The organism is Nostoc sp. FACHB-152, from assembly GCF_014697475.1.
Taxonomy (GTDB): domain Bacteria; phylum Cyanobacteriota; class Cyanobacteriia; order Cyanobacteriales; family Nostocaceae; genus Nostoc_B.
On the sequence record NZ_JACJRV010000001.1, the window covers coordinates 288,358 to 346,028 of the forward strand.

The following is a 57,671-nucleotide window of genomic DNA, read 5'->3' on the forward strand; positions in this document are numbered from 1 at the left end:
TGGATATATTTCAACTATCTGTGGTGTTTCTTGCAATTGTGTTAAAGCTTGGATGAGTGGGTAATAATCGTCCTCGCCCTCATGCTTTGTAGTTTTAATCTGAAATAAAACCTGACGGATAGTGTCTACTGTTTGCAGTAAGGTACTAATGATTTGCGGTGTAAGTTTGAAGTTGCCATCAATTGCACCGCCTATTTTATCCCGCAGATAGGAAAGCAAACTCTCCCCAGCATGAGCTAACGATTCTAACTTGGGAAAGGGTAAAAAACCGCAGTTTCCTTTCAATGTATGAAGTGAGCGATAAATTTGATCTAGTGCTGCTTGATTATTAGATGTTTTTTCTAGCTCAATAATACTTTTTTCAATTTGATCTAGACTCTCATAGCTTTCAACTAGGAATGCTTCTATATCTTCGTCGTCAATTGCTGCTAACTCCATTGTATTGATAAATAATTAAGTAATATCTTTTATTTTCATCCTAATATCTTTTATTCTCAACAAATATATTTCTTTAGAAAGATGTTATTTGTCAATACTGCTGAAATGATAATGTTTATCCTTAATGACAAAGTGAGAGACATGAAATGTCCTCGTTGCCATTCCCATGAGACTTTTAAAAACGGTCTTCGTAAACACAGACAATGCTACAAGTGCAAACACTGCGGTCGTCAGTTCCTCGAATCTTACCAGCCTTGGCGCTACTCAGATGATGTCAAGCAACTGTGCCTGAAAATGCATCTTAATGGCATGAGTCTGCGAGAAATTGAGCGAGTCACAGAGATACACCACACAACTATTTTGCATTGGTTACGTAAACCCAAGCCAAAATTAGATGATCTTTCCCAAGGTTAACAAAGTTTAACAAAAGCAGGATTGCAATAACATTATAATTTCAGCACTGCTGAATTGCTATAGCTGACAAAGTTTGTTGCCAACTTATGAGTTTTGTTTTACTTAAGTAGGAGGAAAATTACCAATATAAAATGAATAAATATACCCTAGTCAATGAAAATGGTAAAGCTGATGAGCTTGGTTTTAATTATTGATGATGCAGCTTTCTCCCGGAGAATGATCCGTAAGTTTTTGCAAGTAGATGGTTATGAAATCATCGAAGCCACTAATGGGCGTGAGGGATTAGAAATGGTTCAAAAACATCAGCCTAACTGTGTGTTAGCAGATTTATTAATGCCAGATATGAATGGGTTTGAATTTCTCAAAGCTTTACAAGATAATGGGTTAAAAATACCTACAATTATTATATCAGCAGATATTCAAGAAGGCGCACGTAATCAAAGTTATAATTTAGGAGCAGTTAACTTTATTAATAAACCGCCAAAAGAGCAAGAATTGCGGCAAGTAGTTCAGCAAGTTATAAATACAAAGGAATAAAGCTTCAATGAATGTGACAGCAGATCAACTAGATGCCTTACAAGAATTAATTAATATTGGGGTTGGTCGTGCAGCCAGTCTACTCAATGAAATGGTAGATTCTCATATTCATTTACAAATTCCTGTGGTTAAGGTATTGACTGCTGCTGAAGCTTATGAAGAATTAAACGCTCGATTTCATAATGATAGTTTAGCATCTGTAAAATTAAGTTTTTCTGGTGATTTTTATGGGACTGCTGGCTTAGTTTTCCCTACAGAAAGTGCATCAACATTGGTATCGATTCTAACTGGCGAAGAAGCCGGTTCAGATGATCTGGATGCAGTTAAAATTGGTACACTCAGCGAAATTGGTAACATTGTAATCAATGGTGTAATGGGTTCAATTAGTAATGTGTTAAAGCAGCATATGCAGTACACATTACCAGTATATTTAGAAGACACTATTGATAATTTATTGTTGCCGACTCAGGTGAGCAACTCTAAAATTTTACTAGCACAAGCACGTTTTAATATTGAACAATTAGAACTGATGGGTGACATTGTTTTAATATTTGAAGTAGGAACATTCGATGCGTTAATCAATGCTATTAACGAAGAAATGGCAGTATTATGGGAAAGTTCTAGTTAATTTATAGGCAAAATAGTGTGAAAAGATGAACAGAGTTGAGCAAGCCCAGGAAAAATATAGCCTGTTAGACCAAATTCCTTTGGGAGCTTTTGTTTTACATCATGATCGCACTGTTTTATTTTGGAATTGCTGTTTAGAAGAATGGACAAAAATTCTAAAAAACAAAATTTTAGGAACCTCGATTTACGAATATTTTCCGCATCTAAATCAACCACGCTACGCTAGTCGTTTAGAACAAATATTTGAGGGTGGGCCGCCAACAATCTTTTCTTCTCAATTGCACAAATATGTGATTCCTGTACCGCTACCGCAAGATAAATACCGTATTCAGCATACCACAGTAACGGCTGTACCAGCGTTAGATGGAAATGGATTTTACGCGCTGTTTTCAATTCAAGATGTGACTGATTTAACATTCCGAGTTCAAGAATACAAGAATTTACGCGATCGCGCCTTGGCAGTAGCAGAAGAACGCCAAAAAGCCAAAGACGCAGCAGAAACAGCCAACCGGATTAAAGATGAATTTCTCGCTATAGTTTCTCATGAACTGCGATCGCCACTGAATCCTATTTTAGGTTGGACAAAATTATTGCGAAAACGCACCTTAAGTGAAGCCGTTAGTATTCAAGCCTTAGAAACTATTGAACGCAATGCAGAACTCCAAGTGCAATTAATTGATGACTTGTTAGATATATCACGCATCCTGCGGGGTAAATTATCACTTAATTTAGAAAGCGTGAATTTGGCTGATACTATTGAAGCTGCCTTAGAAACAGTAAGATTAGCAGCCCAAGCCAAGTCAATTCAAATTAACCTGAATCTAGATCACAAAATTGGAGAGGTAAAAGGTGATAGTGGTCGTTTGCAACAAGTTATTTGGAATCTATTAACTAACGCAGTCAAATTTACCCCATCTGGTGGTCAAGTTGCAGTCTACTTAAAACAGATTGATTCTCAAGTACAAATTCAAGTCCAAGATACAGGTAAGGGTATTAGTCCTGAGTTTTTACCTCATGTATTTGAGTCTTTCCGTCAAGCAGATAGTAGCATCACTCGGAGATCTGGTGGACTGGGACTGGGTTTAGCAATTGTCCGTCAGCTAGTCGAATTACATGGTGGTAGAGTTTGGGCAGAAAGCTTAGGAGAAGGACAAGGCGCGACATTTACAGTCTGTTTACCAGCACAACCACATCAAGATTTAACTAACAAAGACACAAAGCCTTATGACAATTCCTATCTATCCTCAATAGTTGTGGCTCCCCTGGAAGGCCTACAATTATTAGTTGTAGATGATGATGTTGATACACGCGACTTTTTAGCCTTTTTTTTAGAACAGCAGGGCGCAATTGTCACAACAGCATCCTCAGCCCATGAAGCCCTCGCAGCTATAGCCCAGTCCCAGCCAGATTTGCTATTGAGTGATTTAGGAATGCCAGATGTTGATGGCTACGCATTGATCCGCAAAGTGCGATCGCTTTCAGCTGATCAAGGTGGACTAATTCCGGCGATCGCCCTCACTGCATACGCCGCAGAAACAACACAACAACAAGTCTTCGCTGCTGGTTTTCAACTGCATATTGCCAAACCAGTTGATCCTACAAAATTAGTAGCTGCAATTGCCGGACTTGTTCAAAGCTAATTTTTTACGATTCCTCATAACTAAGACTTTCTATCATGTCCGGCTCATCAGTTGTAGTTCAATACATTTGTGCAGAAACGACAAAACTATCTCCCCTGCTCCCAAAGCACCCCTGTCCCCCCTGCGGCCTCAATGATAAGTCTTTAACCGGACACGATATTACCTCCTTCTTGCCAAAGCTGCATAGTATCGTTGCGTAAGCCCTGCTGATGTAAATATAGAGACTTTTGGGTTTACTCAGGCTATAACGGTGATAAGTTTGCACTGGCTGTTTGGTTGATAAGTCAATCTCATGTTGAAATTATGCGCTTTATGGATGAAGAGTTTGAAATTTTATCCAATTGTTGGTTCAAAGAAAGAACACTGGCTTGGTTTAACCACTACCATCATCTGACTCAAGATTACGAACGTCTTCCTGAAACGAAATATGAGTTAATTCGTCTATTCATCCAAAGATTTACTTTATAAATGAAATTTAATACTATGGTTTATATTTATAGAAACTCCAGATTTGTCAATTTTGTCAGGGTTTGCGCTCCATTAAGTTAGTTGATAGCTTTGATTATTTCTTTACAGATCATGTGATCCAACTTTATGGACAGCATCGTGAAATACACGTAGATAGCCGAAATCTAGTGAAAATGGTTAAATAACCATTGGGTTTCGCGGCACTCCTTTATGGTCTAACCATCCTTGTATCCTAAAAACAGGGTGAATGTTCCTTCTGCTGCATCTATGTTATATCAAATTTAAAGTGTTCCACCATACAATATGTTTTATTTGTAGTCATACTTCAAAAACCTGTAATTCTTTTGCCATATAAATTTTGGTAGTTTTTGAAGCATTTTTTCTTAAGCTTTGGGCAAACAAAATTTAGGACAAGCTTCTACAAACATATTGCAACTTGTTATAGATTTTAGTGTGCTTGCCCTTGAGGTTTGCATAATTCTTGACTCATTTTGATTTTTCAAACAACCTCTGAAATATTTTTTGAAAGCAAACATATGGAAATAAATAAATATCGCCAACTAGAGCAAATAAATCAAAATTATCAATATTACGAAACTGGAGAAGGCGGATTAAATTTAATTGATGTTAAAGATAAGATTATCCGACAGATTCATATAGTCGCCGGAACAACTATTGTTATGTCTTCTTTAGCTTTTTTTAGTGCGGTAAACCGCGCCCCTACCTATAAAACTAGTTTTGAAATATTTTCCGAACCAGTCACTATTGAAACAAAAGTTACTTCTCCTGATTCACAATCAGGATCAACCACACAAGAAATTACAGCAGTTGGGTTAGATGAAGTACAACTAAAAAACTTAAAAAGTCCTGAGATAATTATGCCTGTTGTTCTAGATTTGAAATCTAAACATCCAAATATTAATTATGATTCAATTGTTAACACACTCGGCTTAAAAACCAACACAGAAAAAAACGTTTTAGAAGTTTCTTATCAACATGGGGAAAGCAACCAAGTTAAAGATGTTTCACAAGCATTAGCAAAAGCTTATTTGAAATATAGTTTGAAAAGAAGGCAATCTGGACTGAATCGAGGATTAGAATTTTTAGAAGAGCAAATTCCAAGAATACAGACTCAAGTTAATATACTTAATCAGCAATTACAACAATTAAGAAAAAAATACAATTTTATTGATCCTCAAGTTCAAGGCTCTCAAATATCTGAAAGGATAGATAGTTTACTTGTTAAGCAAGTAGAATACAAATCACAATTAGAGAAAACTCAAAGATTAGCTACTCTTGCTAAAAAAGAACTCAGTGATAAGTCTACTGCATCAACTACAACCACGCTATTTGGTACTTCCAGATACAATGCACTCTTGGAAGATTTACAAAAAATAGATAGTGAAATTGCTAGAAAATCAGCTGTTTATACAGAGCAAAGTATTGAGTTGCAAACTTTACAAGAACAAAGACGAGCTATAGTTGCTTTAATAGATTTAGAAATCCCTACTATTCAACAAAAAATTGATAATCAGATTAAATTAGAGCAAAAACAGATACAAGATAATAGTAAAGAAATAGCGGAAATGCAACGCACTCTCCAAGAATGGTTAGAGGTCACAAGGGAATATGAAAGTATTGATCGACGAATGAAAATCACAGCACAACCACTGAATGAACTTTTAGTGAAAAGAGAAGTTCTCCGATTGGAATCTGCCCAAAGAGAAGCTCCTTGGAAATTACTTACGCTGCCTGGAGACCCTACAACTGATGCTGCTAGTGTCGCCAACTATGTGGTGTTGGGTGCGTTTTTAGGTTTATTAATTGGGATAGGTACAGCATTGCTATTTGAGCAATATAAAAATCTAGTTTACAATCCTAATCAAATTCAAAAAATTATTACTCAACCAATTTTAGGTATTATTCCCTTTATTCGCTCTTACAGGAAAAAGTTTTATTTATATAAGCCGAATAATTTAATTAAGCAATCAACTTCAGAAGCAGAACAGTCCAAAAATATAAATCATAACAGAAACCATGCTTTCAAGAATCTGCTATCTCCGTCTATCGAAGCTTATGTTTCTTTAGGCTCTAACTTAGGTTTATTTAAAGAAAATAAAAATATTCGTTCTTTGATTATCACATCTGCGGTATCTGGCGAAGGAAAATCTACTGTGGCAATTAATTTAGCTAAAGCAATAGCTACACTAGGATCGAGGGTTTTAATCGTTGATGCGGATCTGCGTAATCCAAAGAATTTAACTAGTTATATGTCATTAAATCCAACCAAAGGTTTAAGCGATATTTTATTATCAGATACTTTAAATGTCAAAAGCGTTATTCAACAATCATTTGTAGAGGAAAATTTATTTATTCTATCATCTATCAACTCAGGTAGTGATCTTGATACTAGTAAACTATTAGCTTCCTCAAAAATGCGAGAGTTGATGGAAGAATTAGAATATAGCTTTGATGTTGTTATCTATGATGTTGCTTCGATTATTGATTATGTTGATGTAAGTTTATTAGCTAATAATACTGATGGAGTAGTTTTGGTAACTGGTTTAGGAAAATTAAAAGCTTCAAAACTGGAAGAAGCAGCTTCTCAGGTTATGATGTCTAAAATACCTATTTTGGGTGTAGTGATTAATAAGTTAACTTCCTCTTCACCGTGAACCATCATTAAAGTTCAATGTTAAGAAATACCTCTCAATTCACGCATTTCATAACACTTATGTAACTAGAATTTTATCCAAACAACAAATGTTTTGGTTTAATACTTTGCTAGCAGCGTTTTTTCGCTGCTAGTTGGGTGTTAATATCTGACACTTATACTCTAAAAGGCTAAACATCCTTCTTTGTTATTTAATTTATTAAAAAATTATAAATATTTGTAAAACATTTATAATTCAGTATTAAGAATTTGGTGCAAAATTTATTGTATACAAAGTAAGTAGAAGAATTTACAAGTATGTCATTGCCACAGAAACAGAGTGAAATAAAGCGATCGCAACCATCTTCTAAACGAAAGCAAAGATTATTAGGAATCGATTTATGTCGTGGCATTGCAGCCTACGCAGTTGTTCAAGTGCATTCAGGAGATGAAACATGGGGTTCTGTTGAGCCATCTGCTTTTTTATTCAGATCACTCTTCTATTTCGCAGTTCCTTTTTTTCTGGCAGGTTCTTTTTTATTTTCCACTCGTAAAGCGAGTGATAGTACATCTTGGAGTTTCTGGAAGTCCAAGATTGAGCGCATACTAATTCCTTATTTAATCTGGAGCATTCTCTACTTAATAATTCGCTCTGCCTTTTTTACACTCACTCACGAGTCTGCTAGAATCCAGTCGCTATTTCAAGATCCTTTATCTCTTGTATTCTTTGGAGGTGCCTCCTATCAACTTTATTTCTTACCCTTATTATTTACTGGTACCTTCCTAATTTTGCTGGCCCACTATCTGGAAAAACGCAAAATCGGCATCAAAGGATTAATAATACTAGCTGTTTCAAGTATATTTATTGGTCAAATATTAGCTATTTATGGTAATAATTTCAAACTAGGCCCAAATGTGGCATTTGTAAGCCTTGTTGAACTAATTGCACCTGATGCTAATCAAAACAATCTAATTCGTTTGATTCTTGTACAAATTTCCTGGCTGATCTGGTGTTTACCTTATGTAATTCTATCGATGATACTAAATCGATGGTTGAATAAAGCAGATAGGCTAAATCTATTTAATGCATTTACATCGATTATATTTTTAGGGTTATTTTTAATTATCGATGTGTTTAGAAATTACATTCCCTCATTTAGTAGTATTCTCCTTGCTTATTTATTTTTGCTAACAGGAATATCAATTTCTAAGTATCTAAAAGATAACAAGTTTATTGAGAATGTGGGAGCCTGTTCTTTTGGAATTTACCTCATTCATCCTATTGTGATGAATCTAGTCAAGCCATTTGTACATAAGTTGCTTCCCACATCCTTGGTACAAGTGTCAATCCCTTCCATGCTAGCATTCTGTATTCCTACCTTCTTTATCAGCTGGGCATTAGTTTCGCTTATTAAGCGAGAAAAGAGAATTTCTCTATATTTATTTGGAGAATAAAGCTCAACATTTTTTATTCTTAAAGCTCGGTAAATCTAAATGTAGGACTTTGCAAAAGAAAGTCCTACATTTAATTACATCCACTTACTAAAGATGTTTGTGTCTGCGTCCTATTTACTAATCAAATCTTAACCTTCGCCTCTGAATTGGATCTGGCATACTTCCCAGATTTAAATTTTGAGCCTTTACGCACTAAGTTTTGTACAGGTGGATAAAATTTATCTGATATTTCTCTCTTTTAGATGTCGTTCTTGCCAGGGTATCCCTAAAATAAGAGCAGTTGAAATCATGTAACCAGGCTCTTCCATCTGTGTAAAAATCCAACCTATAACAAATACACTCAGCAAAGTAGTTTTTAGACCGTCGTCCAAACAGAAATTTTGCCAAACTAAATAACCAAGATATATATATGCCGCTAATCCCAGTAATCCTAAATCTCCCCAGATTCCTACCCATCCAAAGATGGGACTGAATAAGCTAGAACCACTTGTTAACCAGAATCCAGCTACAAAATCCATAGATTGCTGCCCAATAGAAGTAGAAGTAGATCCCAGAGGGCCTAGAAGAGATGCATAATCTCTAAGAAACCATGCTCCTAGACGGCTGACGGTATGCCCAGGCCCAAGCCCAAATAACCAATTTAAAGGCGACTGATAATTATCTAAAATTAAATGAAATGAGTACAATTTGGCGTACCAAGCTAAACCATCTGAGCCATATAGCTCAGGTCTTGCCCAAGCAGTATACGATTTAAATGCAGGTAGGTTTTCTACACACCACATACCTGTAAACACAATAGTTGTTAAACCAATTACCAGTTTTAAGGTTTTACCAATATCTTTTGAATTTACTAGGATTAGAAGCACCCAGGCAACTCCGTAGGTAAGAACAAGTTGCTTAGAATCAGAGAATAAAATATGCCAAAGTGCTGCAACTGCTGCAAAAATACGCATCGGCAAAGGTGCCTTCTTCTCTGTAGTAAACAGAAAGATTGTAATCATCAGCGATATTGTGGCTGAAACATAATTACCTGCTCCCGATACAAAAAATACTCCACCGCATCCATCCGTTCCATTCAGTCCTCCTGCAAAAAGACGACCTGAATCAATCAGAGGCTTCTGCACAACAGCTAGTAAGAAGTTAATCAGCGCAGACCAATAAAGAAAATTTTTAATTCTCTTGAATGATTCAGTAGATATGGAAATACAACTCATTGCCAGCAGAAACATGAAAGGTTCGCCAAGCATCATGAAACTTACGATCGCATTGATCAAACCAGCATGATTCCAAAACGCGCTAGCAATAGTTACTCCAAACAGTACCAATAAACCCGTTAACAAGGATAGACAGAGAGAAATTTGTTTTGGGTTCCTGGTACGGGTTGTGCTTAAGGCAATGGCACATACCAAAGGAATAATGGCAAAGTGCAGCAAATTGAGCAAAGAAAAACGAATTGTTGTGGCGGCAATGCGCGAGTAGAAAACGCTAGAGAAGGCCAAGATAATTAAGGTTGTATTGCTAATCCGCCTTGTTTTTGTATTTTCGCCAATAGATATTGCTTGCAAGTTCATAAAGTAGAGACTAGATCGGTTGGGAAATTGCAGATCAAGAAGATATGACTTAGGCAAATTCCAAAAAATTTGGGCGGAGCATCGCTCCGCCCAGCAGTAATTGAAATCATAGTAAAGACATATGACAGTCTGGATGTTCTATTTGCTGAATTTGATACTGAGACAGTAACTTACTCTTAATTTTACAAATATCTAAACTATTTAATAGGCTAAATTTTTCAATCTTAGCCAAACCCACATAGCAAATCTGGTTTTGTAAACTTCATATTAAAAATCAATAATACTTTGGATAAACGACTAGACTTTAGTGCTTTCGCCCTGAAGGGCGCGCCTCGACGGCATTTTATTCTTGGCAAGTGCCTGACAACCTTCATCATATCCACTCTCTTAATTAATGAGCAGTTTTGTTAGTAATGCTTTGGTAGATATAAGATAATTCTTCTCCTTTTGCTGCCCAGCTATAGTATTGCTGAACCCGTTGCTGTCCAGCCTTGCCCATCTGTACTCGCAGGTCTTGATTCTGTGCGAGTTGCACCATCGCTTGTGCCATTGTAGCGATCGCTTGCTCTGGAGAGTGTGCTGGAATCTTAAAACCTGTTTCCTCTGTTACCTGCTGGGCAGGGCCACCCAAGTCTAGACAAATAATTGGTCTGCCTGCTGCCATTGCCTCCAAACAAACCCCTGCGCCGGAGTCGTGGAGACTAGGATGTACCAGAACCGACGATTGTCCTAATTTAGATAACACCTGATCCCGTTCCAATAATCCCCAAAACTTGACTTGGTGAGCAATATTTAGCTCTTTTGCCAGTGATGCCAACCTTTGAGCCTCAGACCCATCGCCTACGACCCAGTATTCAGCATCTTGTAAATTGGCTTGTGCAAACGCCCGCAACCCCAGATGAAAACCTTTCCAATGCAATAGACGGGCAATACTAATAAATCTAACAGGAGATGTGCTTGGTGTTGGACAATGCGCCAGTTGATCAATCTCTTGTTGGGATAAAGCGATCGCTGACGAAATTTTGACATGGGGTGCGCCCATAGCCTGAACTCGTAGGGCAGTATCTTCAGTTGCGGCAAAAGCGATCGTGCTACGTCTCGCCGTCATACGGGTAAACGGATCAACCTCACCGATTCCACGGGCTAGTAAACGCAGGGTTTCATAGATCCGGTTTTTTAAACTGAAGTCTTTCCAGAAAGCAGGAGGGGTTGTTTCTCCGCCCCCCACTGCTCCCCAAATAAAGGGAATGGGAAGTAACGTCAAAAAGCTAGGGCTAGAATACTTGACAAAAGTGACGTGGTGAGCAATGTCAAAACCAATTTCCCGGTGGAGTTGTTTTGCCACAAAATAAGCTTGTATCTGCCACAGATAGTAGTGAATTTGCATTGCGCCTGACTGCCCCCAACGCAAACTGTCTTTCCAGAAAGGTAAAGTAAAATAGACAAAATGGAGGTTGGAAATTGGGTTTTTCGCAAGTTCTGCTTCGATTGCCTCCCGGCTCTCATCAGGGCGAGTGAGCACCCAAACTTTATGATGTTTGGCAACTTCACAGGCCACATTCCATCCAACCCCGCGCTCAGAGCCTTTGCCTGGTTCACAAGAGTAAGTAGATAGTAAAACTTTCATGGGTCTAATATCTCCAAATGATAGATACCTGTTTGCCCAAATATCAGAAGTTATATAATTTCTTGCATAAATTAAAATTATTTATTTGAGACAAGCTCCTCATAAACCTTTGCGACTTGCTCACTCGTATTTTTCCAGCTAAACTGTTTTACTCGTTCTAGTCCTTTTTCAATTAACTGACTCCGATGGTCAGCGTTTTGCTTTATCTGGCAGACCTTCATAACTATCTCTTCAACATCTGTGGGGTTTACTAAACAGGCAGCATCCCCAGCAACCTCTGGCAAAGAAGAGGTATTCGAGGTCACAACAGGCAACCCACAAGCCATTGCTTCTAAAATAGTCAGCCCAAACCCTTCATATAATGAAGGCGCAAGTAACATATCAGCTGCATTATAAATCTGTTCTAAAGTATCTTTATCAGGTTTAATAAAATGAATTATTTTTTGTTGCAAGTTATGTTTTTCAATAAAGTCTTTATGTTCATCTTTGAATTCACCTCCTACCTTCCATAAACTGGCAGAAATCCCTTTCATGCTTAAAGTCGCTAAAACCTTAAGAACTGTCAAAATATTTTTGCGTGGGCTGGTTGCGCCTACATTTAATAAGCAGAGTGTTTCAGGAGAAACAGCATATTTTTGGCGGAAGTTGGCAGATGAATCCTTAGGTAGAATACGAAATTGAGGATCAATGCCATTAAGCACTACACTGATATTTTCAGGTGTAATAGGCAGGAATTTTTGAACATCTTTGGCAGTATTGGATGAAACAGAAATTATATGGTTTGCCTGACACATTCCTCGAACTGACTGCTGCCAAACAGCCAAGCTAAAAGCGGGAAACCGAGATTCACCAATCAAGCTATCTGGATAAACAAATTGCACCAGATCATGGCAAGTAACAACAGTCAATTTACCTGAATTTCTAAGCCAACGGGCAATATGACCATCAGTGCCATCTATAATATGGAAAATGTCAGCCTGATGTTGACTGACTTCACGAGGATAACGCCAAAAACATTCGTAGTATTTACGAAATCCTGGGCCTTTTAACCATAGTTTATCAGGGCTATTCCAGGGTTTAGGTTCAAGTTCCGTGATCGTCCATTCAGGACGTACAGATCTCAGACCAGCTACCAAATTGTCAGCATAGATATCCATGCTGGGCGTAGCGCCCCGAACCCGACGGACAATCATAACTTTCATAGAAAAAAACTCACTCAACTACTTCCCGAAAGCTCACATATGTTATGGTTCTTTACAGATAAATGCTTCCATAGGTTAATCAAGCGTTCTGCAATCCGCGTGTGGCTATAATGCTCGTGAGTTCTATCGAAACAGTATTGTCCTGCTTCTTGCCACCACTCTGGTTCACGCATCATTTTTTCTAAAATCGCCGTCAGCGCATCAACATCGTTTTCGGGGAAAACCAGATCAGGTCGTCCAATCACATTTGGAATTTCCCCTGACGACGAGCCAATTACAGGTATACCCATTGCCATTGCTTCAATCAGAACATGGCCAAACTGTTCCTTCCATTCAGGTGTACTACGTGAAGGTAGAACTAAGACATCGAAATTAGCAATTTCTTGGGGAGCCTGTTCATGGCGTACTCCTCCACGCCATATAATCCATTCAGAAACTTGTAAATCTTCTGCCTGTTGCTTGAGACTAGCTTCACAGGGGCCAGAACCACATAGAATTACCTGACACTCCAAGCCACGGCATCGTAATTTATATAGTGATGAGAGAAGAAGATCAACACCCTTGCCAGTGGCTAGACGACCTAGAAAGCCGATTCTAAACTTACCATTATTGTCTGGCTTAACTAATTGGGGTGTAAATAACTGAGTATCTACTCCTATCTGGGGCATTACCTCGATTAATCCTTGGTAATCCCATTGGCTCATCACCTTAGCACCATCGCTATTGCCAGCAATGAATAATTGAGTAGTTGCCATAACAAAGTCACGCACCCATCGACGCAATACAGGTAAGCAACGTTCCATGTTCTCCCAACCGAACACAATCATAGGCTTTTGCCATAATCGAACCCAAAGAGCAACCTCAAAGGCTAATAAGGAAAATACTTCTTCTTCTACTTGCACAATGTCAGGTTGAAAATCATTCAATACTTTAAAGAGTGACCAAGGATTATAACAATATGCACCCCCTCGACCACTAAATAAAGCAGGTAAGGAATATATTTGAATATTCGAGTAGGGATGTTCTACTGGAATCAACCGATTCCATTCCATCGCTTTCCAGTTATTTGGTACAAGTAGTCCGACCGTTATATCATCATTTTGTGCGATCGCGTTAAGCTTTCCCTGATTCACTCCAACTACGTAGGCATGGCTAACAAATAGAACCCGTAGACCAGAGCCATGAGATACTCTTTGGTTTTGAGTCGTCAAATCATTACTAGTGTTCATTTTGCTGTCCCCAGTCTTTACACCAAAGATAGTTATTTTGCCTAGTAACCTGCCAAATGCACCACGTAAACAATAGAATTATTGCCCTCAGTCCTGATATATTTGCCAAATTTACAATTTGCTTCTTTCGTCTCATTGATGACGTTTGTGCGCTCAAACTACCTGAGCGAATACGGTATTGTAACAACATTTTCGGGCATCTTGCTTTTTGGACAATACCAGCCGTGCGAAGCCACCACTCACCACTCTCATCTTGGTGAAGGGAAAAAGGTGATTCATCGAATGGATGTTGTCTCATAGTTTCGGTTTTTACCATCCACGATGAAGGCATCGGAATATAGGAAGCAGTTGCAAATGCACATATTTTCCCATTTTCATTCATGAGGTAGTGGTCAGATCCAACAAAGTCACATCCCCTTGCTTTTGCATAATTAAGCTGGGATAGTGTTTTGCCACTACACCAAATATCATCGCCGTCACAGTATGCTACCCAAGGCAACCGTACGTACTTTAAAGCTTGATTACGTACTGCTCCCAGAGGAGCTAATGGAATCCGAATTATTTCTAATCGCGGCTCTGTCAGGAGAGATCTAAGCACCGCATTAATCCAAGTATTGTTTTCTTCAATGCAAAGAACAACTTGACCAATGCCAGAATCTGAAAGTACAGCCTCCATAGTAGCCCTGAGAAACGGTTGTTCGCGATCGGTCATCGCAGTAACTATGGCGGCCACATCCTGTTGATTATCACACTTTGTTTCGCAAAGCATATATCTGAATGTATCCGTAACAATTTTTCAATATGGTTAAATAAAATTAAAATGCCAAGAATAACAAAGTCAGTACTCCCTTGGCAACTATAGGAATCCGATGTGATTACTGAACATACTTGTGTAGAGAGGCAATAGGCAATAGGGAACAGGAAAGAAGGAATAAAAGTATACTGAGTTTTTTTCAGAAATCAAATATGAATCCTATATGTTGTGTTGTCTCTAAAAACCTTCACAAAGTACCTGTTAGTTAGATTTTATTGGCCATTAAGTTTTTACTTAGAAAGTCCTCAATATCCTTTATATTGTCGGATAAGGTTCAGAGGCAATAGATTTACCACTTTACTCCTATACGTTTAGCTGCTCGTAAGACTGTAACGCTAATTTTTGCTCCATATAAATGGTGCCTTTTCTGAAGCAGCTAATAAAACATACAAGTATCTTTCGCAAGCACCTTCTTGAAATGTTCAGCTAATCTTAAAGCAAATACCACAATCATGAATGTGGTATTTGCTTGCCCTGAAGTTACGAAAATAGAACTGCTAGCAACAAACAGGTTATCAATCCCATGAATTTTGCAATTTACATCTACCACACCATCTGCTGGATGCTCTGACATCCGAGTAGTTCCAACTTGGTGAAATCCATCTCTGGCTTGTTCCCATACGCTTGCTTCAGGATCTGCACTCAGGTATTCTAAATAGCCACAGTCGTGCTTCCTTAAATGTTGATCCCAATACTGATGAGCCTTTAACACATTGTCAATATCTTGTTCGACGTACCGCAGGTTAATATCCAACCGTCGCATACCTAATTCATCACACTCATCAGATAAACGAACTGTACTGTTTTGATTAGGCACTTGCTCACTATGGTAATGTAGAGGATATTGATTAGCAGCACTATATACAAATAGTGCTGGTATCTTTCTGCGGGCAATAAATCGCCCATATGCAAAGCTGGGGATAAAAGTCAGAGTTGAGTGCAAATCCTTCACGATGTTCATAACATGAGACCAATACATTCCCTGATCTTCTGTTTTCCCAATCGCTGCATTCCTGATTGCTGTTGATGTCAAATAATTTTTTAATATAGGAAAGTTAAGTGCTACATAGGCAGAAGATAAAATTCCATTTTGGTGAGATGGATCACCAAATTTAGGAGAGCCTAACCAGCCAACAATATTTAACATTTCTTTTTCGTGCAGGAATTCTCGCGTGAACGAGAACCGTCGTCGTAAATAGATCTTGTCTTGATCTCGATCAAATCCGAAAACAGTATCTTTGGGTGGAGTTGTGAAATTCACAACTGCAATATCGCCTGACAAATGTCCCATGTAAAAGCGGCCTAAAAGCCCACTATGGTTGCCGATACCACCAGGATGTTTTCGATCAGAAGCCAAAAGGAGCCTTGTAGTGTTCAAAGCACCTCCTGCCAACACATATTTTTGGCATTTTATGCTTATAGTCTTGCCATTCAAAGTTTTTCCTTGAAATAACTCAACCTGTGTTCCCTGATCATTAGTTTCAATTTCGGTACACGTTAAACCGTAAATCAGTTTGATCCGTTCTGAACCCATTAACTCACTCAGGTATTCTTTACCAAAGTTAGTAGGTAAAGACCATCGTTCTAAAGTTGAAGTCAAAACGTGTTCATCGGGCAATCCTGGAACAATCGATTTCTGCTCAATACTAGAAATATTATTTATATCGAATTCTGACTTGCCACAAAAAAAGTAGTCACAGGCTTTTTGAAAGTAGGTTGTCAGTTCTTCGTAAGTAACTGGCCAGGAGGAGTGAGGAATATATTCTCGTTGGTCGAAATCTATAGGATCGTAAGGCACACAACGTCCACCCCAGATGTTGGAGGTTCCGCCTACTTGCCGACGAGTACACTCTGACATTGGTGCATGGAATTGTGGATCGAAATAGCTGGCTTCGCCTAAGTTTTGAATGGTTTCAGAGAATTGCAGGCGACCACTTTCTATCAACGCAACATCGTATCCTGACTTAGCTAACTCTAGTGACAAAACAATACCTGCTGGGCCTGCACCAACCACTGCAATGTCTGAGCTAAAGACAGTTTCATTTTGAAGAGTTTCAGCATCAATAAGCATTTTTATTGTATTAATTAATATGGGCAACAAGATATCAGGAAATTGTAAAATCAATTAAACTCTAATTAACCAACGCTTCTGGTACAACCAGTAAGCAACTAGCCACCAAAGTAAAAGGGTAACAAAGGCAAATAGAAATCCAGCAAGTTCAGTTCCAGACAAACTCAAAAACATATGCTCATCGAGCCATTTGTAGCTAGATGGTGCATTACTTTCAGTACCAATATGAGTTCCTTCCAAAAGCTTAATCACTAACTCTGAAGCAACAAACACAAAAATGGAGTTTAAGCCCAATACATGAACTGGGTAGCTCCAACGCCGTTTTCTTCTGACTTCAATCACTTCGTAACAGATTGATAACAACAGTAATGCTAGTCCGACGGTAAAAAGCACATATGAACCAGTCCACAACTTTTTGTTGATTGGCAGCCAAAGACTCCATAACTGTCCCAAAACAATGCTGCTGCAACCAAATAGAACCAACGTCATACTCTGGCTAGAAGTGTAGAGTTTTTTGTCCACAGTTTCGGTTTGCAACCATGCCCCAGTAAAATATCCCATGAGAACGATGGCGATCGTAGTCAGCATTCCGAACCAACTCATGATACCGAACGTTCCAACCTCAGATCGAGCCAAATCTGCTGTCCCAGAGATAGGTTCAGGGATAGGAAAGGCTATATAGGCTAACCAGTAGATAATTAATAGTAGGATAGTAATTACCCACTGAGCTTTGCGAGGTAGATTAAGAACGATGAGGGCAGTAGACAGATAAGCTAAACTAATGCGCTGTAAGACACCACTAATTTGAAATGTACCCCACTCATATGTCCAAAAGCCATTGACAATCAGACCGAGAGCAAATAAAACAATACTGCGGCGCAGTAATCGCCAATATAACGCCCTTGTGGGTCTATTTCCCTGACTATATTTGGATAGAGAAAAGGCCATCGCTACCCCAGTGATAAATAAAAAGAAGGGAAACACCAAATCTGCTAAAGTACAGCCATTCCAATAAGAATGCGCTAGCCAGGGATGAATTGATGGCGAAAGACTAGCTGTGTTGACAAGCAGCATGGCTGCAATTGTGAACCCACGAAAGGTATCGAGTGAATAAAGACGAACCGATTGTTTGAGAGGGTTCATTACTTGAAAGCCTTTAAGAAACAATTGCCAAAGTCAAGCTTGAGTGAACTTGAACGCTGAGAGTCACTATTGTTTTATTAGGCACTTTATTTGTGCTTAATGCAATTGCTAAACATCTTGATTCTGAAACTTAAATCAAGAGAATACCCTTACCTACTTATCATGGCTTCCTGCTTTTTAGGCTTTTGCTGAGAGCGATAAGCAAAGTATTGCCTAATTACCTGAATAGTCTTTTCAATTTCACTGCGAGAATACCAAGGGTAAGTCGGCAAATAAAATAATTCTTCCTCTACCTTCTTTGCATTGGGACAATCTCGATGAAATTCTTCAAATTGGGGTGCATCAGCATTACTAGTGAAGTGACCCGCAGCTACATCTCGCCCTTGTCTAAACATAAACGCCAACAGATCATCCCGATTGGAATATTGGACTGGAAACCAAAGATAGGTAATAGAGCCATCGGTTCGGACAGGAGGTAGTATTAGCTCAACAATATCTTTCAATCCTTCGTAGTAAAGCAGACCATTTTCAATTCTAATCTTGATATGTTGATCAACCTTTTTGAGTTGGGATAGACCGAGACGAGCCTGAAAAGGAGTGTAGTATGACTTGTATATATCAGGAAGCTCTGCTGCTGGTTCACTCTCCTGAGGTTGTCTGCGAGTCATCTTATTAACTGACTCAATGTTGTTTAAGTAGCTGTATCGAACAATTGGATAAGTGATTAGCTGAAAGATAACAGGGGTAAAAGCAAGGTCATGCATCAAGCCCTTTTTCACTTTACGAGTAATACCCGGAAGGGGAGGATTAGAAAAACTCTTTAACTCAGCCCTAATCTTCTCAACTACATCCTTACGATCAGTGATTACAGCCCCACCGAGCCATGTAGGTATATTTTTGTGCATTTCAAAACTGAATATGCCCACATCACCAATTGTACCTACAGGTTTTCCTTGCTCATAAACACCAAAGGATTGGGCACAGTCTTCAATCATCGGAATATTGAAGCGATCGCAAATATTCTTAATGCGATGAGCTTCTGCTGCAACGCCGTGTAAATGGGTGATCAAAACCGCTCCTGTATTGGGAGTAATTAACCTTTCCACTTCATCAGCAGAAATGTTGCAGGTTTCTCGATCAACATCTGCAAATACAGGACTACCTCCCGCAAAAATTACCATGTTAATTACATCAGCGATGGTGTAGGGAGATAAAATTACTTCTTGTCCTGGCTTTATCAATGCTTTAACCGCAAGATAAATACCTACTCGGCACTGATAAACGCAAACTGCATATTGAGTGTCAAATCGCTCACAAAGTGCTTTCTCAAAGATTTCAATATTCTTAGTATCTCTTTGAGAACGCCCTCCCAGAACATACCCTAGAAACTCTAGGTAACTATTAAAATTTGTATAAAGTCGGTTTTTGGGGTTCGGGCTTAAAGTCGGCATATTTCTATTTTTTAATCTTTATAGATGTTTATTATTGTTATGAACCTGCTAATGCTCGTAAGCATTGAACTGTCCAACTAATCACTCTAGGACGATAGTGAGGGGCATAAAGCCAGGTAATCGCGGGTTTTGCTAAAGTCAACGGCATAAAACCAACCCAAAGAAACCATAAGCTATATATCAGCCGCTTTTGCCAGTTAAAGCCAGAGTACTTCCACAAACAGCGAATCCCCTGATAGGCTAGAGTAGAAGCGCGATCGCCAGGAACAGGATGATGCACTGGATCAAGCCGCAATGAGTTGATCCGAGACCACAATCTTCCAATTGATCGCTGTTCTAAATCAGGCGGAATTTCATAACCTGCTTCAGTTGCCTTTTTTACCAGCAAGGCATAATTTTGCAAGTCATGGCGTACAAACCGCTGAAATCTCGCTGGGTTGACTGTACCTAATGCCCACTGATTGTTGCCATGAATGCGATAAGCACCCAGAGGCTCTTCGATTGCCGCAACTTCGCCATAGAAAGGAATCAGGAAAGATAGGTAGTCGTCGGCAGTAGACTTGTATTCATTAGGGATGGGAAATACTTCTTTAAGAGCCTTACGATTTAAAGCATTACCACTAGTGGGAGTACTAATGTAACCACCCCATGATATTAGCTCTCGCCATACTTCGCCAGTTGACAGAGAACCAGAACCTTGAGGCATGGAGTAGCCCAAATCTTGTTGTTCTGCATCCACAACTTTTAAACGGTAATGAACTTTAGCGAGTTTAGGCTGCCAAATTTGAACAATTAGCTCAACCGCGTTTGGCATTAAATAGTCATCTGAGTCTAGAAAGATGATAATATTACCTTTGCTTTTGGCAAATCCACTGTTGAAGGCGGCTGCTTGTTTGCCATTAGGTTGCAAAATAGGAATGATGCGATCGCCATAACTAGCGATGATTTCACGAGAGTTATCGGTTGAGCCATCATCGACAACAATGACTTCTATACAAGGATAAGTCTGGTTGACAGCACTATCGATTGCTTGCGTAAGAAAGCGAGCGTAGTTGTAATTATTAATAATAATACTTACAAATGGACTAGGTTCCACAAATTCTCCATTCCTCCTACTTAAGTCATCGTTGCAAGTATTTCTTGAAACGGATCTCTGTATAAAAAATATCTGAGAGTGTACTTGAAACTATATTTCATAACTTCCAGATAGCTGAGTTTTTTGAATAGATATTTAAAATAAAGAGCGCTGATTAGTTGACGTTCCAAAGTATGTTCAGCATTATTTCTTATGGCAACTCTCTGAGCTTCTTGAACAATTTCATCGTTGTATGTATTAACCAAATAATTAAGAATTGCTTGAGTTCCTCTATTATGCTCTGGAGATCCCTTGAATGCCGCAAACTTCTTCAAAAAATCATTAGAATTCTGTTCTTGATAAAATTCTGTAAATACACAAAGTGGCTCTTGTAAAAAATACACGTTTTCCTTTATTTGTAGTGTTCTAAAAACCTCTTGATGCCATGAATGCTCAACTCTAAAGCCTACTTGTAAGTTGGATTTAATTCTATCAGTACGCCAAAATAGACCACCGTTAGAAATACCTTCGCAGAAGAACAACCGAGCATAGATTTGCAAGGGAGTATATATTCCCTCTTCAAACCATCCTCCCCTAGTTGTGGCTCCTGTAGGAATTGAAACTCCATGCTTCTCCAGCCTCACTTCTTGATTTCTTAAAATAATTCCAACGTTATTATTTTCAATAAATCGAATATTTGCATCAATATAGTTAGGGAGAAGATAATTATCATCTTCCAAAACAAAAGCATACATTCCATTCAAGTAGCTTGTCGAGTAAAACGCATAATCGATATTTTTTGAGCGTCCTAGATTCTGCTCATTCGGTCTATAAAGAATTCGGTTATCATTTAATTCTCTTACGACTTGTTGAGCTTCTTGTTCAGGAGAATCATCTAAAACGATTGCCTTCCAGTTTGGGTAAGTTTGTTCTATTAAACTGGTAAGAGCGCGTCTGAGTAGATCAGGGCGTTTATAAGTTGGAATTCTTACTTCACAAAGAGACATATTCTTCTCGAAGATGAATTGAAGATTTAAGGGTCAAGTTGCATTAAATTAAAAATGCTGCTAAAGACAAGCTTTGACAATTGATGATAGAGTTTATTAAATTACTGTACTTAGTAGCTCTTTCACCTTCTTACCTGCGACCCTCCAGTTAAGGCGAGATTCATATTCATGGTAAGCAGATAATGCAATATCTTTATAGGTTGAATAGTTTGTAAAAGTCGTCAAAATATAATCACAGTATGTAGAAATATCAGCATATTTATCGAATAAACGGCCATTTATATCGTTGTGGATCATAGTTGGAATTCCACCAACCATAGTTGATAAACAGGGAACACCAAGAGAGTTCGCTTCACAAAGAACGATTGGTGTACAGTCAGCTAGTGTTGGTAAAATCAGAAAATGAGATTCCAAAATGAGATTTTGAATTTGAGCTTTCCCCTTAGGAGTAGACTTACTAATGAAGCCCAAAGCATTTACAAAACTAGGGAGAGGTTCATCAACGATAGGTGAGCAACCTATAACTGTTAATTCAGTCTTTAATCCAGCCTGATTTAACTTTTTAGTAACTTGATAAGCAACGTCTCCCCCTTTTCTGAACCAATCCACGGCGATAAATATCAATTTGCATTTATCTATAGGTCTGGATTCTATAGCATCCTTAACAGTCTCGAATGTGAGTACACCTTCAATATTGGCACCAAAAGGCACAACTTTGACCTTGTTGGGTTCAGCACCATAATCCTTAATTGCGGACTCTGCTGCCCAATCAGATGAATAGATGGCAAGTTGACATCTCTTTAAAGCTAATTCCTCCATCCGATGCCAGTCTTTAATTACCGTTTCATCGAGGTTACTATAGAGGGGATAAAAGTTATGGATATTGGCAAATGTTCCATCTGCCCAAAACACAATTGGTTCCTTACATTCGAGATACGCAATTGGATTAGCTGTAGCGCTGAAAATAACATCTAGCTGCTTACCATTTAATTTACTTGCGATTTGTTTTGCATAATTTTTTAGCGTTAATGGTTCAGCATCTTTCTGGTAGTTTTTGTTAAAAATATATTTAGAGAAACTTCCTTTAATTTTACGAAGTAGTTGGAGCGAAAAAGGTTCTTTGAGAGAACCCAAATATTCGACATCTATAGACTGTTCTTTTAAAGAGCGGGCAATATAATATCCAGTTCCCGACCATTCATTTGTTCCTTTTAATCTACGTGAATCGTAGGTAGTAACGTATCCTAACTTCATAATAAACTTGCCTTAATTCATAGTAGTTAACGGTGCTGACAACTATATTTAATCATTGACCTAATATAACTTCTCGGTAACTACCTGATTTAAGAATTTGCCCCTGCTCAAGCTGATAGATCTGATCACAATGCTCGATTGTAGAAAGACGATGAGCAATAATAATGATTGTTTTACTTCTAGCTAAAGCTTTTGTTGCTTCAGTTATAAGCTGCTCTGTTTCATTATCAAGTGCAGCAGTTGCTTCATCAAAAACCAAAATTTCTCGTTCATGATATATGGCACGAGCAATTCCTACACGCTGCCTTTGTCCACCTGATAGAAGAACCCCACGCTCGCCCAAAACTGTTTTAACCCCATCTGAAAGCTGGCTCACTACCTCACTTAACTGAGCAACTTCAATTGAATGTTTCAGCCTATCTTGGTCAATTAAGTCTTCAGGAACACCAAACGCAATATTTTTTTCTAAGGTGTCATCTGTTAAGAAAATGGACTGAGGTACGTAGCCTATCATATTCTGCCACGCACGTATGTTCGAGTAAATGGAGATCCCATCAACTTTTATATCTCCAGTTTGGGGAATGAAAAGTCCCAAAAGAATATCTACTAAAGTTGTCTTTCCAGCACCAGATTTGCCAATTAATCCAATAGATTGGCCTTTTTGAATTGAGAAGGAAATTTTATCTAGGGCTTTCCGTGACATTTGAGGATATTGAAAAGTCACATTATCCACATAGATCTCTTTTTTAAAGCTGATGATTTCTGCATCCACTCTAGACTTCAACAGGCTTGATGATTTTTCAGAATCATGCTCTGAAGAGTAAAATTCTCTAGATTCTATTTTCTTAAAATCTTCTATCTCTTTGAAATCAAAGAACAATTTATCGATTGCAAAAGCATTTGCCCTAACTGTGCTAACGTTACCAAGCAAATTACTTACAGCGGGGAGAAGCCGAATTGAGGCAAGAGAGAAAATTCCTAAAACTACAGTTAAGTTTTTTTCTTCGCCGCGGTTAAATTCAATAAATAAAAGTGTAAACCCAATTAAGAAACTAATCATAAATGCTTCAATGACAAAACGCGGGAGATTCCCATAACTGTCGGCTAAAACCTTATTTGTAGCGTACTTTCTTACCTGTGCATCCATCTGATTTATAAAGTAGCCCTCGCATCCTATGACACGAGTTTCTTTAAATCCACCCAATCCATGATTGAGGATGCGAATCATTTCCGCAGACGCATCCCAGCCCTGGATACCCCAGCGAGCCAATCGATCCTTTATCAGCCTAAGCAATCCGGCTATAATGAGAAAAAGGACTCCAATAAATATCAGGGCTATCGTACTAGTTTTCACCAGCAACAGGAGCAACGCAAGAATAACAATAGTATTAGATACAGATGTCAAAATAGCCATTACTACACCAATACAAAAATTATCTGTAGTTGTAGTAATATTTTGGATAAGTGTGGAAGAATTAGCTCTAAGGTGAAAACTATATGGTGCTTCCAGGTAAGCCTTTAAAAGGTTGTAGGATAGCTTGCCTTTTAATCTATAACCAAAGTTAAAGACTTCTTTTTGTGCAGAAAATGCACAAAACGTCTTTATATAAAAGATTAGAGTTACTACAAAGCCAATAAAAACAAGGAACTTGTACTTATCAGAGAAACCAAGATGCTCATAAACGAGATTTAGCCAGTAATTATTCAAGACTGAATCTGGATTGGTGGCTGTGACTATAAAGGGTCCAACCATACCAGTCCCAAAGACTTCCAAAGCGGAGATAAATAAAAACAGGCAAATCATCGCAACTAGCCTTCTATAACTTCCCTTTGTTAGGTATAAAAATTTAGATATAAATTTAGTCAGATTGGTCATTAAATTATCCATGCAGGCTTTTCCTTTGTTAAATAAAAAAACGTCTTTATTAACCGAATAATTTTGACATCATCGTCAACATAAATATAATATTTAAGAAGCTACTATTAATTAATACTATGTGAAGTTAAAACTAAAAATTTTGCGTCTTATCAATTTTGATGTACAAAGCAATTTTAATTATATTCCTCTTTAGGAAGTAAGTACACCCTACCTAATATTTTAAGTCTATTTACAAGTAAAACTTATGGGCAAAATGTTATACTCAGCTTAAAATTATTATATGCTACCTAAGCTTCAGAAGGTTGATTTTAGGAGAAGCTTAATCTTCAGAACTTTACCTTTAAAACCTTGAAAATTGCTTGAAGTTCACGGCTAATTTTCAGCCCAAGCCTCCTCCAAAGAGTAAGCTTCCAGCCTGCCCAAGCAGTTAAATTCAAATATTTGAAGAAGTTTGCCTTAAATTCATTTCGTGTCCAACGAGATTTCCAAGGCTTTAATGTTGCAAAGTGAAGAATATAAGGATCATGTATAATTTGATTATACTCTTCTTCCGAAAATGGACTCTCTCGCCAAGATGGATAGTCGTAAATTCCAGGTGTCATATTCCATCTTGGGTCAAGTTCTCCCCATTTACCTACCATCATTCCATTCAGAACATCTTGATCATGAAAGCGGATGTAATCTTTATTTTGCTTGGTGTACTCTAATGCTTTTTCAGTTACTGAATTATCTCTCCATTTTTTAAGGTTTAGAAATAGAATACCTGCATTAAAGTATTTAGTATTTGGTGGTATACCTAGTTCTTTATAATTTAGCAAACCCCTAGGATCTGATACATAGCCTATCCACATATCTTGCACTGCTAACAAGTAATTTTCCCCTAAATCTACTTGCCACAGTTCTCCTAGATTCTTCTCGACTACTAAATCGCAATCTAAATATATCACTTTATCAATATGCTTAGGTAGAAGCTCTGGAATTAATAACCTGTAATAAGAAGCAATAGAAACATGAGTGTTGAGGGTTATCCCATGTTTTGCACAGTATTGGTGGGCTTCCTTTAGATTTGCAAGCAAATATTCAGGAGCAAGAATGAAATTAACTTCACACCTGTCAGAAGGAAGCGACCTAAGTATTTTTTCTTTATTATGTTTCTTGATACCACCATCAATGACAAATACAACAAGTCTGTGGTCATTTGAAAGATTCTCTGATGCCGAGCGAACTGTAACTGCAAGTGGCATAGCATAGTTGTCATCTGCGGCACAGACAATAAAAACTGGTTCGCAATTTTTAGTAAGCATTAAATAAAAAAGATGCTCGAAGAAAGTAAGATTATTACTTTGAGTATGTTAAAAGTATAGTCTAAACAATATCCTCATCGGTATAAGGAAATGTTAGGTATGTGTAATTTCTGAGAGGTTTTTTATAAAGTAACTCTAAAGTAAGACAGTTACGTAAAAAGCAAAAGAGGGTACTGTTTAGTAATCATATCTACGTACTAAACCATAGCTTTGTCGTAAAATTTATAATACATTTGGTTGTTATGAAACTATTTCCGAACGAGGAGCGAAAGCGACAATTCCACCTTGCAGCAATGCCAAAATCCAACAACAACCACACGATTTAGCACAGCCACATCCTAGTAGTCTGGCAAGGAAACTTTGTTATGTTATACCAATTTAATATGAAGCTGCATAGAAAAAGGCTTCTAACACCATTTTAGCCTGATTCAGCACCACTTTTTTACAAAGTCCCATTACTTAGGCTTTAGAGCGAGTATCGTGATACTGTTCCTCAAGTGTTCCCTTTGTTAATAACGTTCCAAAGTCTATGCTAGCTATGGGAAAAGTCTGAATTGAAAAGCTGCTAACTTTCATCTTCTTACTTCTCCCAGCTTTTTTCTGACTCATATTAAGCGTAACTTTGTAACTTTAAATATAAAGCCTTGAATTTACTGTAAAATTTTAGCCAGATGCGTTTCCAAAAAGTAAGCCTCCATCCAGCCCAATCAGTCATATCAACATATTGAAAAAAATCCTCTTTGCATAGAGCGTGACGAGAATTCCAAGGTTTTTTTTCTGAAACAAAGTGAATGATGTAAGGATCATGAATTATCCTTGCGTAAACCTCTTCTGTAAAAGGGCTTTGGTTCCAAGATTGGAACCCAAAAATATGGGTTGTTGCATTCCACCTTGGATCTAATTCTCCCCATTGCCCCGCAAATAACCCATTTAATACACCTTGGTCATACCAACCTATATATTCAAAGTTTTCCATAAAATATCGTATAGATTTTGTAGTAATGTTATCGGCTCGCCATTTATTTAAATTAATTACCAACACTCCTGCATTGAAATACTTGGTGTTAGCAGGAATGCCTAATTCTTTATAATTCAAAAAACTTGTAGAACTTGAGACATAAGGTATCCAACTATCCTGTACTGCTAAAACATAATTATCGCCCAAATCGGTTAGCCATATTTCTTCTAAATTTCCTTTAACTATCAAATCACAGTCTAAATAAATTATCCTGTCAAGGCTATTAGGCACAAGTTCGGGAATGAGAAATCTGTAAAATGAGGCTATAGAAACATGCTTGGCCTTGCTTTCTGACCTTCCTGAGCGAGAAGGTTTGTGTGATTCTATAACCTTTTGAAGTAAGACATCAGGTATTTTTATAAATTTAATGTCACACTTTAAGGTAGAAAGTGATTTTAAAATTCTCTTTTTGTTATTATTTTTTATCCCTCCATCAATAACAAAGAGATTAATTTTTCGGTTTCCTTGGAGGTTTTCTAAAACAGAACGTATTGTTACAGAAAGACCCATTGCATAATTATTATCGGATGCACAAACCACAGCGATAGGAGCGGTATCATCAATAAACATTTTTTGCCTCTAAATTGTTATAGTAAGAAGATAGAAGTAGTTAAATTTTTAATTCATACTATAATTTAGTTTAATTATTTAAGTTAATTTAAATAAATACATAAATAGGGCATTTTAGTCAACCAAAACATATAAATAAAAGTTAAACAAATGGCTGATTTGCATATGCTGATTCACTAAAATGCCCAACAAACGTTTATGCTATTTATGGTGTTTCAAACCGTTCAAGCTGGTTTCCACCGTCCAATTTCATTACCATACAGGCTGACATAGTAAAGGTTGCCATCAGGTCCTGTCTCCATATCAACGATGTATGGTAGGTTATTATCAAATAGCTCAGTGGAAGCTACTGTTCCATTAGGGTTGAGAAAGCTTGCATATATCATACCTATCCCAACGTCATTATAGAAAACTGCTCTGTTATATATAGAGGGGAAGGTATTGCCTGTGTAAAAATCGCCCATGATTAAGGCTGTAGCAGGTTTACCATCAGGATTTTGGCTAGCATCGTGATTACGAACGAGAAGGGGCGAGACTACTGTTTGTCCACTGCTGTAAAATGCTTGAGCTTGAGGCAAAGAAGCATAGCCTCCGTTCTGTATAGGCCCTTCAAAAAATGGCCAACCATAATTGCCTCCTCTGACAATTGCATTTACCTCCTCCCAAGTATTCCAACCTACGTCACCAACGTAAGGAGTACCTATGTTGGGATCGAATGTAAAGCGGAACGCATTGCGGAACCCAAATGCAAACACCTTAGAACGATTACTATTCGGATCACCATTGTAGAAAGGATTGTCTGCCAATCCTTGACCTGTAATAGGGTCAATCCGCAGCATTTTTCCAGATAAGTTATCGATATCTTGGACACGGATAGAGCGCCAGTCAACGCCATTGTAAGAAGTTCCGTCGCCAATGGTGACATACAAGTAACCATCTGAGCCAAATTGAATTTGCCCAATGCTATGACTTTGGCTATCCCCTGCAAGATAATCCCGAATATTGTTGTTGTTATCAAAGTTAGTATCTTGTGCTGTGTAGTCTCTGCCGACATTACTAATATCTGGATCTTCAATCAATGCTAGAGGTGCTACGATTGTTGAACCGTTGACAATGCCTGAAGGTGGAATATCGAAGTTATCTGTACTGTCAATATCAGGACGACTGGTGTATTGCCAAAGGCTATTTTTTCCAAGCAAGATCACTTCGCTACCTGGGATTGCAGTAGTATAGTTAGTTGCTGGATCAGCTGTCACACGAATCAGACGAGCCGGACGGTTACCAATCTGGTCAGTAGCAGCATTTCCACTACTTCCCTGAGTCTGGGGAGGATCATAGGTAAACAGCAGATAAACAAAGTCTCGACCTTGGTTTTGACCAAATAGGGGATCAACCTCAATTCCTAGTAGACCGCGATCAGATACATTATTTACTTGAGACGAGATATCTATAAAAGGAGCCGCTTGAAGGCCTGGTGAGAGACCAGCAGGTAAAGGAACATTATTGGTTTTGTTAAGCAATACGCCCACGTCATTAGTATGCCAATTAGCAGTGGCTACATCAAGACGACCATCATTATCAAAATCAGCCACAGTTAAGTTGAAGGGAGTTCTGCCGGTTATATAAGTAGTTGAGGTTGAGAAAGTACCGTCACCATTACCAAGCAGCACACTGATTGTATTGCCACCAGGATTATCACTACTGGGATAGTTTCCCGCAGTGTTTGCGGTTAACAAATCTAATACACTATCGTTGTTGATGTCAGCAATAGCAATTCCTTTAGGTACGCTGCCAGTAGCGTAGCTGACAGCTGTCCTAAAGGTGCCATTACCATTACCAAGCAGTACGCTGACAGAATCAGCAAACTGGTTAGCAGTTACAAGATCAAGGTTTCCATCTCTATTAAGGTCAGCAGACCGGATGGAATGAGGTCCAAATCCAACAGTATAGCCTACGGCCGCATTAAACGTTCCTGTACCTGTGTTGAGCAGAACACTAACAGAATTACTTCCAACATTGCCGACAGCTAAGTCGGGGCGATTATCACCATTAAAGTCAGCTAACTGGAGAGTATGTGGAGCAACCCCGACATTGTAATCAGTGGGACTCGCAAAAATCCCAGATCCGTTATTCCGTAAGATACGGACAATGGTGTCGCCCCAACCAGTAACCGCGACATCGAGATCTCCATCCCCATCAACATCTGCTGCCATAATTTCGTGAGCACTACGTGGAGCCGCATAGTTCACTCTGGGTGCAAAAGTGCCATTCCCATTATTAATTAGTACACCAATGTCACTGCTTCCTTGGTTGGCTGTTAGCAAATCGGGACGACCATCACCATTTAGGTCAGCTGCAAATACGGACTTAGGTTCGCTCCCTACGGAGTAATTAACCGCAGCTGCAAAAGTTCCGTCTCCTTGCCCAAATAGTACACTCACAGTGCCACTACCAGAATTTGCGACAGCAAGATCTAGTCTGCCATCTCCATTGAGGTCAGATGCGACAACACCATGAGCATTAGTGCCTGTAGCATATTGCTGCACAGCAGAGAACTGAACACCTGGCGATTCAGGCTCTACGAAGACCCTAACCACTCCTCCCTTCTGAGCAATAAACATTAATTTTCCATCTGGAGACCATTTCAAGGTAGTTGGCTGGTTCAAAGCACCAATTACTTGCTCTCTGATAAAGTTTACGCTTCCAATTGGGAGTGTATCAGCGGGAGGCGGAGGAGTAAATTGTCCGACTACGAGTTGGGCATTCGCCCAGTCAGCATGGTCAAATGCGTCGCTATTGCCACCATCCGTAACCACCAGACGCAGAGTTTGTCGGCCTGTTACATCAACATTAACCAACTTGGTGGTGCTGCCACCTGTCATTACACCACTGTCAAATAGTTGTACACCATCTGCCCAAACCTGGAAGATAACAGACCCGTTCGCACCTACCTCATCATCCACGCCAATATAAGCGAAGAAGCTGTTGTAAGCTCCATTTAGAGCGTAAGTAATCTCTGAAGTTGCATGGACACCCAAGCCCTTGTTGTAGGTAAACCCATTGAGCGTTATGGTTCTGCCATCCCCTGCACCCGCTCCCCCATTACTTGTATCCAGCTCTATTGGACCAAAGCCATTGATAACCGATATTGGTGTCAAATCGCTTAAATAAGTGAAGGTAGTGGCTGGAGTCGCTTCATCCCGGATAGAAACAAAAGACGTGCGCGAGGGTCCTAGGTCAGCACCAGTGGGGGTTTCAATCAGCAGACTCACTGACACATTTGTATTGGGTGTCCCATCGTTGAGAGTCTGAATTGTTACAGTCTTCTCACTTTCACCAGGGGCAAAGGTCAAGGTGCTGACTGGGAATGGTACATAGTTGATATTTGGGACGGCAGTTGAATTTCCTCCAGTAAAGTAGTTAATCGTCGCTGTACCCGTCGTATCCCCTACTCGCCTGATAGGAATCGTTACAGATCCCCCTTCCGTTACTTGGGAACTGTTGACCCCCAAAACAATAGTGGATGACACAGTAACAGTGAAGTTGCCTAGTGATGTATTTGTGGTTGTGATGTTACCCAGGGTATCTTTCACCTGTCCCGCCAAGAAAGTTACTTCATAAGTTCCTCGGTCATTCCAGTTCCAAATACCATCAGGAGCAGTGATTTGATAAGTCGCAGTCCGAGGAGTTCCGTTCGTGTTGGATGACACACTCACCAACTGTGCAAGTTGTTCAAACCCATTGGGGCCAGTTACCAGAATGTCGCTACTCAGTGCGCTGCCATTAATCGTGCTGACATCTACTGCTGTCATATCACTGTAGGTGACATTGAAGGTGTAAGGCGAAGCGATACTGGTCGCTAAGGCTGGAGCAACCAGGGTTGCTGTCGGGGCACTGATATCAGGGCCTGCTGGTAATGAGGTCAGTTGTGCATCAGCCCAGTTGGCATGGTCAAAGTCTGCACCATTACCGCCATCAGTGACAACTAAACGCAGGGTTTGTCGACCAGTCACATCAACATTGATTGACTGAGTGGTACTGCTACCAGTCATTAAGCCACTGTTGAACAGTTGTACACCATCTGCCCAAACCTGGAAAATGACAGACCCGTTCGCACCTACCTCATCATCTACACCAATGTCTGCGGTAAAAGTGGTGTAGGCTCCGTTGAGAGCATAAGTAACATCTGAGGCAGCATGAACACCCAAGCCTTTGGCATAGGTGAGATTATTGAGTGTGAGATTGTTGCCGTCTCCAGCACCTGCTTCTCCATTGCTTCTATCCCGTTCGATGGCTCCCCAGCCGTTTGTGGCGGATGTTGGGGTCAGGTCGCTTAGGTATACAGGAGCAAATAGCCCTTGGTATGAACTCTTAAAGGAGTCCGTTAATGGGTTAACAGTTTCAATACTGCCAGTAGCATATTCCAACGTCCAGTCACCACCTAACGAGTCTGCACCTGTGAGATCTGTTGATGCAGCGATGTCAGCCCCCGTTAAGGAACTCAAATTATCTACAAATATTTGCCCGAACTCTCTTGCAGCAACATTACAACCGTAGAAAAGAATATCTGCGTCTGGAGCCAACGATGCAGACCACTTTTGTAGTTCGTGGCTGTATTGCATTAGCGAATCTGTATTCAAAATGCTATTGCCCAGATGCACAGCAGCAACATTTCCGTGAGAGATAATGGCAATGCTTGCTATATCTTTGTAGTTCTTTAAAGTTTCAGTAATTTGGGTAATCCCATCTTGAGTTGGATCCAAAAGAACTTTGACATCTGCACGGAGGTTTGCCATGACAGTCATGGCATCAGAAACATTGGCATCAACAAACGCAATCATTTGCTGATTTGTTGAACTATTTCCAACTAGCAAATTTGTAGAGTTTGGGAAGAAAGGCGAATTTGAGAGTAATAATCCTCCATAGGGATTACTGTTATTTTCTGATGATGAGTTGTTTTCAGTTTGGGAATCTAGCAAAGACATAGGTAGAAATATTCTATATACTAGCTAACGGTTTAATAATGTAATTTTTACTAACCACAAAATTCTTGGCAAAGGTATGCTCTATTCTTAATAGAGAGCTATAAAAATTAACCTATAATCAATATTGAATTTTACTTTTGAGCTTAATACTTTTGAATAAGTAAACTTTGTTGAATGCAGACATTAAGATGATACCTATGAACATTTTAGATGTATATTTTAAATAATATACTCAACCGTATAAGCAAATGTTAGGTACGTGTAATTTCTAACAGTTTATTTATAAAGTAACTTTAAAGATCGGAAATTACACAAAAGAAGAAGGGTATTAGGGCGTGTTGTAAAACTACAGCTAAAGAATAATAGAAGCAAGTGTCAGCATTGCAAGGCAGAGATCAGCTTTTTTCTTATCCTTGTAGCAATGCGACGAGGTTGTTTTAAATGGTTGAAACATCGCTCGAACCGATTTCTTTGGCGATAATCGATTTCTCAAGCTGACTCCTTTTAAGTTCATTCAATTTGTACGGAATTGTTAACCGAACGTGAACTCGACCTCTCCCCAACGCCTTTTCGATGTGGAAAGGGACTGAAATATATTTAGTTACCGACGAAAAATTAGGCTTTTAAAGCCCGTCACTTGCTAAAACGCGGGTTCCTCTCGCAAAGCATTGGCTCCTCTTTCTAGGGGCCTACGGTGTACACACAAGTAGACCCAGAGCGAGTTTCCAGCCAAAAAAGGTAGACTCAAATTGCTCAAGACCGCGAATCAAAGTAGTTATACCTGGAGGTTTTTGAGACTTGTAACCAGACCAACCACCAAGTCGGGCAATAATCCAAGTAGCCCAAGCAAGGGTTTGAGGAGGATAGGGATTTTGTTGCAGTCGAGTTTTGCCGTCCAAAGTAGGAGCAAGAGTAGATAAGCATTGCTGTTGCTCATGCGAAAAAGCAGCACTGGCAGGTAAATCAGGATGATCCCGTCCCTGAATCAATTGTAAAATTCGTACAGAGATTGACAAAGCTAACACAGTCAATCGTTGGATAGCAGCAATCGACTCAAGCTGAGTGGCTTCGAGATTTAAACCAGCAGTTTTGAGGGTGGCAAACAGTTGTTCAATCCGCCATCGCCATGTGTACCATCGAATCACCTGTAGTGCTTGTTCTAAACAAACGACTTGGTGGGTGGTGAGCAATCGCCAATGAATCGGTGCTTGACCTGCTGGTGGGTTGACTTCCACGGCTTCCACTGCATAAAGTGTCACACTAGGAGGATAATCTTGTCCATTCAATTTATCTGGACGTTGGATTTTCACCATTGCACGACGAACAATTAATAATGCCTCTGTTGCAGTTCTACTAATGCGTGCATCTGCTGGGACATCTACTATGTAAGTCCCCTCGCTCGGCTGTTGATTTAAGTATGTATAAAGTGATGAAGTCTTTCCCACTAAGCGACGGTCAATGCGCGCTCTGACCAATACATGATTGTCTTGATTTGCGACTGTCACAAATTCCTCATACATATCGCTTTCGCGGTCGCCGATATGGGTAATCATTTTGGCTTCCCCAACACTGATGCACCGTTGAGTTTCATCTGCTGAACGCAGCCATTTGTATGATTCTTTCTCCTCTATTGGCAATTGGCTGTAGTTTCGTTCATGCTTATCTTGATGGTTGATATCTCTAGTCCAAAGTTTGACTGTGCTGACCCCCAAGGGAAATCCATTTTCTGCATCTAATACTAGTGTTGGATGAATATAAAATCCTACATCTGTGTTATTTCCTACTACACCTAGACCTGTGGCTTTCAACCTGCCTGCATGAGATTGCAAGTTAATTTCGCTGGTATCACTGATGGCTAATATATGCTTTCCTTCTACCTGTAATACACACTGGTCTGATAGGCTTCGCACTAATTCCCCTACTGTCACATTCTTATTCTCCAAAAACCGATAGTATCCTACTTGTTCGGCTCTATTTTTACTTATTTGTCGAATGCTGACTGATTGATGTTTTCCCATCGCTGAGTACAATGCTGCCCCCTTTTAGAGAGTCTTGGGTCTCCAAATGCTTTTCCCTCCACTGCTTGCGCGTGTATTCTGATTGGATTTTCCACTGCCTTTTACTCCCCACAACTCCTGCTCTTATTACTTTACTTGGACTTGTGTGTACACCGTAGTTCTAGGGGCAGAGAAATTTACTTAGTGAACTATTAAGAGACTATTAATACAGTATTCTTATGTGAGAAAGCTCTAATTTTGCAATAGCTTTAATATTTAGATGTGTTTATCCAAGTTTTTTCCTCTGTTTTATTATTCAAAAATTGAGTTCCATCCTCTAAACATAATTGATAATATAGGTTTAAATATTGTTTAGCTATATTTGATTTTTTAAAGCAATCCACATTAGTATGGTTTGCTAAATTAGGCTTATTTATAGATTGAATTATGGCTTGAATGAGGTTATTTACAGCATTTTCTCCTAAATTAAAATAAGTACAGTTAGAAGTACCAATTTCTCTGAAAATTGGGATATTAGAGCATACCATTAGGCTATTCCAGTACAAAGCTTCAGCTAGAGGTAGACAAAAACCTTCTATAGAAGATGGGATTACAAAAACTTGACAATTTTGATATAGCCAGCATAATTCTGGGTCATTGATCGCAGCTAGCAAAGTTACTTTATTGTCTAAAGATAGATTGCTAATTAAATTTTTAATATTTTGAGTTTCTGGGCCAGAACTACCGACAATTACTAATTTCGTTTCTAGAGGTAATTTTTGATTATCTAGCAACCAAGAATAAGCTTTAATCAATAAATCTAAATTTTTATTTTGCCGATGTTGAGCCACAGATAATAAAAATGAACTGTTTTCTGGTAGTTGTTTGGGAATTTTAGGTTCAAGATTATCAAAATCAACATAGTTATAAATTACGTCGATTTCTTTATTGGAGCTAATATAAGGAAAATAGAGCTTTAGTTTGTCTAATGTGACTTGAGATACGCAAGCAAGACCATCGCTATTATGGATGCATTGCTTTAAAAATAAACGATTAAACCAAACTTGAGGAAAGCCAAAATTATCAGGGCATTCGTAAGGATATAAATCATGAATAGTCGTAACCACAGGAGCATTAAACTTAGCTCTGATAAAAGGCACAGGAAAGGAAAGATGAACAATATCTGGGGCGAGATTATTGGCTAGTTGGGGTAAACTCCCAAGAAACCAACTATTTCTGATGACAGAACTGTTCTTTATATTTACACTAATTAGTTTAATTTTTGCAGAGTCAAGAGAGAAAGCTTTTTCAAAATAATGTTGCTGCCAAGTTCCTATAATTAAACTAACTTGAGTAACTTCATTATTTTCTGCTAAACAGCGAGCTAGATTAGCTGCGTGTCGGCAGACACCAGTTGGTTGAATGGGTCGATGTAAAGCTGCAATTAAAATATGCATAAGTAGAAAGAACTAAAAAAACTATATAAAGATAGATAAATATACAGAATGTATCTACGAAGGTAACAAAGATTAAACAAGCTGACTTAGAAATTTTGGTATTATCTGCGGCTGCCGGAAAAATAGATTTACAATATTTAGACTTTGCCTATGCTGTGATTGATGGAGTTCAAGCTAGAAGAGAGAAAGAGAACTAAATTACACAAGATGTAAGGTATAACTCTAATTCTTCTGCTTAACTTTATTGATTGAATTATTTTCTTTTAGGGTGTAGTTTAAAGTCGATCCAGCTTTCCAGATGGAAGCACTTCGCTCGTATGCACCAATATCGGGTGCTTTTCCTACAAAATCATCTGTAATACCAGGAATTATCGCCCCAGCATCTACTGCTGGAGAGTCTGACTGTAAGGTAAAGTCGGGAATAGACTGGGAGGCTTGTGTAGGAACTTGAGAAAATCGAGGATCTTTATCCATAAATAAATTATGAGACTTTTCGGCAGCATCTACGCTTTCGGATACTGCAAAAATATTGTTACGAACTTCAACAAATTTGTCAGTTCCTACCGCCCCAAGAAATGTATTATTAAAAACTTTATGATATCCTCGTGGCCCTCCCGCAGTTAAAGAAAGGCTGTCTGTACCTCCAGTTATCCCCCAAATTACATTATGATGAATCGTGCTGTTAAAACTTTCAATGTCTAAATAAATACCGCGAGTTCCCCAGAAAGGGCTGAAGGCTTGAGCATCTCGAATCCAGTTATGATGAATCACACCGCCGGCTAAATTCACGTGGCAGCAAACGTAAATAGCACCTAAATCAGTACTAAGCATACCAAAACGAGAAATGTCATTGTAGGCGATTTCGATGTTACGAGCATCTGTACCTGCGGTATGCCAATCAATATTAATAGCGTCACGACCAGCACGAACAATAGTGTTATGAGTAATTTTATGACCACTGCCATTGATACGGACAGGAGCCGCATAGGACACCATGTAATTGCTATTAGCAATGATATTGTTGGTTATTAGATGATTTTTCCCTTCTAACAGTACGCCATTACCAGAACTCCATTCAATTATCGAGTTTTTTAATGTATGACCAGTACCACGCAACTGAATCCCAGTATCGTGGGTATGAGAAGCCAGAAATAAAGCATTATCTGAGTCATAGGCTTTTTCTGACTGGGGTAGGGGTGGCAGAGTCATGTGGTGAGACACATACTTAGCCTGAATACCATCAATCACTATACCTGTGCTGCGATCGCTGGTTGTAATAGTGTTAGCAAATAGGTTTAAATTGTGTAAGGAGATATAAGAGCGATCGCTCAAATCAAAAGCAAAGTTCCGCTGTTTTACTTCTACACCACTGGGAATTTTGCTATCAGGCGACCAGAGATAAAGAATTTGACGGCTATGGTCATAAAACCATTCTCCTGGGCTATCGAGTAGTTCTAATTTGCCAAAAAGATAGAACCAAAATCCTCCTCTATCCCAAGGCGCATCCATTTGAGCCGTTAATTTACCTGCTGTACCACCAGTTATTGTACCTGTGCGGGTAGTGTACCATTCATTAGTCCAGACTTTTGCACCAGCCCATCCCTCAGACAAAGAGGGAATTTTGCTATTTTCTACACTAGCTGCTGTTCCTCCATGACTTTTAACTCCATTACTTAGAAAAGTTGGACTTAGAAAATCTCGCTTCTCATCCAGGTTAGGCAAACGAGCTTCTGGCATCATTTCGCCATCAACAAATACCTGATTAGCAAAAAAAATCGTATCGCTGTAGGCATCAACAGGTAGAGCCATTTTACTACGAAAAATCGAGTTACGATATACACTCCACTTTTCAACGAGTTCTGTTCCAGAAATAGTTACATTTTCGTTTTCGTATGCTGCAAAGGTTATTAGGTTTGAGTTTATTCCCGAACTTAATGGACGTATAGTTTCCCGATAAATTCCTCCCCTCAGCCAGCAGGTTTGTCCTGGTTGAACAATATTGGCACATTTTTGAATAGTTTTGAACGGGTACTCAATGGTTCCTGGATTTTTGTCCGAACCGTTAGGAGAAACAAAATAGCTTCTATCATTCCTTGATATATCCAAACTTACAAAAATACCAAAACTGATGCTAAAAAAGAAAACTCTTAACTTACTCATGAAAACAAACATTTATTACACTGCAAATTGCAGGTTCACTAAAGAAGTTAGGTTAGCTTTCATCGCGATTGCTCACCTACCAACTACTTGATAAAGAATAGGAATATTCAGTGTATGAACAAGCTATTTCAGCTAAAATAGCATTTTTTAACTAAGTTCTAGAATAATTTGTCTTGATAGATGCAATTGATATGATTGTAACGGTATTAGTACAATTTACTTTTATTTTCCTTAAAATAAACCATTAGTGTTACCATTATGTCAATGTAGCACACCTAAATTTTACTTAGGCTTAATCAAACTCATTTAATATTTAAGAATGAGATAAATTTTAGTTTAATTCTCCGAAAATATATTGACTGAAGCTGGTTATAATACGTAGTATACAAGTGTAGTAATAAGTAAAAATACAAGTGTTAAAGGCTTCTAAATCAAATAGGATTTATGTAACTACCATATTACTTTGCTCGTAGTAAGCGATACCTACGTGTATATGTGGATTGGCTTCTGTAACTAGCGGCTTCGCGTTTATAGTAATCCTATTGGATTTTTGAAGGATTTCAATACCTTTACACCAATATTTTTCCTGTTCCCTTCTTTCCTGTTACTTAACTACACAATTAATTTCAGAAATCAAAAATCAAATCGAACTGATATATATCGGTTATTAGGGTTACACAAATAAAGTCAATAAATTACCCTTTTGACAGTTCTGTAAGCACTATAAAATTTTCCTAGGGCAACAGCATAGAAATTACTATTGCTAACAACTAAAGTTAATAATCAATGAAGAAATGAGTATTTCTTCTTTAATGTATTTTTCAAGCCTCAGACTGATAACCCAACTTTTTATCATTCTTGATAAAAGTTAGTTATGTAGATAAGATCCATCCGCCGCAAAACTTAACTAATATAATTTCCAAGCAACAAAAATAATGATACCTAAGAAAGAATTATTTCATGTTCCTATTACTTGTTTACCTCTTGATGAACAAATTATGTTGATTTTGAGTTGGGTAAACATGAGAGCTAGCAAAGTTGTTTGTTTAGCCAACGTACATATGCTTATGGAAGCCCATCATAACTTTTCATTTAGAAAAGTTCTACATCAAGCCGATTTAGTTACCCCTGATGGCAAACCTTTAGTATTGATGTTACGTCAATTAGGAATTTTTAACCAAAATCAAGTATCAGGCATGGATGTCTTTCTCAATTTATGTAGTTTATCTGAAATGACAGGAAAGACAGTTTACTTTCTTGGTTCTACTCAAGATATTTTAGATAAAATTAAATGGAAATTAAACCAAGAATATCCGCTTTTAAAGATTGCAGGAATGAAGTCGATCCCCTTTGTGCCGATTGATGAAATTGACAAAAACTATGATACAGAATTAATTAAAGAAATTAATCAAAGTGGTGCAGGAATTATTTTTGTTTGTCTGGGATGTCCTAAACAAGAAATTTGGATGTCTCATTATCAAGGAAGAATTAAAGGGGTAATGATTGGCGTAGGTGCAGTATTTTCTATGTACGCTGGTATCACTCCACGAGCGCCTTATTGGGTTAGATACTTATGTTTAGAATGGTTATACCGTTTACTACAAGAACCACAACGTCTTTGGCATCGTTATGGAGCAACAATTCCACCTTTTCTCTATTTAGCTATGAGACAATTAATTAACAAAGAAAAATTCACGAAGGGATCTTCTCAGAGCTTATTAGACATAAATTTATCTACAGACATTAACGAATTAGATACTTCTTCAAACAAAATTGGCGAAATTCTATATAAACAGGGTGTTTTAAGTAAAGAAGACTTAGAAAGAGCAATCAAAGAACAACAACAATTCCCTCACCTAAAATTAGGAGAGATATTAATTAAAAACAATTTGATTTCTTTGTATGAATTTAAGTATTTTTTAAGAAATCAAAATCTAAAATTAGGGGAAATTCTAGTTGAAAAAAAACTAATTAAACCATCAACTCTAGAAAAGGCATTAATAATTCAAAAATCCCAAGAGCCAACAAAACTTGGAGAAATTTTAGTTAAGATTGATGCCTTATCCTATGAACAAGTCAGAGTAGCGATTATAGAACAATACTTGCGAAGAAAAGGATTATGGCTTGATTCAAAATTATCAGATGAAAAACAATCAAGCCGATATTTATTATCAGTTGATTTCTAGGATTGATGCAAGCAAGATTGCTCACATCTGGTACTGTCTATGTGACAGTAGGTTTTGAAAGCAGGTTTGGAAAAATCTAGGACTTATACCGTTTCACTTTAAATTTGATACAAATAGGCCGCAGGGGGGCAAAGGATATATTATTTGTATCATTTATTTCGTGAAATGGTATTACGCAGTGAGACGGAAGATAAAGGATTTAGACCAGGGTGTAGGGGTACAGGTGTGTAGGGTGTGAGTAAGCAAAACCCTTACCTTCTCACCCTTACACCCAATCTTCTTAACGAGAATTACAAAAAAAGTGGCTATAAAAAATTCTCTAATTTAGATACAAAGAAACTTTGAAATTAGGTTGGCTAGGTTATTGATATATCTGGGTTTGAAATATTTTTGAGCCTTAAAGTATCAACAAAATCAAAACTTTTATTAGCTTTAATTTGTTATAAGATGTCAAAACGAGTTTTGTAGCATTATAACGAGTAGTGTATAATTTGCCTTGATTGGAATAGAAGAAAGTTTTTCGTGAAGACGTGTGATACCAATTCCTAATTCGTAATTAAGAAAGTCAGATATGGCATGATTTTCGAGGTTGAATGTGTTGCCTCATTTTAGAGAATTGGTATGAGATGATGTGGCGGTAGCGTTAAATAATTTCTAATAGGGCAAGTTGGTCAAAGCGGAGCTTGCTATCCAATAAATTTGCTGCTTGAATGGCATTGGCCGCACAAGCAAACTCTTGCGGGGATAACTATTGCAGTTGAGACTGGGCTTTTTTCAATTACTTTGCTAGACATTGTTCTAAGTAGAAGAGCCTACGTAGGTGATAGAAGAGACTCAAACAGCGATCGCTGTTTGAGTCTCTTCCTACTTTGAATCAACAAGGGTAAAATGAGACAACATTGCGCTTAAGATGAGCAAACGCGATGTGCCAAGCAACTTGAAGCTAGTTCAGTTGGTTCTGTTCTTTCAAGATCAGAACGATGCCTGCTCTACCGCCTCGTTGAGAATCTACCTGGTAGACTGTTAAACGGCTTCTGTATTCTTTTCTCCAGTACGAATCCGCACAACTTGCTCAACAGGAGAGATGAAGATTTTACCATCGCCGATTTCACCTGTCCGGGCAGCAGAGATAATTTTGTCTACTACCATGTCAACTTGGTTATCTTCAACTACGATTTCTACTTTTAGTTTTTGCAGAAACTCAACGGTGTACTCAGAACCACGATAGCGTTCTGTTTGCCCTTTCTGCCGTCCAAATCCTCGCACTTCAGAAACTGTCATACCAACAATACCAGCGTTGACTAAGGCAATTTTCACTTCGTCAAGTTTAAATGGACGAATAATTGCTTCTACTTTTTTCATACATTCGGCTCCTAAACTTTAATAGGTTCGTTTATCTATCTAACCAGATCCACTGTCTGAGAGTCTTACTATTAAGGCGATAACAAAAACATATTGTAATAATTGCAACTTTTTTAAGGTGTTTGGTTTTTGTATATGCAGTTTTTGCATCACGCAATGAGGACAATTTACTTTAATGAATTGTCCTTAGATTTTAATAAAGAGAATTTTTCTGGTAGTGAGTATACTGCTTATAGTTGTTGCCGCTCAAGGATAGATGAATTTCATGTATGAGTATATTTGTGAACAATTGATAGCAGAATTAACGACTCTGATGTTCAAACAAGGGTCGAACAATCAAATATCCAGCACCAAAAGCTGTAAGCATAATTAACAGAATAGTAATAGCTAGCCACCAGCCATTAAATTCTTTCTTTTCTGCTGCCATAGAAGGATAATAACTGATTGGCTGCTCTTCAATAAAGACTGTTTCTGGTAGCTCAGAACTTATTTCTACTATAGGTACAGCAAAATCTGGACTACGTTTGGCTTTCGGTGCTTCAGGTTGGCGTGGACGTGATGACTGTGGACGGTGACGCGCTGGATTTTTTGGTTGCTTGGGTGGATTTTTGACTTCACCCGTAGCACGGGGAGAATAATTAGTATCTATACCACCTGTACCGCGAAAATCTACTAACTTTTGCAGTTGTGAAACAGACTGCAAAACTTTGATAATCTCCTGGCGTAAGAAATGATTTTCTTGGGCTAGTTGCTGGTTTTTTGCGGTGAGTGCATCTAATTTTGCCTGGGTTGCTTCTAACTCTGTTGCCAATTCCCGATACACGTACAGTGGCACAGAGGACGGATGATTTTGAGAAGCGGGCCGTTTTGCAGAATGGCTATGAACAGCTGCTGTGGTTGTTCGCATCGGTGAATTGGTATCACAAGTGAAGGTAATGAAATTGTACAGAGATACTATGAGAAATGGCTAGATCTGAAACTATGCCCAAGAATAATAGATAAATGCTGAGATAGCAAAGATTTTTTTGGGTTTAGTCAGTAACAGGCGATCGCCACAATTAGCATCTAACAACTTACAATATTCAACAAGACAGATGTCAATTTCGTAACAAAGGAAAAAAGTGTCCTACAGGGCCTTGGCCTTTGCCAATACTAAGAGAGTAAGTCAGTGCTGTTGTAACATAATCTTTGGCTTGTTTTACAGATGTTAATAAATCCTTGCCTATTGCCAAATTAGCTGCGATCGCAGCTGACAATGTACAACCAGTACCGTGAGTATTTTGTGTCTCTACTTGCTGTGTCGTTAAAGTTTCCAAACGTTGGCCATCAAACCAAATATCAACACCACGGGCATTTCCCTGCATCCCACCACCCTTGACTAAAACTGTCTTCGCCTTGAGGTTGCGGTGAATAGCTTGAGCAGCAGCCCTCATATCATCAAGAGAATTAATCGGGAAACCACTCAAAATCTGCGCTTCGTAGCGGTTAGGGGTGATAATAGCCGCTAGAGGAATCAACTGTTGGCGCAGAGTGTTAATGGCATCATCATCAATTAACTGCGCCCCTGTGCGTGATACCATCACCGGGTCAACCACTAAGTTAGTAATTCCTAAAGCTTCCACTTGCTGGGCAACGGCAGCAATAATTGCTTGATTCAGCAACATTCCTGTTTTCGCCGCGTGAACGCCAATATCCTCTACTACCGCTTGCATTTGGGCGGCAACTGCCTCCGGTGGCATTGCATCAACTCGCGCTACCCCCAAGGTATTTTGTGCCGTAATGCAAGTGACAGCACTAGTACCGTGGACGCAGTGAAAAGCAAAGGTGCGTAAATCAGCTTGAATTCCTGCACCACCGCCACTATCAGAACCAGCAATGGTTAAAGCAACAGGTATTTTGGATGTTGTTTCGGCATTCATATTAGGAAGGGAGTAGGGAGTTGGGATGCAAGGGTGCAGGGAAGCCCCGTTGGGGCGGGTGTGGGGTGTAAGGGTGTAGGGGAAAAAAACAGCCCTAAAAATCTTTGGGATACAAGCCTTATTCAATGCTGTCTTCACTACACCCGACACCCTATTTTTGACCCTTGACCTTCAATGGATTTGGTTGAGGGTTTTGGGGTTTGGTTTGCGGCACAACTGTAAGATAAGGTTGCAGCTTTGCTTCGTCAACCCAGCCAGAGTAATATTTTATGCTGGTAGAGTTGGGAGATATATCAACTAACTCTAAATCACCACGCATCGCATTCCAATTAATTGGAACTTCTGGGTTGAGTTGTCCAGAACCAATACCAGTAGGGCCACCACCAGATAAATTCAGCGAGACTTCATCTAAGGCGCGGACAAAGCGTTCTCCATTCCAATGCCATTCAAAACCAGGCCAGTCTACAGGTGGTTTTCCTGGCGGTAAGGAACGCTGGAACTCATAAATACTTGCACCTTCATTTAGCTTGGTTGTAAAACCTTGAGGATATGTCACCTCATAACGTCCTTTGTTCGTTTGGAAATTAACAGGACTCCACCACAACACTTCTATAGTATTATTACCAGACAAAGATGCAGCTTGCGTTTTATTAGTTAATGCACTATACAACGGTAATGTTTCTGGCAGTTTAGCCATTGCTGCAAAACGCCAACAAGACCAATTTTTAGGGTTATCAGCAGCTTGCCATTTCACTTGGCAAACTCCGTTAGCGGTACTTACCCAAAGAATGTCATTTTCCAATCTGAGTTTGTCAGGAATTGCACCGACTAACGAACTGTTATGTGTGGTGTAGGCACTTAAAGAACCAGAATTAGGATTTTTGTCATCAGGACGATAAGCAACTAATCCTTTCGCAGGTATGTAGAGATTACCTTCACCGCTAACATTAGTACCTATCCAAAATGTAGGGTTATTGGGATTACCAGTAATAGCTAAATCTGTAATTTGTGTAAACGCTAGTGCATCTGGTTGAATCAAGTTAAATTTATCAGTTTTGGGGTCATAACTAATGATGGTTGCAATCCCGTTGTTACCTTCACCTTGTTCAAAAGCGATTGACCACCAAATTTTTTCTCCATAAATTACACTAGATGTTACTCTCGGAAAACCTAACTGATTTCCTTCAGCAGAAAATCCAGCTTTAACTGCTGCATTCTGCAAATCTTTGAGAGTATATACAGTTTGTCTGTGAGGATTTTTACTGTTAGGTGTAATTAGCTCAAAAATAATTTTATCTTTGGTTGGGTCTGGTACTTCTTGCCTTGATAGATTATTGTCTGAACCTACAGTATAATTTGGCTCTTTAACAACGCGATACTGATAATTTTTACCTTGAAAATTAATATTCTTGAACTTGGGATTTATCAAATCTTGAGTGAAAGCTGCATAATTTATTGGTGGTTGGAACTGTTTAGGTAAAGTTCCTTTTTGAACCGTCCAAGTATTATTAGCGCGACAAAAAACAAAATCCTGCTTTAAAGTTTGAAAATTAATTGTGTCATCATTCGCGACGATATTGCGAATATGTAAATCAAAGCGATCGTAAAAACCTTCGTTCTTATTTTGAATTGGTAAATAAACGACCTCAGCTTTGGGACAATTTTCGGCTTTAGCTTTACTTGGATTAGTTGCCAGATAAGTCTCATCAATGCCAGAACTGCAAGCATTAATTAGTAAAAATGCACCTAAAATAGCAATATTTTTTTTCATAACCAACGGTTGTCTTATCAGAGAATTATTCTTAAATTTCCTAAATTAAATACAGTTTACCTTGATTGAATTTCTGATAGAATATTATAAAAATTGATTTTTTAATCAAAATAATTTTATTTGCTTTAATAAAATTATACAAAGATAAACATAAACTAAAAAGTTATGTTTATCCTGAATTAATAATTATTTTTTACCGAGTTTTTACAATTTTATGACTTACACAGAAGTATAAAAAATTGAAGTGTCAAAGAAAGACGCTTAGGGCGAAACAAAAGAAGATTAGATTGATTTAAGCTTAGAATCCAAAATCCACAAACTCAAACCTAAAATTATAGGAATGTTTTATGATTGGTTTTGTTCCGCGTGTAAATTTTTCAATTCTCCTTGTAAATACTCAGCCCACTTTACAGCTAAGGGAATTTCTGTAAACGGGATACGCACATGATTAGCAGGTTCTGTAAACATAAACTCTAACTGAATAGAACGGCCTTTTGCTGGGGGTGCTTTGATATCAGCTATACTGTTATCCACCAAAAGATTGATTTTCTTAACCTCAAGCAAAGAAAAGGTTTGTAAATTAATCGGCCCTTTTGTCGTGGGTTTGCCCCAAGTAATATTGTTGTCTTTTTGACCTAAGACTGCATAGATATCATATTTAGCCCTTTCAAATTGCTCTGCCCAAATACGGTATGCTTCGACTTTTTGATACTCTTTTGAGCCTTGCCAAGCTAACCAAATAAACGCTATCAAAAGAGGCAACCATAATAGACCACGTTCCATTGTTTAAAAAATCCTCAGTTGTAAGTAAGTGAAAGTTTAACTAACTAAAGTGACAAATACGGCAATCAGAGAGACAGATAAGTTATGTTAGTGAGCAAACTGGCAATAGCGGTGACGAGTTAATATGAGAAGGCTAATATTATTGTGCCTGTTTATCGTTGGGCTGGGTGCTGCTGTTTTTGGGTTCTTGAATTTTCAGGGACTAGCAGCTAAAGGGAATTTTGAAACGATTGTGCTTGATTTTCGGGAAGATATTGCAAAAGATGAAATAGACCGAGATTTGCAAGCGATCGCTCAACAATACAACGTGACACCCCAATTAGATAATAAGTTTTCTGCACAAGACAATGTGTATATTATCAGAGGCGATCGCCAACGGCTCAAAGAATTGAAAAAATCTCAGTTCGCCAAAGCCACCGAATTTATCGAGCCGAATTATATCTATACAATTCCCCCAGAACCTAAAGCAACTAGTTTAGGAGAATTAACACAGCCCCTAGATAATGAGGCAAAACCTTCATTAACTGGCCCCAACGACCAATATTACAGCAAGCAGTGGAACCTGCACAAAATCGGCATTGAAGGTGCATGGGCTGAAACTAAAGGCAGTGGCATTACCGTTGCAGTAATTGACACTGGTATTACCCAAGTGCGTGACTTAAAAGAGACAAAATTCGTCAAAGGCTACGATTTTGTTAACGACAGAGAACAAGCCACCGATGATAACGGACACGGTACACACGTTGCAGGTACAGTTGCCCAAGCTACTAATAATAAATATGGTGTAGCGGGGGTTGCTTACGAAGCAAAACTCATGCCGTTAAAAGTATTGAGTGCATACGGTGGCGGTACAGTTGCCGATATTGCCGAAGCCATTAAATTTGCTGCCGACAAAGGCGCAGATGTGATTAATATGAGCTTAGGCGGTGGTGGTGAAAGCCAGTTAATGAAAGATGCAATTAATTACGCCCATAGAAAAGGTGTAGTTATAATTGCCGCAGCTGGAAATGAAAGTGCAAATGGCGCAAGCTATCCAGCCCGTTATCCTCATGTTATTGGTGTTTCCTCTTTCGGCCCAGATGGGGAAAAAGCTAACTACTCAAACTATGGTGCTGGTGTTGATATCTCCGCGCCTGGTGGTAGTGAAGCTGGTAAGATTTTGCAAGAAACCATCGACGAAAATGGCCAAAGCGCATTCTTGGGACTCCAAGGTACAAGTATGGCTTCCCCCCACGTTGCTGGTGTAGCAGCTTTAATCAAAGCTAGTGGTGTTAAAGAACCAGACGAAATTTTAAAAGTCCTCAAGCAGTCAGCCAGAGTCATTCAAGATGATGGTTTGAATTATTACGGTGCTGGACAACTGAACGCCGAAGCCGCAGTGAAACTCGCTATCCAAGGGCAAATCAGTTTTCAAGATTTCTTCCGATGGTTGCGGGATAATGGTTATCTTAACCCCGGCTTTTGGATTGATGGTGGTGCAGTAGCACTGTTACCTAAAGTTTTGATGGTGCTAGGTTCTTATCTACTGGCTTGGTTTTTACGGGTTTACTTCCCCTTCACTTGGAGTTGGCCTTTATCTAGTGGCTTAATTTTTGGCAGTTCTGGGTTATTTTTCCTCAAGGGTATCTATATATTTGACCTTCCCCAGTGGCCTTTGCGAGTTTTGGGCAGTTCTCTGCCTGAACTAGGCAACACATTACAGGGTACTGATGCTTTAAATCCGATTTTTGCCAGTGTATTAATTCCCCTGGCTCTGATTTTATTACTACTGGGACATCCCAGTTGGAAATGGTTTGCTGTTGGTTCTAGTTTGGGCGTAGCGGCTTGCTTGACAGTTAGTGCTATTTACGACCCAGCTGTTTGGGGTTTAGGTGATGGTAACTGGGCGAAAGCCTTCCTTATTATCAATGCCCTTCTATGTTATGGACTAGCTCGTTTGGCAGTTAACAACGACAAGCAAGTGGCATAAAATTGTTGTGGGCAAAGGGTAAAGGGTAAGGGGTAAGAAATAAATTTAAACCTTTTCCCTTTTACCTTTCCCCTTTAGCCAAAAAGTCTTACTCTACTCCCCAATTTTATGAGCATCACAGTTACAGGCACTATCGAACGTCGTGATATTGGTATGGGCGCATGGGCTTTAGTCGCAGATGACGGCAAAACCTACGAAATTCTCAAAGGTGCAGATAAAAGCTTGCTCAAAGCTGGACAGAAAGCCAAAGTTACAGGACAGGTGCGTGAAGATGTCATGACAATAGCAATGATTGGCCCAGCCTTAGAAGTAAAATCTTTTGAAGTAGTTAATTCTGATTAGCGGTAGGATTTAAAACTGCTTGCAGACGACTTCTAAATTCACCTTTGGGATGTCCGCCTTTGACCTCACCAATAATCTGAAATTCGCCTTCTGGAGAATCACAAATAATATAAGTAGGCCATCCCATATCTGATTTATCTGGATACTGAGTCAGCAGAATTTTACGATATTTTCGATAGGTAGCTGTGTCTTGCATTTTGACATCAATAAACTGCAAACCCAATTCTTCAGCTACTTTTTGGTCATAAAAAGACATTTTATGGCAGATGCCGCACTCTTCTGAAGAGAATTTAATAACTGCTAAACTCATATAATTTTGCGCCTCCCTGGAATTAGGGAATGTATATTATCATAATTTTTTAAACTATGCATCTTACTCAAGACTGAACAAGGTGCGATAGAACAGTTAATGAGAATTTAAGAAAAAAATTTATATTTTTAACCAAAAATAATTTTTTTAGAAAATATTTTGAGGACTGTCTTCTGTGGGCTATGTGACAAAAATTAGCCAAAGACTAAGCTAGGACTTTGTTATGGGCAATTGCATAATCTGCTAGAAACAAGCTTTTTACAATCTGTAATCTGGCTTTGACAAATCACTAGAATTCTGACTATAAACTATGTTAGGATGTACAAACTTACGATTCTCACCAGGGTAGCTTCTGCAAAGCAACTGAGCGATCGCAAACAAAATTTCCACAATCCATCTGCTAATTTACCAATAGTAGAAGGGCTAATAAGTGAGTTAAATCTCATAAGCACTAAGAGTATTTTAAAACTCTATCGGTGACAGGATAATTGCGAAAATTCAGAGTTAACATAAGTCAACAAAAGCTGACACTGATAGACATAAAACACTATTTGCACTAGTATATTGTCTGAAACTTGCGCTAGAATATACGCCTAAGCAACTACCAAAAGTTCCGAGAGACAAACGCAAGAGATTTTTCAAAAAATTCCCAAATAGGTGTTAGCCATTCAGGGAAGTTAAGTATCAGGGTGGATCTACCAATTAATTGTTCCAAATTAGAGGAAAGTTCTCCGGAACAATTTTGCAAAGGCCGTTTGTTGTTTGAAATTCAAGAATAGAGGTGACTACTAAGCCAGAAAGTTAGTTATCTTAGTACATCTACCAATAATCTGTTTCTAGGATTCTGAAGTATGTTCCGGACAAAAATGCCAAAAACTGATATGCTGTTAAACCAGCATAAAAAAATCTACCAGTTATGGCCAGTACATAGGGGAGTTATTTATTAGGGCGTGTCGATTAAATATTAATTTATTCGAGAAGTAATCAATATCTTCCGAATAAAAGGTTGCTATTTACCAAGCACAAAAAAATCTCCCAGTGGTGGCAGTTTACTAGGAGATTTATTTACCAGGGTGGATTAACTAATATTATTTTGTTATACAATCAAGCAACATTTACCAGATACAGCGTTTTTCGGTTGCGTGCAGTACAAGTAGATAGGGGCGAGAGGCTAGGGGTTAGAGGCTAGAGGAATTTACCTCATTAGGATGAAAACTGCTGTAAATTTGCATCGAAAAGTTATCATCTACAAAAAAATCCCCAGCCAGTGTTAGCCAGCGAGGGGAGTTAGTTATCAGGGTGCATCTACCAATTAATTGTTCTGCCACTAAACTGCATCTCCCGGAACAATTGACATCGAGAAGTTATCATCTACCAAAAAAAATCCCCCAGCCAGTGTTAGCCAGCGAGGGGAGTTAGTTATCAGGGTGCATCTACCAATTAATTGTTCTGCCACTAAACTGCATCTCCCGGAACAATTGACATCGAGAAGTTATCATCTACCAAAAAAAATCCCCCAGCCAGTGTTAGCCAGCGAGGGGAGTTAGTTATCAGGGTGCATCTACCAATTAGTTTTTCCACAACTTATTTTTCCTTCCGGATAAAACTCGCTTCGATTCTGTTTGCTATCTACTCAAAAAAATCCCCCAGCCAGTGTCAGCCAGCTAGGGGAGTTATTTATCAGGGTGCATCTACCAATTAACTGTTCTCGATGCGATCGCTCTGTTCCGGATAAAATTCTTATAATTGTGGCTATCAGCCCAAAAAAAAATCCCCAGCTGGTGGCAGCCAGCCAGGGAAGTTAGTTATCAGGGTGCATCTACCAATTAACTGTTCTCGATGCGATCGCTCTGTTCCGGATAAAAGCTCGTAATATGATGGTTATTGAGCATAAAAAATCCCCCAGCAGGCATTAGCCAGCTAGGGGAATTAAAGATCAAGGTGCATCTACCAATAAAGTGTTCTAGGCAGATGCTCACTAATCCGGATAAAGTGATAAAGGCTAGAGATTAAAACAACTTCTTTGAGAAACATTCAGTAGCGGGATGCATCTAAGCTATCAGAAAGAGCGAAAAATCGACTTGAAACTTTCGCGTTTCAAACTAGATTTAGGAGGCGAACAGGAAAGGTTGTGACCCAGGAATTTCACATTTCTGTGACTCCAGTAGGGCAGAATGACTACTTGGTGCGGACGGAACAGGTCGCGCCTGGAGTGCCTTTGGCAGAAGAACTGGTGACTTGGCCTGTAGCTGATTGGTTGGCGGCGGCTGGACATCTGATGAATGACCCTTTAAGGTCGGTATTACAAGGTGATGCGTTAACGCAGTCCGCCGTAGGCATTGCTAGAAATTCTGTAAACTTGGTGGCATTAGGTCAGCAATTTTATAACGCTCTGTTTCAAGGTACTCTCAGAGATAGTTGGATTACTGCCCAAGGTATTGCTCAAAACCATCAACAAGTGCTACGCCTGAGATTGGGTCTCAAGGATAATAGGTTAGCACGTCTGCCGTGGGAAGTTATGCACGCAGGCGATCGCCCTTTAGCAACAGGCCCCTATGTGGCTTTTTCGCGCTACCAAAGCGGCCTACTAACTACCTCACGCTTGCCATCCAGGAACGTACCACAGCTGCCAGACGATGGGATAGTACGAGTTTTAATGGTGCTGGCTTCTCCTACTGACCAAACACGGCTGGGTTTGTTGAAACAAGAAGCCTTAAGACTACAAGCAGAACTGCGCCGTAATTTATCATCTGACAACAATCAATTACCAGAAATTGAACTGACTCTCTTAGACCAACCAGGACGGGAAGAATTAACCCAAGCCCTAGAACAAGGTAGATACGAAGTTCTGCATTACTCAGGGCATAGTAATTTAGGGGTAAATGGGGGCGAAATTTATCTTGTCAGTAACAGAACTGGCTTGACAGAAACTCTAAGTGGTGACGACTTAGCCGGTCTACTCGTCAATAATAATATCCAAATGGCTGTGTTTAACTCCTGCTGGGGAGCATACACAGCGACATCCAACACTACAGAAGAAACAGGCGAACGCAACCTCACAGAAAGTTTAGTCAGACGCGGGATTAAATGTGTTTTGGCGATGTCAGAACGTATCCCTGATGAAGTAGCACTGACACTCACACAACTTTTGTATCGCAACCTCAGCCAAGGATACCCTGTGGATTTGTGTGTGAGTCGAGTTCGTCAGGGATTAATTTCTGCTTACGGTTCGCACCAAACTTATTGGGCGTTGCCAATTTTGTATTTGCAGCCAGAGTTTGATGGTTTTCTCAGTCCAGAAATTTCGACCTCTACTAGTACAGAATCACTGAATGAGTATAGCCGGAGTGTGAAGGCTACTTCTATCACAGCATACTCAGCGATCGCAGATGATACGCAGATGTCTTTACCTATTGAAGAGATGATCCCACCAGGTTTAGACAATGACGCGTCTGACTTAGATTGGTTAGGGGAAGAAACTTGGGGCGATTTAGTTGATGAAATTGAATATGATGATCCCACCTATGCAGAAGATTCGGCAATAGTTTCAGACTTGTTTCGTCAGATAGATCAGCAAAAAACCAGCAATCATCCTCCCATATTAGAAGAACCGCCTTTAGGTAACAAAGAAAGTAATTTGGCTGCAAGACAGAATGCAGGAAAAGAAAGTCCCTTAGATAAAGACAGTTTAGGACGAAATATCGGAGAAACACCCAGGGAAACTCCTGGTAATGACCAACAACAGTCGCCCAATTCTGATTTCGCCTCAATGCCAACAGCCCAACCCCAATTTATCTCTCGCCGTCATCGACGGCAAATTTTGGGTATTGTTGGCGCAGGTGCGATCGCTACTGTCATCGGGTTAGGATGGTGGTGGCAAAATCGACGCATATTCACCTTTTCAGATATCCCGCAAATCCCTACGGAACAAGCTATATCTAGCAAAAGTAGTCCCAAAATTAACTTGCAGACTAGTCCGACAGCAATTGTTACTAACACTGCTACAGAAAGATTAAGCCAAGGTGATTTACAAGCGGGACTAGTTGCTGTGGAAGAATTATTAGACCGTGGCGCATTGACATCTGCTCAAACTGCCTTAAAATTAATTCCCCAAAAGCAAGGTAATGAACCGTCAGCCAACTTTATCAAAGGGCGATTAGCTTGGCAGTTAATCCAAACAGGAGACAAGACATATAGCATTGATGATGTTCGCCGCTTCTGGGAAATTGCTGTCAAAGCGCAACCAGATTCGCTTTTGTATAGCAACGCTTTAGGGTTTGCTTACTACGCAGAAAATAATGTGAATCGGGCTAATGATTCTTGGTTTAAGGCTTTAAATTTAGCTCTCAACCAGCAAAGTTCAAATTCTAACGCTGCAATAGCAACCCAACCTCCCCCAATTCCTCATGATGCCTTGACTCCCTATGCTGGTTTAGCTCTTGGTTTGTATAAATCTGCCCGCAATCAACCTGCTGCGAAACAAACCCAGTATATGAATGAAGCGATTAAGTTACGCACCCTAGTCATCAATGAAGACCCAGTAAACTTTCAGGTAAATAAATTGAGTAATAATTGGCTATGGACAGAAAAAGCCATTACTGATTGGCGATCGCTTCTAGAGCAAAAAGCTGAATAATTATGAGGTAATAAGTCTTTCTCAAGACACAGAGATATTATGTGCTGTGGTAGAAGACTTTTAGATAGTAATTTCATAAAGTGATTAATAATATCAAACAAGCTGTTAAGAAAATATATTTTTCTATTAATAGGTACTGAAACTGGTATGCCTTCAGATTCATCATCTAACAAATTGACACAAACAAGTAAAACAATAGATATAGATGGTCATCGTCCAGTTGACCCCAGTAACATTGAAATTAAGGAAACGATTGATATAGATGGGCAGCGTCCAATTGGAAAGGCTGAGAATTATTCAGAAAAAACAATAGATATAGATGGTCAACGCCCGATTAGTAAGAGCGACTTTGAAGGGCATGAGATGTTAACAGTAGATGGTCAACGACCAATTGACCCTAATGATTTAGACGTGGAAGAAATTCTTGAGATAGACGGTCAAAGACCAATCGCTAAGAATAGTTTTCAAGTTCAAGATACTTTAGAAGTAGATGGTAGCCGACCAATTTCAGATAATACTGTTGAACAACAAATGCCAACAGATTATATCGATTAAAATCACGAGCTTTTTTTGGCACATTTAATTAATGCTTAATTAAAGATTAAAGTTTATCCATAGACTCAGATACCCAACTTTGTTTAAAAGTCGGGTATTTTTATAATTGTTGTATTTAATTATTTATATTTTTTTAGAAAAGTTCGTTTAAATAGTCATAAAAATATAAGAACTAAATTAATTCCAATTTCTATCTTATGATTTATAAATTTAGTTGCTAGCTCTAAATTTATAAATCAAAAATCTACCATTCAAAATGCTATCATCCCCAATCATTACAGTATCCTTGATGTCGGCTTTAGCGATCTCTTCTCCAGTTGCTCAAACTAGTGAACCGACTGCACCCCCTCAAGTGGCGATCGCCAATATTCTGCCAGCAGATACACCATTGGTAGGTTTGGTAAACACCAAAGCAGCTGCCTGGACATCATTAAATCGTTTTTATTTGTTTGATAGAGCCTTTACAGCAGGAGCGAAATTTTTACCCTCGACTTTTAAATTTGATTATGCACGCGATGTTGAGCCATTGTTAGCTGGGCCTGTGATGTTTGCTTTTTTACCCAAGGTTGAGGGTACAACTGCAACCATAGATAATAATTTTGTCGTGTTGGTTCCAGTCAAGAACGAGTCACTCATCCAGCCTTTTTTAGACTCAATGAAAGAGGATTCACAACGGGTAAAGGTACGGGAGTATAAAGGCATCACTATCTTAGAAATGAAGCCTCCCGAATCACCAAAATCGCCGTCACTACCAAAATCTCCCGAAGTAACTCCATCGCCTGAATTACCCGAAGTACCACCACCAATTGACGAAACCCCAAAGACCAAGCAACTTCCTGCATTAGGAAAACGCAAACTTGCTGCAATGCCTGATTTGATTAAACCAGATTGGTTCAACAAACAACGAGGATTTGCGATCGCCACTTTACCAGGTTATGTCGTCACAGGTATGACCGCTAAATCTATTGAGCAAGTCATTGATGCTTCCCAAGGAGATAACACTCTCGCAAAACACTCTCAATTTCAGCAAACAATAGGGCATCCTCAATATGGCAAGTCATTATTCACAATTTATGAAAACTTGCCGACTTTTGTACCTCTAATTAATGACATCACCAAAGATCCCAGCTTACCTTTCCCCATAATTGGTACTGACACGATTAATCTTGATCAATTGAAAAACTTTGGCAGCGTCAATGGTTTTCTCACTATAGAACCAGAAGGTTTGCGCTTTCAAGCTACCGCTTATCGCCAAACACCTAAATCAGAACAAGATGCCTTTGTAGTAGAAAAACAAGAAGCTATACTGTCAAGATTGCCAGGTGCGACTTACTCAACCTTAACTGGCCGAAATCTAAATCAGAAATGGCAGTTGTTAACTGAAGCCATTAGTACAAAGCCACAACTAAAAGATTGGTTAACACAACTGCGTAGTTTTGTCCGTACCAGTACAGGACTCGATTTAGAAAAAGACATCACAAATTGGATGGATGGTGACTATGCGTTCTTTTTGTTTCCTTCCAAGGGTGGAGTTTTAGGTTCAATCCCCAACTTAAATTTAGGAATAGGGATGGCTGTACAAACCAATAACCGTACCGCCGCCGAAAACACTCTCAAGAAACTAGATGAATTTATTAAATCCTTCTCAACCGGAGGAGTAGTAGTTAATACTCATAACCTTAAAGGTCAAACTATTACTAGTTGGGATGTAGCAGGTGATTCTTCACAAAGCTTACTTGCTTATAATTGGGCTGACGATAATACCGTCATTGTCACAACTGGATTTGGAGCAATTCAAGATTTAGTACCGCAACCTTATGTTAAGTTACCCGCGACTTATAACTTCCAGACTGCGACAAATTCCTTACCCCGTCCCAACTACGGATATTTTTATTTGAATGGAGGGTCTACCTTATCATGGATTTACGGATTTCTGCCCACTATATTGAATGACCAAACCATTCAACCTTGGAAACCAATTATCGGGTCAGTCTACAGCTTGAGTGCTACAACTGCAACAACATCAGACAGAGAACAATTTGACTTTTTAATGGTGTTAGCTCCCACTAGAAAACCAGTCGAACCGGTGAAGAATTAATGCTTCGCCATATAACAAAGGCAACAGAAAATCCTGGAACTTAAAGAAAAGCTAATAGCAAGCGATCGCACTACATGAGACTTTAGAGATAGGCGATCGCTCATAATAAAATTAACCCTATTGGCAAACTACCTATAAAAACTCTATTAGGTATTGGAACATGATCCAAAGCAAAACTTTGGGTCATTTATTGTTTTTTATTATAATTATGACTTTGTATTTTTATTAAAAGTTAGAAATTTAGAAATGATGTAATGGTCACGGAGTACCTATAGAAGCATTACTTATAATTAAGTATATTTTCTGACAGAATTTGAGCGATTATTGCTTAGTCTAAATTAATAATTCGCGGTAAAAATATGACTGAGCAAATAGCAGTGGCAGTAGAGCGATTAAACTTTGCATTTTTACTTGTTACACATATGGTGTGCGCCGACCAACAAATACACAGCGAAGAAGCTAAAGCTCTACAGGCACTAGCAATAAATACCAAAATGGGGGAACGCACTATTGTAGAAATGGAAAAGATTCTAGCTCAAGAAGAGACTCACTTATCTGTTTATGATGTAGCTCGTCAAGTGCGCCCAGGTGAGCAAAGTGAAGCAATGCGGCAAGTACTGGCAGTAGCCTATATTGATGGTTTCTTTTCTCCTGTAGAGAGAGCAATGGTGGAGCAGATAGCACAGATTTGGAATTGGACAAATGGAGAAATAGAAAACCTAATTGAACAAGCACAAGGTTTTAGCCCTGTTAACAAATCTTCTGAGAACAAAGAGGATACAAAACTATCTTTTGGAGCAATCCTTTTAAAAGGAGCTGATTCTATCTTGTCACGCGCACTCGTAGATAATTTAGCTAACATCGTACCAGAAAATATTGGACGGCAAATTAAGCAATCACGTCAAGAACTTTTATTATCAGGTAAGGAATACGATAGTGCTATTCAGCAATGTGCAGCGATCGCTACTGAAGATTACAAATATGCAGCACTAGCTTTGAAAGGAACTACAGAAACGCTTCACAATTTAGGAAAGGGTATCCAAGAGCAACTTACAGTTATTCAGCGTCAAGCAACTGGTAAAGGACAGGCTAAAACCGCCGCAGAGGTAGCAAAGCAACTTGAAGCTACTAGAAAAGCTCTGACTGTAGAAATTATGAAAGAAATTGAAAGTGTACGTCAGTCACTTTCAGCTAAGGAACGCGCTTTAAATCATTTCAGCATTGCGTTTATGGGTAAAACCAAAGCTGGAAAAAGCACTCTTCATGCCATTATTACAGGGGATGGATGGGAAGCTATTGGTGTAGGTAAACAACGCACTACTCGTTTTAATCGAGTTTATGAGTGGAAAAATATTCGGATTATTGACACACCTGGAATTGGTGCGCCTGGGGGTAAAACAGATGAAGAAATTGCTGAAGATGTAATTGAAGAATCTGATGTGATTTGTTATGTGGTCACAAATGACAGTATTCAAGAAACAGAATTTAAGTTTTTGCAACTGTTGAAAGAAAAAGCCAAGCCACTAATTATTTTGCTGAATGTCAAAAATAACTTGCGTGATTCTCGACGTTTAGAACATTTCTTAGCAAATCCACAAAAACTATTTGCTGTGGATGGTCAAAGTAATTTAGGTGGGCATATTGAGCGTATTCGCCGCTATGCTAAACAAAATTATGCTAATGACTACTTTGAA

43 protein-coding genes and 1 pseudogene (2 of these 44 only partly in view) are annotated in these 57,671 nt (G+C 38.9%); 16 read left to right on the forward strand and 28 right to left on the reverse strand.

Annotated features, from left to right (window positions below):
• A protein-coding gene (locus H6G76_RS01145; RefSeq protein ID WP_190694401.1) for a chemotaxis protein CheA crosses the window boundary here: on the reverse strand, positions 1 to 438 show its 5' end (the start). 1,869 nt of this gene lie to the left of the window's left edge; the window shows 438 of its 2,307 coding nt (coding positions 1-438); the start codon lies at positions 436 to 438; the stop codon falls past the left edge of the window.
• 141 nt (positions 439 to 579) lie between these two features.
• Between H6G76_RS01145 and H6G76_RS01150 the strand changes: the two genes are divergently transcribed.
• From H6G76_RS01150 to H6G76_RS01180, 7 genes and pseudogenes are all read left to right on the forward strand, one after another.
• Complete coding sequence (locus H6G76_RS01150; protein ID WP_190694403.1) at positions 580 to 852, forward strand: IS1 family transposase; 273 nt, start codon at positions 580 to 582, stop codon at positions 850 to 852.
• A gap of 171 nt (positions 853 to 1,023) precedes the next feature.
• A complete protein-coding gene (locus tag H6G76_RS01155) occupies positions 1,024 to 1,389 on the forward strand; it encodes a response regulator (RefSeq protein WP_190694405.1) in 366 nt (121 codons plus the stop codon).
• Positions 1,390 to 1,396: 7 nt separating this feature from the next.
• Positions 1,397 to 2,017 (forward strand): chemotaxis protein CheC, encoded by a 621-nt coding sequence (locus tag H6G76_RS01160; RefSeq protein WP_190694407.1) that lies wholly within the window; start codon positions 1,397 to 1,399, stop codon positions 2,015 to 2,017.
• A 25-nt stretch (positions 2,018 to 2,042) separates the two neighbouring features.
• Positions 2,043 to 3,656, forward strand: a complete 1,614-nt coding sequence (locus H6G76_RS01165; RefSeq protein ID WP_190694409.1) for an ATP-binding protein — start codon at positions 2,043 to 2,045, stop codon at positions 3,654 to 3,656.
• 240 nt (positions 3,657 to 3,896) lie between these two features.
• A pseudogene (locus tag H6G76_RS01170) lies at positions 3,897 to 4,124 on the forward strand (transposase); the annotation flags it as partial.
• Positions 4,125 to 4,615: 491 nt separating this feature from the next.
• The gene (locus H6G76_RS01175) at positions 4,616 to 6,799 is read left to right on the forward strand and encodes a polysaccharide biosynthesis tyrosine autokinase (RefSeq protein WP_190694413.1); all 2,184 of its coding nucleotides are present in this window, start codon (positions 4,616 to 4,618) and stop codon (positions 6,797 to 6,799) included.
• A gap of 296 nt (positions 6,800 to 7,095) precedes the next feature.
• Complete coding sequence (locus tag H6G76_RS01180) at positions 7,096 to 8,232, forward strand: acyltransferase (RefSeq protein WP_190694415.1); 1,137 nt, start codon at positions 7,096 to 7,098, stop codon at positions 8,230 to 8,232.
• Between the two features lie 218 nt (positions 8,233 to 8,450).
• On the opposite strand, the gene H6G76_RS01185 is transcribed toward H6G76_RS01180, so the two are convergent.
• The 18 genes from H6G76_RS01185 to H6G76_RS01270 all read right to left on the reverse strand — a co-directional run bounded on the left by H6G76_RS01185 (position 8,451) and on the right by H6G76_RS01270 (position 38,046).
• A complete protein-coding gene (locus H6G76_RS01185; RefSeq protein ID WP_190694417.1) occupies positions 8,451 to 9,803 on the reverse strand; it encodes a hypothetical protein in 1,353 nt (450 codons plus the stop codon).
• A 391-nt stretch (positions 9,804 to 10,194) separates the two neighbouring features.
• The gene (locus H6G76_RS01190; RefSeq protein WP_190694419.1) at positions 10,195 to 11,430 is read right to left on the reverse strand and encodes a glycosyltransferase family 4 protein; all 1,236 of its coding nucleotides are present in this window, start codon (positions 11,428 to 11,430) and stop codon (positions 10,195 to 10,197) included.
• A 77-nt stretch (positions 11,431 to 11,507) separates the two neighbouring features.
• Complete coding sequence (locus H6G76_RS01195; RefSeq protein WP_190694420.1) at positions 11,508 to 12,632, reverse strand: glycosyltransferase family 1 protein; 1,125 nt, start codon at positions 12,630 to 12,632, stop codon at positions 11,508 to 11,510.
• Between the two features lie 14 nt (positions 12,633 to 12,646).
• Positions 12,647 to 13,861: a glycosyltransferase gene (locus H6G76_RS01200; protein ID WP_190694422.1), complete on the reverse strand. Its 1,215-nt coding sequence runs from the start codon at positions 13,859 to 13,861 to the stop codon at positions 12,647 to 12,649.
• The gene (locus tag H6G76_RS01205; RefSeq protein ID WP_190694424.1) at positions 13,851 to 14,630 is read right to left on the reverse strand and encodes a glycosyltransferase family A protein; all 780 of its coding nucleotides are present in this window, start codon (positions 14,628 to 14,630) and stop codon (positions 13,851 to 13,853) included. Before H6G76_RS01205 ends, H6G76_RS01200 begins: the two co-directional genes overlap by 11 nt.
• Positions 14,631 to 15,051: 421 nt before the next feature.
• Positions 15,052 to 16,746, reverse strand: coding sequence for an FAD-dependent oxidoreductase (locus H6G76_RS01210; RefSeq protein WP_190694426.1), 1,695 nt, complete (start codon positions 16,744 to 16,746; stop codon positions 15,052 to 15,054).
• Positions 16,747 to 16,800: 54 nt separating this feature from the next.
• Positions 16,801 to 17,889, reverse strand: coding sequence for an acyltransferase family protein (locus H6G76_RS01215; RefSeq protein ID WP_190694428.1), 1,089 nt, complete (start codon positions 17,887 to 17,889; stop codon positions 16,801 to 16,803).
• A gap of 149 nt (positions 17,890 to 18,038) precedes the next feature.
• Positions 18,039 to 19,340, reverse strand: coding sequence for a DegT/DnrJ/EryC1/StrS aminotransferase family protein (locus H6G76_RS01220; protein WP_190694430.1), 1,302 nt, complete (start codon positions 19,338 to 19,340; stop codon positions 18,039 to 18,041).
• 37 nt (positions 19,341 to 19,377) lie between these two features.
• On the reverse strand, positions 19,378 to 20,436 hold the full coding sequence (locus H6G76_RS01225; RefSeq protein ID WP_190694432.1) for a glycosyltransferase: 1,059 nt from the start codon (positions 20,434 to 20,436) through the stop codon (positions 19,378 to 19,380).
• 20 nt (positions 20,437 to 20,456) lie between these two features.
• Positions 20,457 to 21,422, reverse strand: coding sequence for a glycosyltransferase family 2 protein (locus H6G76_RS01230; protein WP_190694434.1), 966 nt, complete (start codon positions 21,420 to 21,422; stop codon positions 20,457 to 20,459).
• 96 nt (positions 21,423 to 21,518) lie between these two features.
• The gene (locus tag H6G76_RS01235) at positions 21,519 to 22,676 is read right to left on the reverse strand and encodes a glycosyltransferase family 4 protein (protein ID WP_190694436.1); all 1,158 of its coding nucleotides are present in this window, start codon (positions 22,674 to 22,676) and stop codon (positions 21,519 to 21,521) included.
• A gap of 52 nt (positions 22,677 to 22,728) precedes the next feature.
• Positions 22,729 to 24,564: an ABC transporter ATP-binding protein gene (locus tag H6G76_RS01240; protein ID WP_242056281.1), complete on the reverse strand. Its 1,836-nt coding sequence runs from the start codon at positions 24,562 to 24,564 to the stop codon at positions 22,729 to 22,731.
• Between the two features lie 317 nt (positions 24,565 to 24,881).
• The gene (locus H6G76_RS01245) at positions 24,882 to 25,859 is read right to left on the reverse strand and encodes a glycosyltransferase family 8 protein (RefSeq protein WP_190694438.1); all 978 of its coding nucleotides are present in this window, start codon (positions 25,857 to 25,859) and stop codon (positions 24,882 to 24,884) included.
• A gap of 610 nt (positions 25,860 to 26,469) precedes the next feature.
• Positions 26,470 to 27,447, reverse strand: coding sequence for a glycosyltransferase family 8 protein (locus tag H6G76_RS01250; RefSeq protein ID WP_190694439.1), 978 nt, complete (start codon positions 27,445 to 27,447; stop codon positions 26,470 to 26,472).
• A gap of 224 nt (positions 27,448 to 27,671) precedes the next feature.
• Entirely contained in the window at positions 27,672 to 32,432 is a 4,761-nt protein-coding gene (locus H6G76_RS01255; protein WP_190694442.1) for an NPCBM/NEW2 domain-containing protein, read from the reverse strand.
• A gap of 689 nt (positions 32,433 to 33,121) precedes the next feature.
• Complete coding sequence (locus H6G76_RS01260) at positions 33,122 to 34,450, reverse strand: IS4 family transposase (protein WP_190694444.1); 1,329 nt, start codon at positions 34,448 to 34,450, stop codon at positions 33,122 to 33,124.
• A 248-nt stretch (positions 34,451 to 34,698) separates the two neighbouring features.
• Positions 34,699 to 35,886, reverse strand: a complete 1,188-nt coding sequence (locus tag H6G76_RS01265; RefSeq protein ID WP_190694445.1) for a glycosyltransferase family 1 protein — start codon at positions 35,884 to 35,886, stop codon at positions 34,699 to 34,701.
• A 222-nt stretch (positions 35,887 to 36,108) separates the two neighbouring features.
• Entirely contained in the window at positions 36,109 to 38,046 is a 1,938-nt protein-coding gene (locus H6G76_RS01270; protein WP_190694447.1) for a right-handed parallel beta-helix repeat-containing protein, read from the reverse strand.
• Between the two features lie 935 nt (positions 38,047 to 38,981).
• Between H6G76_RS01270 and H6G76_RS01275 the strand changes: the two genes are divergently transcribed.
• On the forward strand, positions 38,982 to 40,232 hold the full coding sequence (locus H6G76_RS01275; protein WP_190694449.1) for a WecB/TagA/CpsF family glycosyltransferase: 1,251 nt from the start codon (positions 38,982 to 38,984) through the stop codon (positions 40,230 to 40,232).
• 1,023 nt (positions 40,233 to 41,255) lie between these two features.
• Here the strand turns inward: H6G76_RS01275 and H6G76_RS01280 are convergent.
• The 5 genes from H6G76_RS01280 to H6G76_RS01300 form a co-directional block, all read right to left on the reverse strand.
• Complete coding sequence (locus tag H6G76_RS01280) at positions 41,256 to 41,594, reverse strand: P-II family nitrogen regulator (protein ID WP_015111218.1); 339 nt, start codon at positions 41,592 to 41,594, stop codon at positions 41,256 to 41,258.
• A 301-nt stretch (positions 41,595 to 41,895) separates the two neighbouring features.
• Positions 41,896 to 42,501 (reverse strand): hypothetical protein, encoded by a 606-nt coding sequence (locus H6G76_RS01285; protein ID WP_190694451.1) that lies wholly within the window; start codon positions 42,499 to 42,501, stop codon positions 41,896 to 41,898.
• A 190-nt stretch (positions 42,502 to 42,691) separates the two neighbouring features.
• Positions 42,692 to 43,513 carry a bifunctional hydroxymethylpyrimidine kinase/phosphomethylpyrimidine kinase gene (gene thiD / locus H6G76_RS01290; protein ID WP_190694453.1) on the reverse strand — a complete coding sequence of 274 codons (822 nt, stop codon included), beginning with the start codon at positions 43,511 to 43,513 and terminating at the stop codon, positions 42,692 to 42,694.
• 151 nt (positions 43,514 to 43,664) lie between these two features.
• Positions 43,665 to 45,284, reverse strand: a complete 1,620-nt coding sequence (locus tag H6G76_RS01295) for a hypothetical protein (RefSeq protein ID WP_190694455.1) — start codon at positions 45,282 to 45,284, stop codon at positions 43,665 to 43,667.
• A gap of 345 nt (positions 45,285 to 45,629) precedes the next feature.
• Positions 45,630 to 46,067 (reverse strand): hypothetical protein, encoded by a 438-nt coding sequence (locus H6G76_RS01300; protein WP_190694457.1) that lies wholly within the window; start codon positions 46,065 to 46,067, stop codon positions 45,630 to 45,632.
• 124 nt (positions 46,068 to 46,191) lie between these two features.
• Between H6G76_RS01300 and H6G76_RS01305 the strand changes: the two genes are divergently transcribed.
• Together H6G76_RS01305 and H6G76_RS01310 are read left to right on the forward strand one after the other, a co-directional pair.
• A complete protein-coding gene (locus H6G76_RS01305) occupies positions 46,192 to 48,036 on the forward strand; it encodes a S8 family peptidase (protein WP_190694459.1) in 1,845 nt (614 codons plus the stop codon).
• A 108-nt stretch (positions 48,037 to 48,144) separates the two neighbouring features.
• Positions 48,145 to 48,378 carry a hypothetical protein gene (locus tag H6G76_RS01310; RefSeq protein ID WP_190694461.1) on the forward strand — a complete coding sequence of 78 codons (234 nt, stop codon included), beginning with the start codon at positions 48,145 to 48,147 and terminating at the stop codon, positions 48,376 to 48,378.
• Here the strand turns inward: H6G76_RS01310 and H6G76_RS01315 are convergent.
• Entirely contained in the window at positions 48,365 to 48,688 is a 324-nt protein-coding gene (locus tag H6G76_RS01315) for a thioredoxin family protein (RefSeq protein WP_190694463.1), read from the reverse strand. The two genes, H6G76_RS01310 and H6G76_RS01315, sit on opposite strands and share 14 nt — an antisense overlap.
• A gap of 318 nt (positions 48,689 to 49,006) precedes the next feature.
• On the opposite strand from H6G76_RS01315, the gene H6G76_RS01320 reads away from it, so the two are divergent.
• A complete protein-coding gene (locus H6G76_RS01320) occupies positions 49,007 to 49,168 on the forward strand; it encodes a hypothetical protein (protein ID WP_190694465.1) in 162 nt (53 codons plus the stop codon).
• A gap of 698 nt (positions 49,169 to 49,866) precedes the next feature.
• Here the strand turns inward: H6G76_RS01320 and H6G76_RS01325 are convergent.
• Genes H6G76_RS01325 through H6G76_RS37605 form a run of 3 tightly spaced genes read right to left on the reverse strand, consistent with a single transcriptional unit; the run spans position 49,867 to position 50,269 of the window.
• The gene (locus H6G76_RS01325; protein WP_190694467.1) at positions 49,867 to 50,016 is read right to left on the reverse strand and encodes a hypothetical protein; all 150 of its coding nucleotides are present in this window, start codon (positions 50,014 to 50,016) and stop codon (positions 49,867 to 49,869) included.
• Positions 50,016 to 50,144: a hypothetical protein gene (locus H6G76_RS37600; RefSeq protein ID WP_277883067.1), complete on the reverse strand. Its 129-nt coding sequence runs from the start codon at positions 50,142 to 50,144 to the stop codon at positions 50,016 to 50,018. Before H6G76_RS37600 ends, H6G76_RS01325 begins: the two co-directional genes overlap by 1 nt.
• Positions 50,144 to 50,269: a hypothetical protein gene (locus H6G76_RS37605; RefSeq protein ID WP_277883068.1), complete on the reverse strand. Its 126-nt coding sequence runs from the start codon at positions 50,267 to 50,269 to the stop codon at positions 50,144 to 50,146. The genes H6G76_RS37600 and H6G76_RS37605 overlap by 1 nt, the downstream gene beginning before the upstream one ends.
• A gap of 41 nt (positions 50,270 to 50,310) precedes the next feature.
• Between H6G76_RS37605 and H6G76_RS01330 the strand changes: the two genes are divergently transcribed.
• The 5 genes from H6G76_RS01330 to H6G76_RS01350 all read left to right on the forward strand — a co-directional run.
• Positions 50,311 to 50,493 (forward strand): hypothetical protein, encoded by a 183-nt coding sequence (locus H6G76_RS01330; protein ID WP_190694469.1) that lies wholly within the window; start codon positions 50,311 to 50,313, stop codon positions 50,491 to 50,493.
• Between the two features lie 326 nt (positions 50,494 to 50,819).
• Positions 50,820 to 53,324 carry a cell division protein HetF gene (gene hetF, locus H6G76_RS01335; RefSeq protein ID WP_190694471.1) on the forward strand — a complete coding sequence of 835 codons (2,505 nt, stop codon included), beginning with the start codon at positions 50,820 to 50,822 and terminating at the stop codon, positions 53,322 to 53,324.
• Between the two features lie 147 nt (positions 53,325 to 53,471).
• Positions 53,472 to 53,879: a hypothetical protein gene (locus tag H6G76_RS01340; protein ID WP_190694473.1), complete on the forward strand. Its 408-nt coding sequence runs from the start codon at positions 53,472 to 53,474 to the stop codon at positions 53,877 to 53,879.
• A gap of 256 nt (positions 53,880 to 54,135) precedes the next feature.
• Complete coding sequence (locus tag H6G76_RS01345) at positions 54,136 to 55,977, forward strand: DUF3352 domain-containing protein (RefSeq protein ID WP_190694475.1); 1,842 nt, start codon at positions 54,136 to 54,138, stop codon at positions 55,975 to 55,977.
• 359 nt (positions 55,978 to 56,336) lie between these two features.
• A protein-coding gene (locus H6G76_RS01350) for a GTPase (protein WP_190694482.1) crosses the window boundary here: on the forward strand, positions 56,337 to 57,671 show its 5' portion. It continues 1,197 nt past the right edge of the window; 1,335 of the gene's 2,532 nt are visible here — the first part of the coding sequence; the start codon lies at positions 56,337 to 56,339; its stop codon lies beyond the right edge, outside the window.

Coding starts and splice junctions, on each gene's coding strand:
- H6G76_RS01150 (WP_190694403.1), top strand. CDS start 580: ATGAAATGTCCTCGTTGCCATTCCCATGAGACTTTTAAAAACGGTCTT.
- H6G76_RS01155 (WP_190694405.1), top strand. CDS start 1,024: ATGAGCTTGGTTTTAATTATTGATGATGCAGCTTTCTCCCGGAGAATG.
- H6G76_RS01160 (WP_190694407.1), top strand. CDS start 1,397: ATGAATGTGACAGCAGATCAACTAGATGCCTTACAAGAATTAATTAAT.
- H6G76_RS01165 (WP_190694409.1), top strand. CDS start 2,043: ATGAACAGAGTTGAGCAAGCCCAGGAAAAATATAGCCTGTTAGACCAA.
- H6G76_RS01180 (WP_190694415.1), top strand. CDS start 7,096: ATGTCATTGCCACAGAAACAGAGTGAAATAAAGCGATCGCAACCATCT.
- H6G76_RS01185 (WP_190694417.1), bottom strand. CDS start 9,803: ATGAACTTGCAAGCAATATCTATTGGCGAAAATACAAAAACAAGGCGG.
- H6G76_RS01190 (WP_190694419.1), bottom strand. CDS start 11,430: ATGAAAGTTTTACTATCTACTTACTCTTGTGAACCAGGCAAAGGCTCT.
- H6G76_RS01195 (WP_190694420.1), bottom strand. CDS start 12,632: ATGAAAGTTATGATTGTCCGTCGGGTTCGGGGCGCTACGCCCAGCATG.
- H6G76_RS01200 (WP_190694422.1), bottom strand. CDS start 13,861: ATGAACACTAGTAATGATTTGACGACTCAAAACCAAAGAGTATCTCAT.
- H6G76_RS01205 (WP_190694424.1), bottom strand. CDS start 14,630: ATGCTTTGCGAAACAAAGTGTGATAATCAACAGGATGTGGCCGCCATA.
- H6G76_RS01210 (WP_190694426.1), bottom strand. CDS start 16,746: ATGCTTATTGATGCTGAAACTCTTCAAAATGAAACTGTCTTTAGCTCA.
- H6G76_RS01215 (WP_190694428.1), bottom strand. CDS start 17,889: ATGAACCCTCTCAAACAATCGGTTCGTCTTTATTCACTCGATACCTTT.
- H6G76_RS01220 (WP_190694430.1), bottom strand. CDS start 19,340: ATGCCGACTTTAAGCCCGAACCCCAAAAACCGACTTTATACAAATTTT.
- H6G76_RS01230 (WP_190694434.1), bottom strand. CDS start 21,422: ATGTCTCTTTGTGAAGTAAGAATTCCAACTTATAAACGCCCTGATCTA.
- H6G76_RS01235 (WP_190694436.1), bottom strand. CDS start 22,676: ATGAAGTTAGGATACGTTACTACCTACGATTCACGTAGATTAAAAGGA.
- H6G76_RS01240 (WP_242056281.1), bottom strand. CDS start 24,564: ATGGATAATTTAATGACCAATCTGACTAAATTTATATCTAAATTTTTA.
- H6G76_RS01245 (WP_190694438.1), bottom strand. CDS start 25,859: ATGCTTACTAAAAATTGCGAACCAGTTTTTATTGTCTGTGCCGCAGAT.
- H6G76_RS01250 (WP_190694439.1), bottom strand. CDS start 27,447: ATGTTTATTGATGATACCGCTCCTATCGCTGTGGTTTGTGCATCCGAT.
- H6G76_RS01255 (WP_190694442.1), bottom strand. CDS start 32,432: ATGTCTTTGCTAGATTCCCAAACTGAAAACAACTCATCATCAGAAAAT.
- H6G76_RS01260 (WP_190694444.1), bottom strand. CDS start 34,450: ATGGGAAAACATCAATCAGTCAGCATTCGACAAATAAGTAAAAATAGA.
- H6G76_RS01265 (WP_190694445.1), bottom strand. CDS start 35,886: ATGCATATTTTAATTGCAGCTTTACATCGACCCATTCAACCAACTGGT.
- H6G76_RS01270 (WP_190694447.1), bottom strand. CDS start 38,046: ATGAGTAAGTTAAGAGTTTTCTTTTTTAGCATCAGTTTTGGTATTTTT.
- H6G76_RS01275 (WP_190694449.1), top strand. CDS start 38,982: ATGATACCTAAGAAAGAATTATTTCATGTTCCTATTACTTGTTTACCT.
- H6G76_RS01280 (WP_015111218.1), bottom strand. CDS start 41,594: ATGAAAAAAGTAGAAGCAATTATTCGTCCATTTAAACTTGACGAAGTG.
- H6G76_RS01285 (WP_190694451.1), bottom strand. CDS start 42,501: ATGCGAACAACCACAGCAGCTGTTCATAGCCATTCTGCAAAACGGCCC.
- thiD (WP_190694453.1), bottom strand. CDS start 43,513: ATGAATGCCGAAACAACATCCAAAATACCTGTTGCTTTAACCATTGCT.
- H6G76_RS01295 (WP_190694455.1), bottom strand. CDS start 45,284: ATGAAAAAAAATATTGCTATTTTAGGTGCATTTTTACTAATTAATGCT.
- H6G76_RS01300 (WP_190694457.1), bottom strand. CDS start 46,067: ATGGAACGTGGTCTATTATGGTTGCCTCTTTTGATAGCGTTTATTTGG.
- H6G76_RS01305 (WP_190694459.1), top strand. CDS start 46,192: ATGAGAAGGCTAATATTATTGTGCCTGTTTATCGTTGGGCTGGGTGCT.
- H6G76_RS01310 (WP_190694461.1), top strand. CDS start 48,145: ATGAGCATCACAGTTACAGGCACTATCGAACGTCGTGATATTGGTATG.
- H6G76_RS01315 (WP_190694463.1), bottom strand. CDS start 48,688: ATGAGTTTAGCAGTTATTAAATTCTCTTCAGAAGAGTGCGGCATCTGC.
- H6G76_RS01320 (WP_190694465.1), top strand. CDS start 49,007: ATGTACAAACTTACGATTCTCACCAGGGTAGCTTCTGCAAAGCAACTG.
- H6G76_RS01340 (WP_190694473.1), top strand. CDS start 53,472: ATGCCTTCAGATTCATCATCTAACAAATTGACACAAACAAGTAAAACA.
- H6G76_RS01345 (WP_190694475.1), top strand. CDS start 54,136: ATGCTATCATCCCCAATCATTACAGTATCCTTGATGTCGGCTTTAGCG.